The organism is Pedobacter punctiformis, from assembly GCF_027213715.1.
Taxonomy (GTDB): Bacteria; Bacteroidota; Bacteroidia; order Sphingobacteriales; family Sphingobacteriaceae; genus Pedobacter; species Pedobacter punctiformis.
Map to the genome: position 1 here is coordinate 634,385 of NZ_JAPWGM010000002.1, position 57,671 is coordinate 692,055.

General features: G+C 36.6%; 44 protein-coding genes and 1 pseudogene (2 of these 45 running past the window's edge). 6 read left to right on the plus strand and 39 right to left on the minus strand.

Features of this window, described 5'->3' with window-relative positions; genetic code table 11:
* The 8 genes from O0955_RS08670 to O0955_RS08705 all read right to left on the minus strand — a co-directional run.
* Nucleotides 1-2,285: the 5' portion of an efflux RND transporter permease subunit gene (locus O0955_RS08670; RefSeq protein ID WP_269427145.1), read on the minus strand. The gene continues 745 nt to the left of window position 1, outside the view; 2,285 of the gene's 3,030 nt are visible here — the first part of the coding sequence; it begins with the start codon at nucleotides 2,283-2,285; its stop codon lies off the left edge, out of view.
* A 27-nt stretch (nucleotides 2,286-2,312) separates the two neighbouring features.
* On the minus strand, nucleotides 2,313-3,239 hold the full coding sequence (locus tag O0955_RS08675; RefSeq protein ID WP_269427146.1) for an efflux RND transporter periplasmic adaptor subunit: 927 nt from the start codon (nucleotides 3,237-3,239) through the stop codon (nucleotides 2,313-2,315).
* A gap of 2 nt (nucleotides 3,240-3,241) precedes the next feature.
* Nucleotides 3,242-4,489: a TolC family protein gene (locus tag O0955_RS08680; protein ID WP_269427147.1), complete on the minus strand. Its 1,248-nt coding sequence runs from the start codon at nucleotides 4,487-4,489 to the stop codon at nucleotides 3,242-3,244.
* Between the two features lie 152 nt (nucleotides 4,490-4,641).
* Entirely contained in the window at nucleotides 4,642-5,433 is a 792-nt protein-coding gene (locus O0955_RS08685) for a phosphatase PAP2 family protein (protein ID WP_269427148.1), read from the minus strand.
* Nucleotides 5,434-5,435: 2 nt separating this feature from the next.
* Entirely contained in the window at nucleotides 5,436-5,846 is a 411-nt protein-coding gene (locus O0955_RS08690; RefSeq protein WP_269427149.1) for a hypothetical protein, read from the minus strand.
* A gap of 57 nt (nucleotides 5,847-5,903) precedes the next feature.
* Complete coding sequence (locus O0955_RS08695; protein ID WP_269427150.1) at nucleotides 5,904-7,157, minus strand: sensor histidine kinase; 1,254 nt, start codon at nucleotides 7,155-7,157, stop codon at nucleotides 5,904-5,906.
* Entirely contained in the window at nucleotides 7,154-7,831 is a 678-nt protein-coding gene (locus O0955_RS08700) for a response regulator transcription factor (protein ID WP_269427151.1), read from the minus strand. The genes O0955_RS08695 and O0955_RS08700 overlap by 4 nt, the downstream gene beginning before the upstream one ends.
* Nucleotides 7,832-7,880: 49 nt before the next feature.
* Nucleotides 7,881-8,480: an HD domain-containing protein gene (locus tag O0955_RS08705; RefSeq protein ID WP_269427152.1), complete on the minus strand. Its 600-nt coding sequence runs from the start codon at nucleotides 8,478-8,480 to the stop codon at nucleotides 7,881-7,883.
* A gap of 158 nt (nucleotides 8,481-8,638) precedes the next feature.
* On the opposite strand from O0955_RS08705, the gene O0955_RS08710 reads away from it, so the two are divergent.
* A complete protein-coding gene (locus O0955_RS08710) occupies nucleotides 8,639-9,052 on the plus strand; it encodes an EamA family transporter (RefSeq protein ID WP_269427153.1) in 414 nt (137 codons plus the stop codon).
* A 49-nt stretch (nucleotides 9,053-9,101) separates the two neighbouring features.
* Here O0955_RS08710 and O0955_RS08715 read toward each other — a convergent pair whose 3' ends face one another.
* The 16 genes from O0955_RS08715 to O0955_RS08790 form a co-directional block, all read right to left on the minus strand.
* The gene (locus O0955_RS08715; protein ID WP_269427154.1) at nucleotides 9,102-10,844 is read right to left on the minus strand and encodes a heavy metal translocating P-type ATPase; all 1,743 of its coding nucleotides are present in this window, start codon (nucleotides 10,842-10,844) and stop codon (nucleotides 9,102-9,104) included.
* Between the two features lie 66 nt (nucleotides 10,845-10,910).
* Complete coding sequence (locus tag O0955_RS18205; protein WP_269427155.1) at nucleotides 10,911-11,138, minus strand: hypothetical protein; 228 nt, start codon at nucleotides 11,136-11,138, stop codon at nucleotides 10,911-10,913.
* A gap of 40 nt (nucleotides 11,139-11,178) precedes the next feature.
* Nucleotides 11,179-12,411, minus strand: a complete 1,233-nt coding sequence (locus O0955_RS08725) for an efflux RND transporter periplasmic adaptor subunit (RefSeq protein ID WP_269427156.1) — start codon at nucleotides 12,409-12,411, stop codon at nucleotides 11,179-11,181.
* A gap of 13 nt (nucleotides 12,412-12,424) precedes the next feature.
* The gene (locus O0955_RS08730; protein WP_269427157.1) at nucleotides 12,425-16,750 is read right to left on the minus strand and encodes a CusA/CzcA family heavy metal efflux RND transporter; all 4,326 of its coding nucleotides are present in this window, start codon (nucleotides 16,748-16,750) and stop codon (nucleotides 12,425-12,427) included.
* Nucleotides 16,751-16,958: 208 nt separating this feature from the next.
* The gene (locus tag O0955_RS08735; RefSeq protein WP_269427158.1) at nucleotides 16,959-17,276 is read right to left on the minus strand and encodes a DUF6660 family protein; all 318 of its coding nucleotides are present in this window, start codon (nucleotides 17,274-17,276) and stop codon (nucleotides 16,959-16,961) included.
* Nucleotides 17,277-17,424: 148 nt separating this feature from the next.
* Nucleotides 17,425-19,845, minus strand: coding sequence for a multicopper oxidase domain-containing protein (locus O0955_RS08740; RefSeq protein ID WP_269427159.1), 2,421 nt, complete (start codon nucleotides 19,843-19,845; stop codon nucleotides 17,425-17,427).
* A gap of 147 nt (nucleotides 19,846-19,992) precedes the next feature.
* Nucleotides 19,993-20,457, minus strand: a complete 465-nt coding sequence (locus tag O0955_RS08745) for an SRPBCC family protein (protein WP_269427160.1) — start codon at nucleotides 20,455-20,457, stop codon at nucleotides 19,993-19,995.
* A gap of 26 nt (nucleotides 20,458-20,483) precedes the next feature.
* On the minus strand, nucleotides 20,484-20,987 hold the full coding sequence (locus tag O0955_RS08750) for an SRPBCC family protein (RefSeq protein WP_269427161.1): 504 nt from the start codon (nucleotides 20,985-20,987) through the stop codon (nucleotides 20,484-20,486).
* Nucleotides 20,988-21,029: 42 nt separating this feature from the next.
* Nucleotides 21,030-21,467, minus strand: coding sequence for a DUF1801 domain-containing protein (locus O0955_RS08755; protein WP_269427162.1), 438 nt, complete (start codon nucleotides 21,465-21,467; stop codon nucleotides 21,030-21,032).
* Between the two features lie 44 nt (nucleotides 21,468-21,511).
* Nucleotides 21,512-22,015: an SRPBCC family protein gene (locus tag O0955_RS08760; protein ID WP_269427163.1), complete on the minus strand. Its 504-nt coding sequence runs from the start codon at nucleotides 22,013-22,015 to the stop codon at nucleotides 21,512-21,514.
* Nucleotides 22,016-22,020: 5 nt separating this feature from the next.
* Complete coding sequence (locus O0955_RS08765; protein ID WP_269427164.1) at nucleotides 22,021-22,332, minus strand: ArsR/SmtB family transcription factor; 312 nt, start codon at nucleotides 22,330-22,332, stop codon at nucleotides 22,021-22,023.
* 113 nt (nucleotides 22,333-22,445) lie between these two features.
* Nucleotides 22,446-24,209, minus strand: a complete 1,764-nt coding sequence (locus O0955_RS08770) for an FAD/NAD(P)-binding protein (RefSeq protein ID WP_269427165.1) — start codon at nucleotides 24,207-24,209, stop codon at nucleotides 22,446-22,448.
* A gap of 217 nt (nucleotides 24,210-24,426) precedes the next feature.
* The gene (locus tag O0955_RS08775) at nucleotides 24,427-24,804 is read right to left on the minus strand and encodes a response regulator (protein ID WP_269427166.1); all 378 of its coding nucleotides are present in this window, start codon (nucleotides 24,802-24,804) and stop codon (nucleotides 24,427-24,429) included.
* A gap of 77 nt (nucleotides 24,805-24,881) precedes the next feature.
* Nucleotides 24,882-26,843: an OmpA family protein gene (locus O0955_RS08780; RefSeq protein WP_269427167.1), complete on the minus strand. Its 1,962-nt coding sequence runs from the start codon at nucleotides 26,841-26,843 to the stop codon at nucleotides 24,882-24,884.
* A 1-nt stretch (nucleotide 26,844) separates the two neighbouring features.
* A complete protein-coding gene (locus O0955_RS08785) occupies nucleotides 26,845-27,819 on the minus strand; it encodes a PorP/SprF family type IX secretion system membrane protein (RefSeq protein ID WP_269427168.1) in 975 nt (324 codons plus the stop codon).
* Nucleotides 27,820-27,879: 60 nt separating this feature from the next.
* Nucleotides 27,880-33,399, minus strand: a complete 5,520-nt coding sequence (locus O0955_RS08790) for a T9SS type B sorting domain-containing protein (protein ID WP_269427169.1) — start codon at nucleotides 33,397-33,399, stop codon at nucleotides 27,880-27,882.
* A 242-nt stretch (nucleotides 33,400-33,641) separates the two neighbouring features.
* Here O0955_RS08790 and O0955_RS08795 point away from each other — a divergent pair, with 242 nt between their 5' ends.
* Nucleotides 33,642-35,678 (plus strand): ATP-binding protein, encoded by a 2,037-nt coding sequence (locus tag O0955_RS08795; RefSeq protein WP_269427170.1) that lies wholly within the window; start codon nucleotides 33,642-33,644, stop codon nucleotides 35,676-35,678.
* 7 nt (nucleotides 35,679-35,685) lie between these two features.
* On the opposite strand, the gene O0955_RS08800 is transcribed toward O0955_RS08795, so the two are convergent.
* The 5 genes from O0955_RS08800 to O0955_RS08820 all read right to left on the minus strand — a co-directional run bounded on the left by O0955_RS08800 (nucleotide 35,686) and on the right by O0955_RS08820 (nucleotide 44,527).
* Nucleotides 35,686-36,333 carry a response regulator transcription factor gene (locus O0955_RS08800; protein WP_269427171.1) on the minus strand — a complete coding sequence of 216 codons (648 nt, stop codon included), beginning with the start codon at nucleotides 36,331-36,333 and terminating at the stop codon, nucleotides 35,686-35,688.
* Between the two features lie 544 nt (nucleotides 36,334-36,877).
* The gene (locus O0955_RS08805; protein WP_269427172.1) at nucleotides 36,878-40,735 is read right to left on the minus strand and encodes a TIM-barrel domain-containing protein; all 3,858 of its coding nucleotides are present in this window, start codon (nucleotides 40,733-40,735) and stop codon (nucleotides 36,878-36,880) included.
* A gap of 158 nt (nucleotides 40,736-40,893) precedes the next feature.
* Nucleotides 40,894-41,181 (minus strand): hypothetical protein, encoded by a 288-nt coding sequence (locus O0955_RS08810; protein WP_269427173.1) that lies wholly within the window; start codon nucleotides 41,179-41,181, stop codon nucleotides 40,894-40,896.
* Nucleotides 41,182-41,355: 174 nt separating this feature from the next.
* Nucleotides 41,356-43,371, minus strand: coding sequence for a beta-N-acetylhexosaminidase (locus O0955_RS08815; RefSeq protein ID WP_269427174.1), 2,016 nt, complete (start codon nucleotides 43,369-43,371; stop codon nucleotides 41,356-41,358).
* A gap of 100 nt (nucleotides 43,372-43,471) precedes the next feature.
* The gene (locus tag O0955_RS08820; RefSeq protein ID WP_269427175.1) at nucleotides 43,472-44,527 is read right to left on the minus strand and encodes an SDR family oxidoreductase; all 1,056 of its coding nucleotides are present in this window, start codon (nucleotides 44,525-44,527) and stop codon (nucleotides 43,472-43,474) included.
* An 86-nt stretch (nucleotides 44,528-44,613) separates the two neighbouring features.
* On the opposite strand from O0955_RS08820, the gene O0955_RS08825 reads away from it, so the two are divergent.
* Nucleotides 44,614-45,423, plus strand: coding sequence for an AraC family transcriptional regulator (locus tag O0955_RS08825; RefSeq protein ID WP_269427176.1), 810 nt, complete (start codon nucleotides 44,614-44,616; stop codon nucleotides 45,421-45,423).
* 37 nt (nucleotides 45,424-45,460) lie between these two features.
* Here O0955_RS08825 and O0955_RS08830 read toward each other — a convergent pair.
* Nucleotides 45,461-45,697 (minus strand): annotated as a pseudogene (locus O0955_RS08830) (mannonate dehydratase); the annotation flags it as partial.
* Nucleotides 45,698-45,800: 103 nt separating this feature from the next.
* Nucleotides 45,801-47,657 carry an alkaline phosphatase gene (locus tag O0955_RS08835; protein ID WP_269427177.1) on the minus strand — a complete coding sequence of 619 codons (1,857 nt, stop codon included), beginning with the start codon at nucleotides 47,655-47,657 and terminating at the stop codon, nucleotides 45,801-45,803.
* Between the two features lie 457 nt (nucleotides 47,658-48,114).
* On the opposite strand from O0955_RS08835, the gene O0955_RS08840 reads away from it, so the two are divergent.
* The 3 genes from O0955_RS08840 to O0955_RS08850 all read left to right on the plus strand — a co-directional run bounded on the left by O0955_RS08840 (nucleotide 48,115) and on the right by O0955_RS08850 (nucleotide 51,397).
* Nucleotides 48,115-49,773: a DUF3472 domain-containing protein gene (locus O0955_RS08840; protein ID WP_269427178.1), complete on the plus strand. Its 1,659-nt coding sequence runs from the start codon at nucleotides 48,115-48,117 to the stop codon at nucleotides 49,771-49,773.
* 148 nt (nucleotides 49,774-49,921) lie between these two features.
* Nucleotides 49,922-50,515 (plus strand): TetR/AcrR family transcriptional regulator, encoded by a 594-nt coding sequence (locus tag O0955_RS08845; RefSeq protein WP_269427179.1) that lies wholly within the window; start codon nucleotides 49,922-49,924, stop codon nucleotides 50,513-50,515.
* A 45-nt stretch (nucleotides 50,516-50,560) separates the two neighbouring features.
* Nucleotides 50,561-51,397 (plus strand): oxidoreductase, encoded by an 837-nt coding sequence (locus O0955_RS08850; protein ID WP_269427180.1) that lies wholly within the window; start codon nucleotides 50,561-50,563, stop codon nucleotides 51,395-51,397.
* 30 nt (nucleotides 51,398-51,427) lie between these two features.
* Here O0955_RS08850 and O0955_RS08855 read toward each other — a convergent pair whose 3' ends face one another.
* From O0955_RS08855 to O0955_RS08890, 8 genes are all read right to left on the minus strand, one after another.
* Nucleotides 51,428-52,456, minus strand: coding sequence for a sterol desaturase family protein (locus O0955_RS08855; RefSeq protein ID WP_269427181.1), 1,029 nt, complete (start codon nucleotides 52,454-52,456; stop codon nucleotides 51,428-51,430).
* A gap of 23 nt (nucleotides 52,457-52,479) precedes the next feature.
* Entirely contained in the window at nucleotides 52,480-53,406 is a 927-nt protein-coding gene (locus tag O0955_RS08860; protein WP_269427182.1) for a sugar phosphate isomerase/epimerase family protein, read from the minus strand.
* Between the two features lie 153 nt (nucleotides 53,407-53,559).
* Complete coding sequence (locus O0955_RS08865; RefSeq protein ID WP_269427183.1) at nucleotides 53,560-53,826, minus strand: hypothetical protein; 267 nt, start codon at nucleotides 53,824-53,826, stop codon at nucleotides 53,560-53,562.
* A gap of 138 nt (nucleotides 53,827-53,964) precedes the next feature.
* Nucleotides 53,965-54,801: a hypothetical protein gene (locus tag O0955_RS08870; protein WP_269427184.1), complete on the minus strand. Its 837-nt coding sequence runs from the start codon at nucleotides 54,799-54,801 to the stop codon at nucleotides 53,965-53,967.
* A 22-nt stretch (nucleotides 54,802-54,823) separates the two neighbouring features.
* Nucleotides 54,824-55,246 carry a hypothetical protein gene (locus tag O0955_RS08875; RefSeq protein ID WP_269427185.1) on the minus strand — a complete coding sequence of 141 codons (423 nt, stop codon included), beginning with the start codon at nucleotides 55,244-55,246 and terminating at the stop codon, nucleotides 54,824-54,826.
* Nucleotides 55,247-55,539: 293 nt separating this feature from the next.
* Complete coding sequence (locus tag O0955_RS08880; protein ID WP_269427186.1) at nucleotides 55,540-56,337, minus strand: hypothetical protein; 798 nt, start codon at nucleotides 56,335-56,337, stop codon at nucleotides 55,540-55,542.
* Nucleotides 56,338-56,435: 98 nt separating this feature from the next.
* Nucleotides 56,436-56,852, minus strand: coding sequence for a hypothetical protein (locus O0955_RS08885; RefSeq protein WP_269427187.1), 417 nt, complete (start codon nucleotides 56,850-56,852; stop codon nucleotides 56,436-56,438).
* 100 nt (nucleotides 56,853-56,952) lie between these two features.
* On the minus strand, nucleotides 56,953-57,671 hold the 3' portion of the coding sequence (locus tag O0955_RS08890) for an alpha/beta hydrolase (protein WP_269427188.1). The gene runs 82 nt beyond the window's last position; the window shows 719 of its 801 coding nt (coding positions 83-801); its start codon lies beyond the right edge, outside the window — the gene reads right to left on this strand; it ends in the stop codon at nucleotides 56,953-56,955.

Genomic DNA, 57,671 nt, shown 5'->3' on the forward strand with positions numbered 1-57,671 from the left:
CTGATGTCTGAAATTCCAAATTTCCGGCTTCCGGGATAAACCATTCGTATCGGTGAAAGCTGTTGTTTATCGTATAAATCGCCAATTATATTTCCCTGCATGGCAGTTTGTAGCTGAGATTGGAAGGCCACAGGTGTAATTCCGTATTGAGCCAGCATGGGAAAATTTGGCTGAATATTAACCGTAGGACCTGATAGCACAACTCCATCGAATACATCAGCCGTTCCCTGAATTTTTGAAATAAGTTCGGATACCTGTTTGGACAAGTCTTGCAGTTTTTGCTGATCATTTCCAAAGACCTTAATCTCAATGGGCTGTGTTGAGCTCATTAAATCGCCAAGCATGTCGCCAATTACCTGACCAAAATCTACAATCAAAGCGGGTTGTGTACTTTCAATCTGCATTCTGATTTCTGAAATGACCTCATCCGTACTTTTACTCCGGTTGTGTTTAAGCTGAATCAGATAATCCCCTGTGTTGGGTTCAGTAATAAAAAAGCCCATTTGTGTACCCGTACGTCTGGAATAAGCCTCTACATCAGGAATCTTTACCAATTGCTTTTCTACTTCTTTCAACATCCGGTCTGTTTCCTCTAAAGAAGTTCCCGGAGGAGAAGCATAGTCTAAAACAATACTTCCTTCATCCATTTCAGGTAAAAATCCGGTTTCCAATTTTGGAAAAACCAAAACAATTGAAACAATAAGTACCAGTATAAAAGCAAAAGCTAAATATGGCCTTTGTATAAAATAAGGTACCCATTTTTGGGCCTTAACTTCGTGTATAACTTCTTTTTTACCGGAAGTATTACTTTTTGAGTTTTTGGTAAGCAGTAAATAAATCACAGGAAGGCCAATCCAGGTTACAAAAAAAGAGCAAACCAGGGTAATAATCATGGTGTTGGTCATTACCTGGAAATAAGAACCTGCAACCCCTGTCATGAATACAAATGGAACAAAAATTACAATTGTACTGATGGATGAACCCAGCATGGCTGGAAAAAGATAGCCAACCGCTTTATTTAACAGTTTTACCGTTGGTTCTTCGGGATGTTCTTCATGAGTCCGGTGAATTTGTTCTACTACAACAATGGCATCATCAATAATTAAACCTATTGCAGCGGCTATGGCACCTAATGTCATGATATTGAGCGAATAACCAACTATATACAGCACAATTACAGTTAAACAAAGGGTAACCGGAATGGTTATTAAAATTGTTGCACAGGCTTTTAACGACCTCAGAAAAATAACGGCAACAATAATGGCAAGGGCTAAGCCTATCCACAAGCTATCTTTTACACTTTTAACCGATTCATTTACAAAATCTGCCTGTACATAATAGGGTTTAATGTTAACACCTGCGGGCAAAATACGCTGAAGCTGAGAAACCCTGGCCGTCATTTGGCTCGAAAGATCAACCAGGTTAGCATTAGGTTGCTTAATTACAGCAATCAGGATTCCATCTTTTCCATTAGCATTGATTCGGGTGTATTCAACACTTTGCTGAATATTTACCTTTGCAACATCACTGACTTTTATAATCCTGTTTCCTTTTCTAACCAAAACCAGTTCTTCCAGGTCACTTTTTGTTTTAACGGTTGCATCGGTTACCGAAAGGTATAAATAGTTGTGATCGGAAAGGTAACCGTTTGATTTTATATAGTTTGTTTGTGCAAGGTCATTGCTAATCTGATCTGGCGATATGCCCAGTGCCTGCATTTTCTGAATATCCAGTTCCAGCCAAAACTCTTTACTCTTGCCTCCTATTACCCTAATTTCAGAAACCCCAGCCACCTGCGAGAGAAAAGGTTTTACGGTATAAGTGGCTATCTTTTTAAGCTCGGCAGGAGAATAATTATGACTTTCTAAACTATAACCGCTTACCGGAAGAATGGAAGGGTTCATTTTTTCGACCGATACATTTACACCCGGAGGTAACGAAGCACTGATTTTAGCAATTTGTGCCTCGATACGCTGCTGGCTTAAATCGATATTTGCACCGGGATTCATAAAAGCAGAAAGTTCACAACTGCCTCTGCTGGTGGTGCTTCTTAACGATTGAAGATCAGGAACTTGCTTTACTGCATTTTCAAGCGGACGGGTAATGGTAACCACCATTTTATCAACGGGTTGCAGTTCTGCATCAGCAATAATTTTAATCTTTGGGAAAGTAATTTCAGGGAAAAGCCCGGTTTTCAACTGTTCAAAGGAATAAATTCCACCCGCAATAATAATAACCAGAACAGCCAGAATGGGGTTTTTATGAGAAATAAAGAAGTTTTTCATCTGTATATATTTGTTTCAGGTTCTTCTTTATTTCTGGATTTTAACCCTCGCCGTATCTGCAATTCCATAATTGCCTATTGTTATTATTCGGTCTGTTTTACTAAATCTTGGTGCTAAAACTTCCGTAGAAGTATTGCTTTCAATCCCTTTTTTTACCTTGATTTTTACCGCAGTAGAATCGTTAATCATTTTCATCACCCAAAATTCGTCTTCGGTTTCATTAGAGAGGACAGCTAATTTTGGCAGAATCTGTGCCTGCACATGGTTAGTCTTCATTAATCTAACTCTGGCAATCAATCCTTCCGGAATTTCCTTTCCGGCAGCAACTTTTAAAATATACCGCTGTGTTTGAGCAACAGAATCAACAGCGGGCATCGTTCCGGAAACCGAGCCATTAAGCTTTGTTCCATCCGATAAGAGAATTTCTAATGTTCTGTTTCGGTTAATCATTGGATTAAGCTCATAAGGAAGATCCAGCAGAAAAACCAAACTATTGCGATTGCTAATGGTGGCCAAAGGTTCTCCATCCTGTACATAATCACCTTTTTGGTGGTTAACCTGTACAATAACTCCGGCCTGATCTGCCCTGATTGTGGATACACCTGAAAAATTAAAACCGGGATCAAGTTTATTTACCGTATTGCCTATTGATCTTGCTTCTTTAGTAACCAGGCTAAACAACAACTGGCGACTTGCAACCTGCTGCCCTGTTCTTACATTGGCCCCCTCTACGTATCCATTGATATTTGCTTTAACAAAGCTTTTTTCGAGGTAAGCGGAAACTGCCGAAAGCTCTACGTATTCGGCTAATGAGCTGTCTCTGATATTGGTAACCTGCACAGGGGTTACCGGCAAAGATGCATCTGTGGCCTCTGTTGGATTCGAACTACTACAGGCAGAAAGAATTAACAAACACGGAAAAATGGTAAATATGGATTTTAGATAAGTATTCATGATTATTTATTCCAGTAGTTGTATTGGTTAATCAATTTTAACCGGTTAATATTCGTTTGTCTGAGCAGATTTTGTGCAGCCATATAATTATTAATGGCAATTATGAAATCAGCCACTTTAAGATCTCCCGTGTGCAACAGTTTACTATCTACCTCAATAAGTCCTTTGCTGAAACGGATTTGTTCATTTATTTTTCCAAAAAGTGCATCCGTTTGAACAATTTGCTGTCTGATTAAATTCAGCTGCTGGTTTTGCTGACGAAGGAAAAACGCTTTATAACTTGTCATTGTGTTGGATGAGAGTTTAAGTTTATCGTATTGCATCTTTTTCTGATGCCCATCATATATTGGAACAGAAAAAGTAAATCCCACACTTGTTCCAAAATTTTTATAAGGTTGTAATACCAGAGAGGAACTATAGCCACCATTTGCATAAACCCCGAGTTTTGGTTTATAGTTCAGATCAATACCGTTTTTAAGGTTAATATTTTTTAAGCTATCCAGTTCAAAACGTTTGGTAAAAAAAAACTGGTTGTTTTTAAAAATTTCTGCTTCCAATTTTGGTTCAGCAAGTTTGGTTGTTATGGTATCGGTTATGCCAGCTAAATAATTTAGTGTAGCATAATCATTTTTAAACTGAAGCTCGGCCTGCTTCAGCACCAGCTGCTGTTGTTGCAGGGTAACCAGAAAAGTAAGATACTCTGATTGTTTATAAATATTGCTTCGGGTTAATGTTTTAAGCAATTGTTCTTCCTTTTTCAAAAGTGTAACTACCTCACGGTTAAAATCAACCTGTACCTGACTTGCATAAGCCGTAATGTACTGATCAGCAACAGATCGGTTTAAATCATATAAAGATAACTGGTCGGCATATTTAATGGAATCACTTTGAATTTTTATCCCTTCCAGCTGATTATTAATACGTTTTTTATTCAGCAAATCGTAGTTTACATTTAATAAAGCTTCCAGCGCCTGCCCATTTGTAATCACTTCGTCGTAACCATAGCCTCTGATAATGGGTGCATACATACCCGCTCCGCTTGCGGTAACCTGTGGGCGAGCGGTTGCACGAACAATAAGGCTATCTATTCCGGCCGATCTTTTCTGATTTTCAAAATCTTTAAGTACCGGATTTGAGGATTGCGCTTGCTTTAAAAAATAATCCAGGTTTTTAACTGGCATTTGAGCCTTCACTTTAATAAAAGAAAAGGTTAAACAGCAGATGATAAAATATTTAAGAATGACGTTCATTTTTTAGGTTTTAAACGTGTTTGATAAGCCATAACCAGAACTATATACTAAACTAATAACCAATTATGGAGCAATCCTGTAGTAGAAACCTTAGAAGAAAACATAATCGTTGCCTTATGGAAACAGAAATAAATGCTTTCTCCTTTTAAACATTAAAACCTGCCGGATAACATTAAACCAGTTTCTCCTTGCTGATGAAAGGGCATTATGGTAAAATGATCCGTTTTTTTAGTGGTAAAAATGCTTTTGACGTAGGGATAAACCAGATAAGCTATTTTTGTAGAAGCAATTCCAAAGCCCGCCCCCGCTACCACATCACTAAACCAGTGTTTATTATTGTACATACGCAGTGTGCCGGTAGCTGTAGCCACGAAATAACCTGCATAACCAATCCATGGATTTACATCTTTATATTCCTGATGCAAAAATTCTGCTGCCATAAATGCAGAGGCCGTATGTCCCGAAGGGAAAGAGTTGATCCCTGATTCATCTGGTCGCATTCTGCCCACACCATGCTTTACAAAATGTGTTGAAACACCCATAATCGCAGCCGAGGTAACATATAACATCGAAGCATCAAACAAATTATGCTTGCCTTTAATGCCAGACAGATTTAATGCATAAACAGCTGCTGCCGGAGCAAATTGCAAATAATCGTCTACATGGGCAGCAAATAAAGGATGATCTTCCTGAAGTTCTGCCCTCGTACTCACGTCCAATTGTTTAAGTGCGCCGTGATCGTAAACCGCCGCAAATCCATAGCCCATTAATACAACGGGTACAATAAAAGTTGCAGGTTTAAATTTATTTTTAGGGATTTCTTCTTTTGCATTCCATTGCCCGGCAGAATCAACCGGGAAGGTTTGAACAGAATCTATTTTTTGAGCAAAACAAGGGGATAATGTTGCGCCAAAGATCAGCCAGGTTAAAAAGGTTTTGTACATTTTTAAGGTTTTACAGGGTTTCCTGAAGCATCAAACAATAAATCTTTTCCTTTTACTTCAGCTTCATAAAGTACAGTACCATTGGCTTTGGTAATTTTTGCCGTTTCAGCAATCCTTATTCCCTTAAGCTTTGTAATCACCAGGATAGGCAATTCTGACTTATTGATTTCTACTTCAGTTTCTAAAAGAATACCTTTTGCTGAGTAAAGCGCTGATGTTTTCTTGCCATTTAAAGTAAAACCAGCTTCATAGTCTTGTTTTTCCATTTCCCAATGCACATTTGTGGTTGCAGGATGTGATTTAGAAAATGCAGATTTAACTGCAGCGGGTACCTTTAGTGCATTTAGCTTTTGTGCTTGTGATGTGGTTATAAGGCTGCCGATTAAGATAAAAACTCCAAAAATCTTTTTCATAATTATAAATTTTCATCAAATCTATAATCGAATTATGGAGGAATTCTGTAGATAAAATCAGGAATTAAAATTTATAGTAAAAATGTGTTTATCCGCTACTTGTTCGTACTGAATATCAAACGCATACAGATTACAAATTTGCTTGGTTATGGCCAGTCCAAGCCCCATCCCCTCTGATTCTGCTGATTTAGAAAAACGATCAAAGATGCGGGGATTTTGCATCGTATTTTTTCCCGTGTTAGCAATGGTTAATCTTGTGGAAGTAAGTTTTACATTAATTTGCCCGCCATTTACATTATGCCTTACCGCATTGCTGAGTAAATTATTTAATAATATATCGCCAAGGTACCGGCTCATTTTCAACTCAACTGCTTCAAGGTTTTCTTTTAAAACAAGGTTATCTCTTTCAAAAAGTTCCTGAAACTGACGAATTTTGCTCTGCACCATCTCTTTAAAGTCAATATCCTGATAATCAGGAATAAGATTGTTTTCAATTTTCGCCAAAAGTAAAAGCGATTGATGCAATCTGGAAAGTCGTCCGGTGGCATGATAAATATCTTCCAGTAATGCGCCTTGCTGCTCTGTAAAAGATTCAGTTTGCAACAGTGAATCGAGTTTGGAGTTGATCACCGCCAGTGGTGTCATCATTTCATGCGATGCATTATCGGTGAAACTTTTAAGTTCTTTATAATCTTTCCGAACTTTTTCTGCCATGGCGTTAACAGACCTATTCAGTTCATTAAACTCGTCGATGGTGGTTGGTTCTTCTTCGATGTTTTCCATCCGGGTTACTTCAAAAGCCTTCATTCGGCTTAAAATGCTATAAAAAGGCTTCCAGAGTCTGTTTAATACAAGACGGTTAATTAACAGCAGGGATAAAAGTAAAATGATGGTAACGGCAAGTGTAATGAACAGAATAATCCTCACCAAATCTTCTGATTCTACCCTGGATTTGGTAATGTTTACGATAACGGTTTTCCCGTTTAAGTTAACCGTTGTAATTAATCTTCGGCCGGGTTCCGTTTCGTTTTCCTTTGCATTATAATAGGTTGTATAAACGAATTCTCTTTCTGGAGCCTTCTCTTTTACCTCTTCATAAGAAATTTGCTGATCCAGGTAACTCGCCGGAAGTGGAAGGCGATGATAAGTAGCCGTATATTGCCTGATCTCGTTCTCTTCTACCGCTAAATCCCGATCCAGTTTCTCTGTTAAAATAAAATGGATAACAACATAATATATAACCCCTGTAATGATCAGGACAATAAGGGAGGTATAAATATTAACCTTGTTATAACGGTTAGAGAGTTTCATATTGCTCCAAATTTATAACCAATTCCGTAAACCGAGCGAAGGTAATCCGCTGCTCCTGCTTCGAGCATCTTTTTTCTGAGGTTTTTTACATGCGTATAAATAAAATCGAAGTCATCAGAAAGATCCATTTCGTCACCCCAAAGATGCTCAGCCATTGCATTTTTGGTAACCACTTTATTTTTATTGGAAAGAAAATAAACCAGTAAATCAAATTCTTTTTTGGTTAAAACAACCTGACTACCATTAATAGTTGTCTTCATCGCAAAAACGTCTACATTAATTTCATTAAAGACAATTACATTATCGCCGTCAAAGTTTTTACGTCGGACAATTGCACTCACCCTGGCTTTTAATTCCGACAGATGAAATGGCTTAACCAAATAGTCGTCAGCTCCAAGATCCAGTCCTCCAAGTTTATCATCTAAAGAGTGCCGGGCAGAAATAATGAGTACACCATCTCTTTTTTTTAACTGTTTAAGCCTGGTTAATAATTCCAGTCCTTCTCCGCCCGGGAGCCCAAGATCAAGTAATATACAGTCGTAATTGTACATTGAAATTTTTTCGTAAGCGGCATTGAAATCAGAAGCACTTTCACAGATATTTCCTTCACCTGTAAAATAGGTTAAAATACTTTCCAGTAAAGCCTGCTCATCCTCAATGACTAAAATTTTCATGGATATAAAGTAATAAATAAAATTTGAAAGTTCTTCCGGTTGCTATAATTCAGGTAAACCGTTGAATCAGTTTTTCTATGTTCAGGTTTTTCTTAGGCTGAAGAAATTGTTTACCGTAAGCGGTAAAATATTCGTGCCGGGCCAGCATTTCAAGGTTTAAAGCATCCCATTGCCGACCGGAATAAATCAATCCTAATTTTTCTTCCCACTCCTGTTTCAACCGGTGTGCGTAAAGTAAATAGTCTTTAAGAGCGAAATGATAGAAATCGGCATCACAAATAATCATTTCAAGTGTATTTGATGGAAACTGTGGGTACGATGTTGCCATAATGCAAGCTTTAACCTGCATCACTTTTTCGGGTTCCAATCCATTTTCGAGTAAAAATGTTTCAGCAATATTTGCACTGCTGAGTTCGTGGCCAATATATTTTTGAGTATAACCAACGTCATGCAAAAATGCGGCAACCGTTAAAATAAACTGGTCATTATCAGATAAACCGGTTGCTTTGCCGATAAGCGTAACCCCTTCAACAACGAGTAAAGTGTGTTTGTAATTGTGAAAATACATTGAATCGGGCAGATTGGTTTTCAACAAGTTTTCAGTAAACCATCTAACCTTTTCCAGTAAAATCTCTTGAGGAATTTCCATGAACCAACCTAATTTTGCAGTTGTAATTATAATGGCTAATTCTGAAGAAAAACTGTAGTAAATAGATAAAACAGTTTTGCTACAGAATTAAAAACTATCTTTAAGATAAAACGCCATCTCCGGTTTTTTTAAGGTATAACTTGTATAAATAAAATAACATGTGGAAGTTTTATGCAATATTATCGGCCTTTTTTGCAGCCGCAACTGCAATTTTAGCCAAAATGGGTATTAAAGGTGTTAGTGGAAATATGGCAACTGCCATTCGCACCATAGTCATTCTTTTTATCGCCTGGGGGATTGTTTTGGCCACGGGAGAAATCTCAGAATTAAAAACGCTGAGCAAAAACAACCTCATCTTTTTAGGGCTTTCTGGCGTGGCCACCGGCTTATCCTGGATTTTTTACTTTAAAGCACTCGAAACCGGAAATGTATCAAAAGTTGCCCCCATAGATAAACTGAGTGTGGCTATTGCCATGGGACTGGCTTTTTTAATATTAAAGGAGCCAATAGATGCAAAAACGCTGATTGGCGGATTAATGATTGTTGGCGGCAGTTTGGTAATTTTACTATAATTGATCAATAAAAGGACATATTAGCCCTTTTATTGATCAAAGAAATTTTTTAGGTTGATCCTGATTTTTTAGGCGTACGGTTATAAGCCAATAAGCGAAGTGCATTAAAAACTACGATTAAAGTAGATCCTTCGTGCGCAATTACAGCTGGCCCTATTGAAGCGATCCCCAGAATGGTTAATGGAATTAATACCGCTACCACACCGAGAGAAATCCACAGGTTTTGTTTAATAATTCCTCTCGCTTTGCGGCTTAACCCAATGGCAAATGGCAAGCTTTCCAGCTTATCGCCCATCAGGGCAATATCTGCGGTTTCCAATGCTACATCAGAGCCTGCAGCCCCCATCGCAATGCCTACCGTACTTTTAGCCATTGCCGGTGCATCGTTTACACCATCGCCAACCATTGCAACCATTTTTTCAGATTTTGCCAGTTTCTGTACAGCTTCTACCTTATCTTCGGGCATCAGATTTCCCCAGGCTTCGGTAACGCCGATTTGTTTTGCAACTGCTTCAGCAACCTGCTGATTGTCTCCGGTGAGCATAATCATTTTTTTAATCCCCAAATCAGTCAGTTCAGCAAGCACCTGTTTAGCTTCCGGTCTTGGTACATCCATTAAAGAAAGTATACCTATAAAATCATTTTCCCGCTTTACCAGCATAGAAGTGTGACCACCTTTTTCAAGGTCTTCCACTTGTTTTAAAAGATCCTGCGGAATGCCTTCTTTTTCGAAAAGTGCTTTATTTCCGATCAATATCTTTTTACCATCTACCTCAGCCTGCACTCCTCTTCCTGTAATTCCCTTAACATTTTGAGCTTCTTTAACCGTTTGATCTTTCATTTTTTCAAAGGCACCTTTCACAATGGCTTCTGCCAACGGGTGATCACTAAGTTTTTCGACCGAAACCGCTACCGACATTAATTCTTCTTCTGAAATACCATTTAATGGAATTACATTGGTTAATTTGGGTTTTCCTTCTGTTAATGTTCCGGTTTTATCAAATGCAATGGCATTTAATTCACCTAAATCTTCTAAAGGCCGTCCACCCTTAATCAATACACCTGCACGGGCGGCTCTGGCCACTCCACTCAATACAGCACTGGGTGTAGAAATTGCTAAGGCACATGGACTTGCAGCCACCAAAACCGACATTGCCCTGTAAAAACTTTTGCTAAAAGGTTCGTCGATGACTAAAAAAGCAAAGCACAATAACGTTATCAGGACCAAAACAGTGGGTACAAAAAACTGCTCAAACTTATCGGTAAAAAGCTGTGTGGGAGATTTTTGCTTCTCTGCTTCGTTAACCATTTTAATTAAACGGGAAATGGTTGAATCTTTCGCTTCCCTGATTACTTTTACCTCAAGCACGGATGTACCATTTATCGTTCCGGAGAAAACGCGAAACTGAGGTTTTATATTTTTGTCGGTCGAATAATCAAGGTTTGCATCTGGTACTGGAGATTTATCTACCGGTACACTTTCACCTGTAATTGGGGCCTGGTTAACACTGCCTTCTCCCTTTACAACAACACCATCGGCCGGAATTTTACTGTTCGGTTTAATAATAATTACATCGCCAAGTTTTAATTGTTCGATACGAATTTCAGATTCCTTTCCCTCCCTTATCACAAGAGCAGTTGGAGGAGCCAGACTTGTTAATGCAGCTATAGATTTGCGTGCCTTACCCATGGCATAGTGCTCCAGCGCATGCCCAAGGCTAAAAAGGAATAACAATAAAGCGCCTTCAGCCCAGGAACCCAAAATTGCAGCGCCAATGGCTGCCACCAACATTAGAAAATCTATTTCAAAGCCACCTTTTAAAATGGTTTCTACAGCTTCTTTTGCTGTAAAGTAACCTCAAAAAAAATAAGCGGCAATGTATAACACCAAACTTGACCAGGATGGCAAACCATTTATATAAGTAAAGCCATAGCCTATTGCTAAACAAACACCACTTAAAATGGCAAAATACAATTCTGTATTGACACCAAAAATACCACCTTCGTGGTTATGGCCTTCTTCTGACTCCTGATCACTGTGCACATGGTTATCGTGATTTTCTTTATCTTCTTTTTGTGTTTTCATCTTGCTAATTTTATTTATTCAGAATCAATATTTCACATTTTTAATGTTCATGCTCTCCTGCATTACTCATTTTGGCCAGTACAAAAAATGCACCCTTAACCACAATTTCAGCGTCCTTCGGAATTTCTTTAAGTAAGGTAATTTCGGTATACCCAACATCGGTAGTTCCTTTAGCAACAGGTATTTTTTCAAAGGTCATTCCTTTTTCATCTTTATGTCCAGTTGTTTCATTACCTTTTTGATGTTCAGCTTCCACTTTCCGCACAAAGATGAAGTCCTGTCCACCTAGGTTCACAATCGCCTCTGATGGTACGGCTGGTTTTGTACCCGTTTCTAAACTAATTACAGCAGTAACCGTCATTCCATCAATTAACCCTGCTTTGTTTCCCTGCACTTTAGCATGTACCGTTACAGCCTTACTTTCTCCCTCAAAAGAAGAACCTAAAGAATAAATTTGCGCATCATATTCTTTACCCGGATTATTGGTCATTGTAAAGTGAATTAACTGGTTGTTTTTAAGCTTTGGAATGTCTTTTTCATATACAAATAAATCCAGGTGCAGCTGACTGTTATCTACAATTTCGGCTATTGGTGTATTCACATCAACATAACTTCCCATTTCTACTTTTACATTGCTGACTACTCCATTTATCGGGCTTTTTACAGACAACACTGAAATCAATCTCCCTTTACTTAAACGACCAGGATTAAGTCCCATTAGCTGTATTTGCTGTGCATAAGTGGCTTTTGCCGTTTGCAGCGTTTTCAACTCTGTTTCAGCAGATTGCAGGTTTTTTAAGGCTCCGGCATTACCTGCATTTAATTCTTTTTGCCTTTTCACTTCCAGCTCAACCAGACTAATTTTCGCACTGGCATTTAAATAATCACTTTGCACCTGTATAAATTCGGGATTTGAAATGGTTGCAATGGTTTGTCCTTTACGCACAAGATTGCCGGGCTGTACTAATAACGATTTAATTGCCCCACTATAAACAGAATTTACACTTGCCCTGTTTTGATTCGGCACCTGCAATGTTCCATTGGTTTTTAAAGCCGTTGTAAGTTGCTTATTCTCAATACTACCCAATTTCAAACCTATGCTTTTCATCTGCGAACCGGTTAGCATAGCTGTATTGGTGTTTTCTTCTTCGTGTGCTTCTTCTGTGCTTGCTTTTTTTGAATCTTCAGTTTCTGTACTGCTTTTTCCACCACAGGAAACAATTGTGGCCGCAGCAAAGCACATCACGAACATTATAATCAGATATTTTTTCATTGAGGTATAATTTTTATTGATTGATGTAATAATTGTATTGGATAACCGATTGATTATAGGTATTGAGCACCTCTAAATAATTTTTCTGGATATCAATGGATTGTGTAAGGTATTGCGACATCTCGGCAAAACTTATTTCGCCTGCTCTATAGGCTAAAGTTGCAGCTTTTATAATTTCAGTGGCTTGTTTTAATCCTGTAGTTTCATAAAATGACAACATGCTATAACCTTTATCTACTTCCTGCAGCAACTGTGATTTTTTATTGTTAAAAAGCTGCGCATCATAATCGTATTGCTTTTGCTGTACAGCTTTTTCTGCCTGTGCAACTTTTACCTTATTGCGTGAAGTACCAGCATTGAACAGCAGAAATGAGGCGGTAACCGAAAAACCTGTAAATGGATCTTTAGCACCCCATAAACGCTGACTAAAAAAGCGACCTGAAAAATCGGGTCTGTTTTCATTTTTAATCACGTCTATTCCAGCATTTGCGATATTAATATTTTGCGATTGAAGGGTTAGCACGGGATGAGTATTTTCGTCCTGCAGATTAGGAACGGTTAACTTTGCCAGAGGTTGCTCTAATGGCAAAATATATGCTGAAATATTAAGCAGCTGCATCATTGCCTGCTGTTGTATTTTGGTTTCCCGATCCATTTGCAGAATTAACGCACCTATTTCTTTCATGCGCACATTCGATGCAATACTGTCTAAACCAGGACTATCGCCTGTTTTTACCTTCAGTTTTGCTGCAGCATTAAGCGATCTGTAAATGCTATCCAACCGATGATACAGTTGTTTTTTATCCTGCAAGTACCAAAGCTGATAATACACAGCCCTGATCTCTCTTTTTACACTCACATCAATCGCAGCTGTATTTGCTTCATAGTATTTCAACTGCTCCGTATAAAGATTTTTTTGTGCTTTATATAAACCGGGCCAGGCAAGATTTTGTGATAACCCTATTTTTAAAACACCAGCATGATCACTTGGTCTAAGGTCCTCATTCTCTGCAAATACACCAGTTTTTGTTAAAATAGAAGCCGTTTTTGTCTGCGCCTTTCCTTTATTTAACTGCTGGTTATTTACTTCGTATTGAAGATTACCTTTTGCCAGTGCAACAGCTTCTTCTATACTCATCCGTTTTGAACTGCTTTGTTGTGCCTTAACGGAATTTGAAAAACCGATAAACAGTAAAATAACTGTAGCTATTGCAGTTTTTGGGGTTATTTTTGTTTTTATTTTACCTGAAAACAGGAGATAAAGTAGTGGCAGCACCACCAACGTTAAAAATGTTGCGGTAATTAAACCTCCAATAACAACTGTTGCCAAGGGTTTTTGTACTTCTGCCCCCGCTCCACTGCTTAATGCCATTGGGATAAAACCCAGAGAAGCAACCGTAGCAGTCATCAACACAGGCCTTAACCTGATTTTTGTTCCTTCCAGTATTCGCTGAATAATATCTTCCATTCCTTCTTTTTTTAATTGGTTGAAGGTTCCAATCAATACAATACCATTTAATACGGCAACCCCAAAAAGGGCAATAAAACCAACACCTGCTGAAATACTGAATGGCATTCCCCTTAGCAAAAGGGCAAATACCCCGCCAATGGCACTCATTGGGATGGCTGTAAAAATGAGTAATGCATCTTTTATGGTACCAAAAGTGAAAAACAACAATAGAAATATCAATGCCAATGCAACCGGCACCGCCACCATTAACCTTGAAGAGGCTTCTTGTAAATTTTCAAAAGTACCTCCATAAGTATAATAATAACCGGTCGGTAAAAGCTTAGCTTCATTCAGTTTTTGCTGAATGTCAGTAACTACGCTCTGTACATCTCTATCCTTTACATTAAAACCGACCACAATTCTGCGTTTTCCTTCTTCCCGGCTAATTTGAGCAGGACCTTCCTTAAAAGAAATGGCTGCCACTTGTGAAAGTGGAATTTGATTGCCCTCGTTAGTGGCCACATATAAATTATTTACGTCATCTATAGAGCTTCTGCTGTTACTGTCCAGCCGAACCACCAAATCAAATTTGCGTTCATTCTCAAATATCACACCCGCAGCTCTACCTGCAAAGGCAGTACTGATGGTATTATTAATGTCTTCAATATTTAACCCATACCCTGCAATTTTAGCCCGGTCGTACTGAATGGTAATTTGTGGCAAACCCGCGGTACGTTCTACCTGTGGCTCTGTTGCGCCTTTTACGGTCTGAACAATTTTTGCCACTTTAGGTGCAAGTGCCGCAAGGGTGTCAATGTTTTCGCCAAATATTTTAATGGCCACATCCTGTCTTACCCCCGTCATTAACTCATTAAAACGCATTTGTATAGGTTGCGAAGCTTCAAAGAAAACACCGGGTATTGATGCTTCCAGTTTCTCTATCATCAGTTGTGCCAGTTTATTATAATCCTGGGTAGTTGTCCACTCACTTTTGGGTTTAAGGTTAATAATCAAATCGGTTGCTTCAGGAGGCATTGGATCAGTGGGCACTTCTGCACTGCCCGTTTTGCCAACCACCATTTTTACTTCAGGAAAGGATTTTATAATCCGGCTGGCTTGCATAGAGGTTTCCACACTTTGGCTAAGTGATGTACCTTGCGGAAGAATACAGTGAAAAGCATAATCCCCTTCCTGCAACTGAGGAAGAAATTCTCCCCCCATCCTGCTGAAAACAAAAACGCTAATGCCCAGTAAAACAACCGCACCTGCTACCACCACATATTTCATTTTAATAGCCCATTTGATTATGGGTGTATATCCTCTTTGAAAGAAATCCATCATCCGGTCTGAAAATGTTTTTTTATGGGATATATTTTTAGAGAGGAATAATGCCGACATCATCGGAATGTAGGTAAGTGATAATAACAAGGCACCGAATATGGCAAAGCCTACCGTCATGGCCATAGGGCGAAACATTTTACCTTCAATACCTACCAAAGTTAAAATAGGGATGTACACAATGAGGATGATAATTTCTCCAAAAGCGGCACTACTGCGTATTTTAGATGCAGAAACAAATACTTCTTCATCCATTTCGTTTTGTGTAAGCTTTTGAGTTGATTTTCTTAAAGCTAAATGATGTAACGTTGCTTCAACAATAATTACAGCACCATCTACAATCAATCCAAAATCAATGGCTCCTAAGCTCATCAAATTGGCGCTCACACCAAATACATTCATCATGGCCAGTGCAAAAAGCATAGCCAGCGGAATAGCCGACGCCACAATCAAACCTGCTCTGAAATTGCCTAAAAACAGTACTAAAACCAGTATTACGATCAGGGCCCCTTCTATCAGATTGGTTTTAACGGTATTAACGGCCCTTTCAACTAAACTGGCCCGGTCGCTAAAAGCTTCTATTACTACATCTTCCGGCAGGGCTTTTCTAATCACTTCCATTTTAGCTTTAACCTTTTCAACAACAGCGGCACTATTGGCTCCCTTTAACATCATTACAATACCACCTACAACTTCTTTTTCGCCATTATAGGTAACCGAACCGTAGCGTACCGCATTGCCCAGTTTTACCTCGGCAACATCCTTAACCAGCACCGGAATATGGTTTACTTTTTTTACAACTGTATTGCCAATATCTCTCATAGACCCCATTAAGCCTATTCCTCTGATGAAATAAGCATTTGGCTTTTTATCAATGTAAGCACCACCAGTATTTTCGTTGTTTTTTTCCAATGCGGTAAAAATCTCGGCAATGGTTATATTCATGGCCTTTAATCGGTTTGAATTTACCGATACTTCATATTGTTTTAATAAACCACCAAAACTGTTTACCTCAGCCACACCGGGTGTGCCATAAAGCTGCCGGGCTACAATCCAGTCCTGCATGGTTCGTAAATCCATCGCAGAATATTTATTTTCTGAGCCTTTTTTTGGGTGAACAACATATTGGTATACCTCTCCAAGTCCTGTACTAACCGGAGCCAGTTCTGGTGTTCCAAGCCCTTTTGGAATTTTTGTTTCTGCTTCTTTGAGTTTTTCACCAATCAGTTGCCTGGCAAAGTAAACATCTACGTCTTCGTGAAAAACCACTGTAATTACCGAAAGACCAAACCTTGAAACAGACCTTATTTCCTGAAGATCGGGTAAATTAGCCAATGTTTGCTCTATTGGATAAGTAACCAATTGTTCTGTTTCCTGTGCGGCTAGTGTGGGTGTAAGGGTAATAATTTGTACCTGATTATTGGTAATATCAGGCTGGGCATCGATAGGCAGCTTGGAAGCACTCCATATACCCCAGCAAATAAGTGCCAATGTAAGCAAGCCAATAATGAGCTTATTTTTTATGCTGAATTTTATAATATTATCTAACATTTTTAAAAATGGTATGAATTGGTGAATAACCGGATTACAGGCTTAATAAGGCCATAGCTAAGATTTTAGAATAAAAAACCATAGCATAACCAGATCATCTGCAGAGGTTATTCAACTGAAATAAACAGTTTCAATTGTTGACGATCAAATACAATTTAGGCACAAGCAATCTAAAGATTGTCGTTGCCGCCGATCATCAAAGAAGGAATTAAGCTAGTTTAGGCGGTTGCCAAACATCCACAGGTTGTTTTTTAATATTGGAAATACAAAAAACCTGATAAGACGTGTAATGAAGTAGTTCTATTTCAGCTGAAGTTTGGTCAATTGGAAAATGCTGACCAACTGAGCAACAAGCACAACTACAAAATGGCGGACAAGATTCATCCTGAGCATGTTTTGTTCCGGAATCGGCATGCTGTACGGAGGTGGAATATTGGGCACTTACCACAAGATCTGCCCTATCCTGACAAGGCAAAAGCCCTAAAAGGATCAGATAAACAGAAAATATAATTATTGAACACCTCATTTTTTTCAAAACTAGCAATTATTATTCTAAATCTTTCAGTTTTAAATTTAAAGATTAATGGGTAGTGCCTGTTTATTTATCAAAACATGAGCATGCCGATCATTTTTATTTATTTTCACATGTATAAATTTTGCTTCAACAGCTCATTTTAATAGTTTAACGTTATTCCTCCACCATAGCCCATATCGCTATCGTAGTGTGTAGAAAACGAAAAGTATTTGGTTACAATGTAGCGAAAGCCTGCCATATATTCCTTGTCTGTATTACCCATGATATTAAACCTCAGTCTGCTGGTAAGTGGAATATCTTCTCTGGCCAATTGGAAACGCACTTTCCCTTTACTGTCTAAACGGGCCTCAGCTATAAACAGCATTGGCAAGGTATATTGGAAACCGATTACAGCTGCTTTTCTATTGTGCTGATTACTGATTTGTCCGAAAAGATTTTTTTCAGACTCATTATTCATCTTATTGTAGTGATAATCAAAACCAATAAAAGGCATAAACATCTGCATTTTCCCAATATAGCGACCAAAATAGGTTTCGCTTTCGTAACCATGTTCGGCTTTTAAGCCAAGTCGCCACTCTGTAGAAAAACGATAACGGGTATTGGACAGCATGAATTCTCCGTCACTCCCACTGCTTTCCAAACCTATTGTAGCCATTGGATGAAACAGTCTGTCATCACTAAACAATTTGCGCTGAGCAAATTTTGGGTTAATAATTTCAGGGTTAGGTGCTGAATTTTCATAACTAAAAATCCTGCCCATGCCACTCATCATATGGTATAAAATGTGACAATGAAAAAACCAGTCTCCACGCTCTGTAGCTGCAAATTCAATGGTATCAGTTTCCATTGGCATAATATCCAATACATTTTTCAGCGGCGCATATTCCCCTTGTCCGTTCAATACTCTAAAATCATGACCATGCAAGTGCATGGGATGGCGCATCATGGAATTGTTATACAGGACAATTCTAATGTTTTCGCCTTTTTTAATTAAAATTTTATCACTTTCAGAAACCGTTTTGTTATCAATCGTCCATACATAGCGATTCATGTTTCCGGTTAGTTCAAATTTCAATACTTTTAAGGGCCCTTCTCTTAAAGTTGTTTTTTCAGTTGCCCTTAACATGCCATAATTTAAGGTTACTATTTCTGCATCTTCAGTTTCTTCTTTAACGGGCTCATGTCCATTCTCATTTTTGCCCTTCTTACCATAATCATAACCGGTAACCTCAGGATACATCACATTATTCATATCCATCTGCTGATTTGACATTTTCATACCCATAGGTTCCATATCTCCACTCATCTTCATCATCCCATTCATCATTTTCATACCCTCAAAGTATTTGAGCTTCGCAAGCGGTTTTGCAGGTTTTTTAGCCCCACTACCCAGCCACAAAGAGGTTGAATTGGTCCGGTCTTCGGCTGTGGAAAGAAATTCGTAACTCCCATCTGCCGGAATCGTTAAGATAACATCGTAAGTTTCTGAAGGTGCAATAAGTAAACGGTCTACTTCAACAGGTTCCACATCATTTCCATCATTAGCCACAACAGTGATTTTTCCTCCTGCCCAGGTGAGCCAGAAATATGTCGAAGCGCCACCATCAACTATCCTCAATTTTACCTTATCACCTGCTTTAAACTGAGGCTGGACGTCAACATTTTTTCCGTTGGTCAGGAATTTTTCATAATATACATCACTTACATCCATGGCTGTCATGCGTTTCCATTCGTTAGTTACTTTTGTTTTAAAATAACCTTTACTAATGGCTTCACCATAACTCTGGGTTGTGCCTTTTTTAATGGCAAACCAATCTGATGCATTATGAAGCAAGCGATCTGCTTCTTTCGGGTTCATATCCGTCCAGTCGCTAAGTACCACAGGAATAGCCGGAATTTTTGGCTCATTCTTTTTATTAAAGATTAGCGCACCATACAGGCCACTCTGTTCCTGAAGCATGGTATGACTATGATACCAGTAAGTGCCATTTTGAATCACCGGAAATTTGTATACATAGGTAGAGTGAGGTTTAATAGGCATTTGTGTTAAATATGGAACACCATCCATGTTGTTTGGCAAAAATACGCCATGCCAGTGAATTGAGGTTTCCATATCCATTAAATTATGAACATACACTTCTGCGGTATCTCCTTCGGTAAATACCAGCGCAGGACCAGGAATAAGACCATTTATAGCCATCGCCATTCGTGGTTTTCCTGAAAAGTTAACCGTGGTATCTTTTACATAAAGATCATACCGGACGGTTCTGGATTTTATATGCCGGCTTTCAGTATTATTTTTAGAGCCAGAATCTGAAGAAGATGAAGTTTTAACCTGCTGTTTGTTTTCTACTGGTACATTAGCTTTTATTTTCTCTCTGATCAAAGCCATTCCACATTTTGGACAAGTACCAGGCTTGGTACTTTTTACTTCGGGGTGCATGCTGCAAGTATATACCACCTGCTGTAAGTTGGTTTGAATGCTAAGGCGTACATTTTCACGTGCATAGGTAATTCCATAAACGCACACAAAAAATAAATACAGGGTAATCTTCTTCATTTTGAAATAGGGTAACGATTAAATTTTCGATCCTGCAAATATAAAATGAAGCGCAGCCAGTGATTTTACACAATTCCCTGAAAATTATATACAATTCTTAGCAGCAAATTATGTTGGTGTAACACAAAATCAAGGCGTATGATAATTTTAGTTTAATCCTTTTGGAAAGCGATCGCCAACCAGATTAAGTTTTATGCCAAACTCCAGATAAGCTTTTAGTCCGGCTAATACAAGGGTAAAACCTTCGGTAGATTCTCTTACCAACGAAAGAACCCGATCAGCATTGCTGCTGTTAATCTGGTTCACAACCGATACAAACGTGGCTTCATCAGGCATCGCTTTAAATGTCCATTCAACTGTTGTTAAATCTTCATAATTGCCCCATTCAACTATAATTTGTTTATCTTCTTCAATCTTTTTAACTGTAACCAGAACCGTAACGTTATACATTTCCCAAGTCCATTCTACTTCCTTGCCTTCTTCCAGTTTTCCTGAACTTTTTGTAAACCAAAATTTAGTGGTCACCTCAGGGTTAATGAATGCCTGAAAAACCTCACGAACCGGTTTTCGGATTAGCATTTCTGCTTTTGCAAATTGATTGTGCTCTGCCATATTTAGTACAATAAGCTTAAATCTAATTAAAATTTTTGAGAAGAAAAGATTTCGTCCAGACCTTCCAAAGCTGATGTAAAACCTTCTTTGAAACCCATTTCGATTATAGCTTCCAAATCTGAAAGTTTTTCATGTTTAATAGCAACGGTTACAATAGTTGTACCATTTGATTCTGTAAAATCAACACTCCAGTCTGAACGGGGAAAATCCGCATTTATATTTCCTTCCGGATCACAAAAAGCATCAAAAAATTTGAAATTTGTTGCCGGTGTAATGGCTTTAAAATCGGCTAAAGCCCAGTGTTCCTCGCCTTCAGGACCAACCATAGCGTACAATCTTCGGCCGCCAACTTTAAAATCCATTGATTTTGTTCTTGATTTCCAGGGCTTCGGTGCCCACCATTGGTCAAGTAAATCTTTCTCTGTCCAGGCAGCCCAAACATTTGATATAGGTGCTGCAAATTCTCTTTTTACATTTACAATACTGTTTTCTCTGTCTACAGAAAAATCCATGAATAAATTATTTTTCATTTTCTTTTATTTTGCATTGTTAATAATAAATTATCTGATTCGTCAGGCAATCTTTTCATTAGTAGCCTCAACCCCATATCGTATTGCCGCTTCAAGCACATCAATATTTATATCTTTCAGTGTTTTAAACTTAATACAATATCCGGTTACACTTGCCTTCCCTATTTTTTCTCCATACGTCTGGTTTAAATATTTCTTATCTTCTATACCAAGTATATATACCGATATTCCGGTTTTATTTGCACTCAAACCAATTTGATAAAACATTCTGGTTGTACCATCAGCATATTTCATAGTGTAAGCTCCATATCCAATATTAGGATTAGAAACAATTTTACTTTCATCGTTTCTACCATCCAGAAACCATAATTTACATGCCGGCATGATTTGCTGAATCATGTGGTGCAATGCTTGCATATCAAGCTGTTTGGCTTCAGGTTGACTGGCAATGTATGCCTCAATTTGCTTTTCTATGATCATTATTATTCAATTTTTGAAGTACAGGCCAAGATTTATTTTGTATCCTATCGTTTCTGCGATAAGGTTGCCAATAATTCATCCAGATAGTTCAATGTCATTGTAAATCCTCCCTCAAAGCCCATTTCAATCATTTTTTCCATACGGGCAAGTGATTCATTGTAAATCTTAATACTGACTTTTGTGTTTCCGTTTTCTTCGCTGAAACTCAAATTCCATTCAGAAGCTGGCAATTCTGGGTTTTCAGCTGCATCTGCAAAAGCATTCAAATATTTGAAATTGGTTTTTGGAGTAATGGAAGTAAATTGCTGCAATGACCAATGTTCCTGTCCTTCAGGGCTTACCATGGCATAAAATCTTTTACCGCCAACTTCAAAATTCATAAATTTTGTTTTTGATGCCCAGGGTTTAGGTGCCCACCATTGGTCTAAAATTTCTTTTTTGGTAAAAGCATCCCATACCAGCGAAAGGTCGGCTGCAAATTCTCTTGTTACCAATACCGTTTTTGTAGCTTTATCAACGGTAAAATCAAATAATAAGTTATTTTTCATGATTTTTATTTTTTAAGAGTTAATAATACTTCGTCAAGTTGATTAAACCGGTCTTCCCAAATTTGCCTGAATTGTTCCAGCCATTGGTCTATCTCTTTCATTTTTTTTGCTTCAAGTTGATAATAAATTTCACGTCCCTGCTGTTCTTGTTTAACCAAGTGGCATTCAACCAATATTTTTATATGTTTTGATATGGCCTGTCTTGAGGTATCAAAATGCTCCGCCAAGGCATTTGGCGTCATTGCCTGTAAAGCAATTAACCCAATAATAGCCCTGCGGGTTGGATCAGCTATAGCTTGAAAAACATCTCTCCTCATTTCTTTATCCTAATTACGAAACCAATTGATTGCAAATATATAAGCAACCATTCGGTTTCGCAAATATTTTTTAATATTTTTTCAATTTTGCAATCAATAATGCCTTACTGTAACTATTTAACAGGTTTAACTTTGAGCTGTGCTTCGGTTTCAACTAAGTTTCCCTTGTTAATGGCATCGATAATCAGTTCAGATGCGGCTTCGCAAAAATCTATACCTGAATAGTCAGGATTATATCCGCCAATATAAGGTACGGCCATAATGTAAATTCGTTTATTGGCATGTCCTTTTTCATCAACCACCTGAAAAGCATCGTTTATAGTAATTCCAGGTACTTTAAGATAATACCCTTTCTCAGTTTTGCCAACATTTTCATTTCCCTGCTCCATTTCTTTTTTTCCAATATGGGCTGAATGAAATTTAATGCGGGCTTCGCTAATCGTTTTTCGATCAATAAGCCTTTGAAAAGGAAATTCATTAAAAGATAAATGTGGCTGGCCTGTACAATCGATAAAAGTTTTAAAATGTTTATCTACTTCAACTCCTTCCTCATTTGTGTAAGCATACGTTGCCCCTTCTTTAGTTCCAGGCACTACTTTACTATCATCACCAACGGCTATTAGTTTCAACAAACCGGCATCATATAAAGCCATTATCTCGCGGCAGGAACTCTGCGGCACAAAAGCTATAACTATCGAAATTAAAGGCATCAACACTTGTTGAAGTCTTTGCATATCTTCAGCTGAAAAGTATTTTGCAGGGTAATTCATAGCAAAGCTTAATACAGCGAGCATTTCTTTCCAATAAACAGACTCTCGTTTTTTGATAGATTGTTCCGCTTCCTCATATTCTTTTTTAAAAAGCTCAAATGAATCTTCTTTTTCTCTCAAATCCATCATAGCATCTACAAAAGTTTCGATACTCATATTTTTAATTTGCTTATAAAAAGCAGGCTCTTTCTGCACAAACATTTCCTTGAAATTTTTATCAAATACATAATCAAGGGAAAGAAAACCATCATTTTCTTCAATATTTTGAGCAATTTCTTCTTTACTTAATGTTGCATCCTTACCCAAATGAGAATCTTCGAGGTGGAAACGAATGGCTGGGAGCAATCCATTTCTGGAATGCATTACAATTCCAAATCCTTCGTGTTCAGGATTAATTTTATAATATAGTTTACCATCATTGCCTTCATAGAAATTTCCATTATAACGGGCAAGTGTCCTTACTGCATCTATTGCGGTTAATGCAGCGCCTTTTATTCCAACTTCGTGGTTTAATTTTAATGCCAGTTTTTTTGGTGGGTATGGGGAATCGAAATAATGTGGAATTTTATCTTCGTAATTTTTAGGCCAGTTATGTCCAATGCAAATTATTGCAAAATCAAAAAAAATATCTTCTCTGCCTTCTACCTTAATTTTTACTTTACCCTTACCGGGTAAGTCTATCATATCCAATACATTGGAATGGAGATTTATTTTGACCGAAATGCCTTCCTGATCAGCACGTTTTATCAACAGGTCAAATTGAGCAGAAAGATATTCGCCAAAGAAAAGCCTGGGCAATACTTTGTATTCATTAAATTTTTCGGGATTAATGTTAAACCGTTTAAGGAGCGATTTTGGTGCAACTTTTACCCAATCTTCAATATTGTTGAAAATCTTAGGAATTTCATTATCTGAAACATTGGTTATGTGTTCATCATTGGCACCCTCCGCACTATAGGGCATACCCATTCCCAGATGACCTTTCCGTTCGAAAATCTCTATTTCATAATTTTTAGGGCCTGACTCTATTAACCTTTTAAACATAAAAAGTCCACTGGGGCCACCACCCAATATTGCGATGCGTTTTTTAGTTGTATTTTTACTCATCTTTTTTGATTCTGAATTATATAATCCCAAAAAAGAATAATTGTTTTAGAAATCGCAGAAAGCCGGCAATTTTGGATAAGAAAACATTGGAGACAGAGAAATGTTTAAGATTTATTAGTGCAGCACTCGATTTGTTATTTTAAATTTTAATTAATAGATAAAAACTTTAAATAAAATACACAATTAACTAAAAATCAAAATTATATAAATATTATAATTAGCTTTTTGTTATCCTTATATTATCAAAAAGAGATAAAAATATAGCCATAATTTCAGTTACTGATAAATTTTTATGGAGACAAATGTCTGCACCTGCTTTAATCAAATTTTCGATTCTTTCATTATCGCCTTGCTGACCGGAAAAAATAACGATCTTGGTTTCCTGAGCAATAAACCCAATTAATCCTTCTGCAACATCGATATTAGGAATACCAATATTAAGCACGAACAGGTTAATATTGGTTGTTGATAGAATTTCAACAGCTTTATTTAAATTATCGGTTTCAAGTATAATTGCATTTGCCCAAATGCTTTTAAGCAATGATTTTAATCCATGCCGGATAATTTGATGATCGTCTGCAATTAAAATTTTCATATTTTTACATCATCATCAAAGCCTGAAAACATCCCTCATACTTAGTATATGAAGGATGCTTTTAAAAAGAATTAGAATTATTGTTTTGTAATTTTAAACTCAGTTCTTCTATTTAACTGATGTGCAGCCTCAGTACATTTAATACCATTACTGCAATTGTTTAGTAACACGCTTTCGCCATAACCTTTTGCAGTTATACGACTTTTATCAATACCTCTGTCAATGATATACTGAACAGCGGAGTTAGCTCTTTTTTGAGATAACCATTGATTGTACTGATCATTACCTCTGCTATCGGTATGAGAACCTAATTCTATCCAAATGGTTGGGTTTTCTTTTAATATCAATACGAGTTTATCAAGTTCTACCGAGGCGTCTGCTCTGATGTTAGATTTATCAAAATCATAATATATATTTTCAAGTTTTATGGCTTTACCGATAATGATTGGTTCCAGAAAAAGATCTCTTTTTAACGTGGATGATGCTAAAAGTCCTTTTGTCGTTAAATCTTCTGCAATAGCTGATCTGTAATTGGTTTTTCCTGCTTCAACTGCATAATCTGCATTTTCATTTAAATTGAACTGATAATGGCCTGCAGGATCAGTTTGCACTTTTAATGTACTGCCATTAGATTGACTTAAACTTACAATTGCATTTTCAAGTGGTAAATTTGTTTTGGCGTCAAATACTTTTCCTTCCAATTTGAAAGCCATTATTTGTTTTTCGATGAAAGTATAAATATCATCACTCCCTAAACCACCAGCACGGTTTGAAGCAAAATAACCTTCATTTTTATGGTCTAAAACTAAAGCAAAATCATCATCGGCAGAATTTAACGGATAACCCATATTTTGTGGCGTTGTAAAAACCTCATTTTCGCTGGTTTCTGTTTTGAAAATATCCAAACCACCCATGCCAATTCTTCCATCACTACTGAAATAAAATCCATTGGCATGATCAAACATTGGACTACGCTCATTTCCTGGTGTATTCATGTCGCTAAGATTTTTTGCGTCTCCCCAGCTTCCATCCTCATTTTTATTACTTACATAAATATCCGTTCCGCCTTTTCCGCCCGGCATATTTGACACAAAATAAAGTTTTTGGCCGTCTTTAGTTAAAAAAGGATCGCCTACTGAATAATCATTAACCTTATTGTATCTAAAAGGTACTGGTTTTGTCCATATTCCATTTTCTCTTTTACTGGAGTAAATCTCAATATTTATTGTGCCCGGTTCTTTTTTTCCCTTTTTAATTTTATCAGGGATTCTTGTCAATGTGAAAAACATTTCATTTCCATCAACACTAAAACTGGCAGCACCAATATGATAATTTGTCCCTGCATTTATTGGAAACAAGTTCAAACTATCCTTTTGTTTTTGTTCGTATAAACGTAAATATTTATTACCTGTCCAACCATAAACATTTTCATCCGGTAATTTAGAACCATCAAATTTCAAAAACGGACGATTAACATTCTTTTCAGAATTTTCTTTTTTATCTGCTCTATCAGATGTAAAAACGATTCCATCATTATATTTAACCGCCGCCCAATCAGACTGCTCACTGTTTAAGGTCTTTTCATTTTTTATCGTAATCATTTTAGGATTTTGCATCCATTTGACCGCAGAATCACACGACAATTGCCACATCGCCAGCTGACTGGAATTAATTGATTTCTCAAGCGCTGCATATCTGGCATACTGTATCTTAGCTTCGCTATACTTAGCATTGTGTTTTAGCGCATCTGCATATTTCAGAAAGGCATCAGAACCCACTCCTTCCATTCCGGTTAATAACGAAAACCAACTTTCAGCTTGTTGGTAATCCTGCATTAAGCGATAACATTCTGCTACACGCTCAGTGGCATGTAAACTCTTTTTCTTTTGATAAGCCTCCGTGTATAGCTTAACGGCCTTGCTATAGTTAAACAATTCGTATTGAGCATCTGCTTCTTTTAATACATACTGTGCCTTAACAATCTGTCCTTGTACAAATAACAATGCCAGCGTAATACTTATTCTTATAGTTTTTTTCATTTTAAAAATACCTAGGGGTTAACATTCTTACTTTTTTAGGTTTAATGTAAAAACCTACCGATATTTCGTGACTGCCGCCACTGTAACCTTGCAGTTCACTTAAACTATAATCAAAAGCGTATCCTAATCTCAATTGAGGAGTAGCAAATATTTCAGTCATGGCAACAATTGAATTCTTCTTATCCAAATCTCTTTGAAGATAATCTTTGCTATATAATTTTACGGCAGTTCTATAACTTCCGCCAAGCCAAATGCGATCTGCCAACAATACAAAAGCATTTAAATCTAAACTGGTTGGACCACCTCTGTCATCTTTAAGCAAAAATGAAGGTTTTAGCTGAATACCTGCACTTAGTGGTACCAGCATACCTGCTGTTAAATAATAATGTGGCTTGGGCTGAGGAAAATTTATGCTCAAGTCCCTATTCTTCAAGATATACTGTGCAATTAAATTATCTACAGAAAAACCTGCATAAAACTTATTGTTTGAGAAAAAGACTCCGGCTCTTGCGTCTGGAGCAACTTGTTTTTCGGTGCCTACCGGAATGTATTGATCTCCTCCATCCAATGGATCGAGCATATCACCATTTAATCCATTTTGAATAACACCAAGCCCTAAACCGAAAGCAAGTCTTGAAGAACCATCTGAGTTTGTTTTTATACGGTAAGCATAATTCGCATAAGCAGACAAGCTACTTTGAGCACCCAATTTATCAGATGCAACTTGCAAGGCCAGGCCCACATTCCCATCATTGGCAATGGCATCAACAGCCAAACTCATACTTTTGGGGGCTCCGGTTATCCCTGTCCATTGATTACGGTAAAAACTGTGAATATTTGTTTGTTCTTTATAACCTGCGTAAGCGGGATTAATATAAATGCCATTAAACATATACTGACTGTATTGTGCATCTTGCTGACTTTTCGCAAAGAGCGAAAATGCCATCAGCACAAATAATATAATTCTTTTTTTCATTTGATATGTTATTTAAGAAGCAGCTAAATCATGTATTAGTTTAGCTGCTTCCTGTTTTTGTTATTGATTTTTTAACAGGGTAATAAAACCTTTATATGCCTGCCATGTACCGCTTCTATCTTTTATTTTAAGTAAATAGTAATAAGTCCCTGCATTTAGTCCTTCACCCGTCCAGTTGTTTTGGTAAGCGCCATTACTATGAAATACTTCATTTCCCCAGCGATTAAAAATTAACATGGTATTTTCAGGATACAGTTCTAATCCACTCACTTGAAAACTATCGTTTTTACCATCCCCATTTGGAGTAATTACATTTGGTATTTTGAAGATTAATACTTCTTTAATATCTGTTGCTGTATTATTATTAGTATTTGGATCTGTTTCGTTTCCTTTTACATTTACTGTATTTACAATTGAGCCAGAACGATCTGACTTTACGGTAAGGGTTAATGTAGCCGTAGCACCGGGCTGAATAACCCCAACAGTCCAGTTTAATGAGCGGTTAGAAGATTGGTATTCCGCTGATCCAACTGAAACCAGATGTGAGATGTAACTTATTTCTGAAGGTAGTATATCTGTAACATTTACGCCATTTGCAGTAAACAAGCTATTATTTTTAACCTCAATGGTGTATTTATATTCGTAACCAACTCCTACTGGTTGCGTTTCCGATTTTTTAGTAATGCTCAGATCAATTCTAATAACCGGATCAACATAAGGTGATGGAATGCACGCCGGGCAATTCGGATCAGGATCTGTAATTACATCAGGTGTAGGGTCTAGTGTTGCAGAACTAACAGCAACCAGATTTCTAAAGCGTTGTGTAAAATTATCTGGAGTTTTTACACTAATTTCATAAACCAGTGTTGCACCATTTGGCAGGATAGCTATACTTTCATTTAAATCACCCGAACCACTTGCATTTGGAGGGGTTACACTTGTTCCTTTTACGGTCCATGATGATATTACCGTTCCTGCAGGTGCGGTATCCTTAATAACTACATTTTGTGCATCACTTGGTCCATTGTTTATTACCTTAACAAGGTATTGTACAATTTCGCCAGGAATATAAGTAGTTTGATTAGCGTCTTTTAACGTTTTCGTTATAATCAGGTTAGCTACAGGATCGGGTGTATCGATATCTGCAGCAGAATTATTTACCACATTAGGATCAGTAATTCCTGCCGGCAATATGATGTTTGCTGTATTAATTAAGTTACCCTTAAAGCTTGCAGGTACATTAATCGTTACCGTATAAATTAAACTGGCGCCATTAACCAAACTAGTTATAGTATTATTTAAAGCACCATTTCCACTGGTACCATTACCTGTCCAGCTCATTTGAGCAGCTGTTATGCCCACTGGTAAAGCATCCATAACTATTATTCCTGTTGCATCACTTGGGCCATTATTGGTTACTTTAATGGTATATGTGGTAACCGTTCCCGGGGTAAAAGTTGTTTTTCCATCTGTCTTGGTAATTTCCAAATCAGATTGAGGAGAAGGTGAAACCGGTGGAGAAGGAATACACACTGGACAAGATGGATCAGGATTTGCAATTACATCAGGTATTGGATCTGGTGTTGCAGAAGTAACGGCTACTAAATTTCTAAAGGTTGAATTTAAACTTGCAGGTGTTTTCACAGTAATCAAATAAGTTACTACTGCCCCATTTCCCATATTGCTTATCGTTTCATTGATATCTCCTGTTCCATTTGTATTTGGAACAGCCACCCCAACCCCGCTTGCTGTCCACGATGATATTACCGTTCCTGCAGGTGCGGTATCTTTTATAACCACATTTTGTGCATCACTTGGGCCATTGTTCGTTACAGTAACTACATATTCCACAGATTGACCCGGTATATAAGTTGTTTGTGCCGGATTTTTTAATGTTTTTGTCGTAACTACATTTGCACTTGATAATTGTGTATCAGTATCCGTTGCTGAATTATTATTTGTATCAGGATCAGTTATACCTGCTGGCAAAACAACCGAAGCCGTATTAACCAGATTGCCTGTAAAATTTGCAGGTACATTAATCGTTACCGTATAAATTAAACTGGCGCCATTAACCAAATTAGTTATAGTATTGTTTAAAGCACCATTTCCACTGGTACCATTACCTGTCCAGCTCATTTGAGCAGCTGTTATGCCCGTTGGTAAAGCATCAGTAACTATTATTCCTGTTGCATCACTTGGTCCATTATTGGTTACTTTAATGGTATATGTGGTGGCCGTTCCCGGGGTAAAAGTTGTTTTTCCATCTGTTTTAGAAATCACCAGATCGGAAACAAAAGAGGGTTGGATTGGTGGAGTTACACAAGGACCACATTCAGGATCAGGATCTGTTGGTGTAGTAACCATTGTTGAGTTACTTAATGGCGCCGTGAAACTAGATGGAATACTTAAAACTATGGTATATACCGCAGCTGTACCTTTTAACAAAACAGGAATCGTTTCATCAATATTGCCTGTGCCTGATGTTACCGGAACACCTGTTGCAGTCCAGCTTTGTATTGATGTACCTGATGGAGCCACATCCTTAATATTAACATCTTTAGCATCAATAGCGCCGGTATTACTTACGGTAATGGTATAAGTTACGGTTTGTCCTGGTACATAAAAGGTTTGGGCTGTTGTTTTAGCAATTTTAATATCAGTTGTACAATCTTTTAAGGTAGCCATTACCGCTAACCTGTCGTTACCTTCGCAACCATTTATAGTTTGACTTGCGTAATAAGTTATTCCACTTACCAATGCAGTTGTTAATGGCAAATCGGTAGCTATGTTTGCATCCGAATACCATTTTATACCCTCGCCAGTAACTTTTAAATCTGCCAGAGTATATGAGGTGCTCGTTGTACAAAATTCCTGATTGGTTTCGCCTGTTGGTGGAGGAGTTACATTAAACTGAACAGAAATGGTGGATTCATCTGTTTGATTGCAATAACCAGTAACCGTATATTTAAACTGGAAAGGCCCTGCAGTTGGTGTTAATCCATTAGGATCAAAGATATTACTATTTAATTTACCAGAAGTATTTACTTCAGACCAAACTCCATTTGCCTGCGCATTAGCAGCAAGAAAATTGGTTAAATTAATTCCGGTTAATGGCTTACTGTAACATAATACCTTTACAACATCATCTCCTGCATTAGGCACTTCATTTTTAAGCTCAATACTATAGGTTTCATCAACACAACTTCCGTAGGTAATGTGTACGCTATAGGTCCCTTCATCGGTTGGTGCAGTAATATTAAATGGAGCAAATTTAAGTTCGTAAGTGTTGGTGCCACTAATATTTCCACCATCAGCTAAAGCTACTCCGTTTTTAAACCACTGGTAATTATAGCCCGGTACAAAATTTACAACCAGAGATCCGTTACCAGCCGGACAAATATTATTTTTACGGATGCTTGGTGTAGAAATTGAATAAGTAGAAAATATGGTTGACGCTGTAGTACAGTTATCTTTTGCCATAATGGTATAAATACCATCACTTAAATTATTAAAAGCACTGGTGGTTTGCCAAACTACAGGACTTACCGGCACGCCATCTTTTGCGGTAATGGCATATTGTAAAGTTCCGGTACCTACGGCATCAATAACTACATTAAATGGTGTAGATGCTGCATTAGATTTACAACGGAAACCTGACGGAGAGTTGATTACAGGTCCGTTATTTGCAACTGTAATTCGTCCAACTACTTTATCATGACATGCTGTACTTGGTGTTCTGTCAATCGTTAACAATACATCATAAGTACCGTTGGGCACGTTTAAAAAGGTATTACTTGCCTGAAAAACAAATGCTAAAGTACCCGGCTTTGAAATATCTCTTAATGCATAGCGCATTCCAGAAGGGCTATAGCCTGGTGGAACCGGGATATCTTGTCCACCTTGTTGAAAGCTGTAAAAAATTTGTACGTCTGCGGCATTACAGCTGCTTGGAGTCATTATGCTATTCGTCATTCTAAGCCCCCCTCCAACTGCATCAACGGTAACCACATCTACTTCGCAGCCCATTGTAAATTCAAAAACATAGTGTCCCTGAATAACCATGCCTCCGGTAAAACTCCACAAGGTGGGATTTCCGTCAATAATTTGTCCCACAGCCAGGCTACTTCCTGCCGGAGATTGTAAAACTTTTATCTGATCAATTTTTTTATTACCAGTCGTACTATTGGTTCCGTAATTAGGAATCCAATAACCATCGGCACATCCCGGAATTACCTGCACCCATGCCTTCTGCCCTGCATTCGAAGAAGAATTAGTCACAATATTCGCTGTTCTTACATGTCCGCAAGCATCTGTAATGGTAACTTTATAAGTTGCGTTAAGCGTTAATCCTTTAATAGTTCCGGTATAAGGCGTACCTCCGGTTGTGGTTTCACTGCCAAAATCACTTGCATTTGATGTATTTACCCAGCTTATGATTAATGGCCAAACAGCATTAGGATCTCTGTCGGTTGATGGCATAATATCCCAATTGGTAATATCCCATTCAAAACCTATATTAGGTGCGCAAATTCCTTTTAACGCAATTTGATTATAACGCATCATATTATTGTGTGTTCTTACTTTACCACAGCCATCTGTAGTAGTCACATTTATTTTAATAGGATAAGTATATGCAGGGTTCGTAAAATCTATATTTTGGATCAAATTTGCATCTGCTCCATTAGTAACCCCAGTGTAAGTATCTGTTTCAGTCGCTACAATCGTGTTAGTTGCATCTGTTATGGTTGTTGTTATCGTAAAAGGATATTTCGGCGCTTGCATGTAATGTCTAATACTTGCTTTTTTGCAATCTGTCTGACTTACACGGAAATACGCATAATAATTAGCATAATCACCTCTTGTAGAGACCGTTGCCGTAATGGTATTGTATAAACCACAAGCATCATAAACCTGTATCTGGTATATACCTGCAGGTAAACCGGTAAAAACGTTAGAACTTTGCTGATAAGGTAGTGTATTGGCCAAATAGGTAGCCGGAGCTGAAACCATAACATACTTATTGCCACTTACTCCGGCCGTTACGTTCACTGTAATTTGTCCATCTGTTCCTGTAGTACAAATAGTATTTACAATGGTTGATGTTGCCTGAATGGGTTTGTAAGTTTTAATGATGGTAATTTCTGCAACTGCTTCCTCTACTACTGCCGCACCATTTACAATATTTGTTGATATGGCTTTAACCCTGTAAGTACCTGCTCCCAAGCCTGATATAGGCATTGTAGAAGTAATAACATTACTTGGGTTATTCGTATTCTGATATTCATAAGTAATTACAGCACCTTCATCAGTACCGGTAACTGTGGCCATTATAGTACCATTATTTGGGCAGCTTTCGTCCGTTTTGACCAGATTGATACTGATTTCCCTACCTTTTTTAGAATTGGCAATGGACTTGAAAAGGCCAAAATTACGTTCCGGTTTCAGTAAACGGGTTGAATTTGTTTTTGAAGTCCCGGTAATTAAATGAGTACCTGGATGTATAAACTCGGCTGAAGATGATTTGGCAGCCAAAAAGATTAAACATACAAATAATACGTGCCGTAAAAATTGTTTCATATTTGCTTCTTTGTTATATTGATTATAACCTGCATTTATCAACTAATTATGCGTTGAAATAAAATGGGTTATTAATCCACAAATTTGGACCAAAGAAAGGTTGCTCAAACAACCCAAAAACATGAAATCAATACCCTAAAAATAAGGTAGTATAAATCTGTATTAACACGTACTTTTGACAAATCAGCTTAACTCTAAATCCATAGAAATCAACCGTATCCAAACAAACAACTCTATCACTCATGAAGCTAAAGAAAATTACGGCAATCAGTTTTTTTTGTGTTATATTCTACCTCTCTCCCCTCGTTGTTTATAGCCAGATCAGTTCTGAATTCTATTCTTTCCTTCAGGATAGTTTAAAACCTAAGGATCGGAACGACCTGACCATCAAAGAAGCATCATTGTTACTTAACAAAAACATGTTTCTTGATCAGAGATTTAAACCTGAGTTTAATAAAATTGAAGAAATCCTTAAAAAGAAATTAACCATAAATCCAAATCGGAATGAACAAATATTAGGTTATTATGCCTTAACTATTTACGAGTTTAACTTATTGAGGCCTACAAGTGTTATCAATGCCAATTTGACAAAACTGTTATCTCTAATTGAAAAAAACTATGTTGGGTATGAAAAAGAATTGTTCAATGCAAAAATAATTGCGGCAACCGTGATTTTATTCAATGAGCAAAATCACGGCTATGAAAATGCAATTATTGAAATTAATTCAGCACTAAAATTAAAAAATGTAGTTAAAGATAAGCGTGTTATACCAAGTGCATTTAAATTACTGAGCAATATATACAAAAAATTAAATCAAACAGACAGCTCTATTTACAACTTAATTAAGGCAGATCGTTTTTCTATTAAAACATCAGAAAACTACTTAAAATCAGATTTCTTTTTTATTAATCAAAGTATTGCTTCAAATTACCTTTGTTTATACTATGAAAAAAATAGAGACAACAGATATTTAGATAGCGTGAGCAAATATGTTTTGAAAATTAAGCAAAACAAAAACCTAAATGGCAGGTGGTTATCTGAAAATCTATCCTTATCAGGTTATCTCAATTATGCTAAGGGCAATTATAAACAAGCATTATTATATGCCGATTCTGCATTAGCAATAAGTTTTGACGTTGCAAATGAACCTATTATCAAGACCCATAAAATTGCTTTAAAAAGCTTTGCCCTGATAAAGCTGGGTGATACTAAAAAAGGAATAAATTTATTAGAAAATCAAGAAATAAGTGATGATGATACCTTTTATAAATCGCTTATTTTAAAAACCCTGTCTGAGGCCTATAAAAATACAGGTGATTTTAAAGCGGCCAATAAATACCTGCAGGAATATATTAAGTTTCAGGAAACTGAAAATATAATGCAATACCGTGGGATAGTTTTTACAACAAATCAAAAATTAGCTACGACAGAAAAAGAAAACATTATAGCCAAACTAAAAAGTGAAGCTCTTTTTAAAAAGAAAGAAAATGAGTTCATTATATTCGTTAGTCTTGGATTAATCTGTCTTGGATTCCTATTTCTTTATTATCGTTTCAGAATCAACCGTATTCATACAAAAAGAAAAGAAATTTTATATGCACAAAAAATTTCCTTAATGGATGAGCAGCTTATTCAGCAGGATATTAAAATTAATGCAGAAAAAACAGAATCTGCTTTAAATGAACGAATCAGCATAGGCAAAAACTTACATGATAATCTAAGTGGCAGTTTAATTGCCCTAAAGTATTTAGTGCAGGATAAGCGCAAAACAGCAACAAAAGAAGAAAGTCACATTCTTGATGAAATTAAAGATGAAATAGAAACAATTTATACAGAAACGAGAAATTTTAGCCACATTTTATCTAAAAAGGAGAATAATAATGAGGTTTACATTTTCAATATTGAAACTTATTTAACAAGAATAAAACAACGGTTCGATGATCTTGATTTAATTAAAATAAACACGGTTTACGACAAAGAATTCATCAATAAATTCCCTCCAGTTCTTTCAAATCAACTATATAATTTTATTAAGGAGTGCTTATCGAATATTATTAAACACAGCGAAGCAACAGAAGCCTGGGTAAGCATTCAAATTGAAAAACATAGCTGTATTATAATTATAAAAGACAATGGCACTGGGTTCAATACCAAAAAGACAATTCACGGTATCGGAATTAAGAACTACACCAGTACAATTGAGAATTTAAATGGAGAATTGATTATAAAAAGCAGTAAAAAAGGAACTACCGTTAAAGCTACTATACCCCTAAAATAGCTTAAAATCAGGAAACATAATTGGGGTGAAATAAGCCATATTTTATGGCTTTCAATATCAGATCAGGTGTACGGTTTACCTCCATTTTACGCATCAGCTGTTTTAAATAGCTTTGAATGGTATTAATGCTCAAACCAAGTTCGGGTGCAATTTCTTTTACCGTTTGCCCTTTGCAAATGTATTGTAAGAGTTCTTTTTCTCTTGGTGAAAGGTTAAATTCAATGGTTTCAAATAGCTGTGACTGTACAAGAATATCTTTTAAGCTCTCCCCAATATAGGATCTCTTCTCTTCATTATGGATAAATTTAATTGCTCTGATTAGTTCTTCAATAGATGCATTTTTACAGAGATACCCATTGGCTCCACTTTTGAGTGCTTCTTTAATTACATGTGGATCTATCACTGTAGAAAGCACCAGAATTTTTAACTGAGACTTATTTTTGATCTTCCTGCATCGTTCAATAAGCTCTGTGCCATTTATTTCGGGCATTAATATGTCTGTAATGAGCAAGTCTGTTTCCAGCTTATCCAAATGAGCAAATAATTTATCAGGTTCATGATAAAGATTCACGGTCTTAATAAAATCAAATTCCATTAATGAACGCTTAAGCAATTCAGACAACAGTTTATGATCGTCAATAATAGAGATTTTCATTACTTATATGTAAACAAAAACGAAACCATAAATAAATATACTCATTTTAAGTTTCAAGCGCTATATGCCTTTTTCTTCCAGTGTATAATTGGGCAAATAATTCTACATATAAATAAAAAAAACAGGCTTAACGTAGGGATAATCCGACAAATTAATCAACAAGCTATGCTAAATATCTTTCCAGTGATTCCTGCATAATTTTTTTCGCATCTTTTGTTATGTTCTGATAACTGTGCGTAATGGCGAAATGATTCTTGCTCAGCGACAAATAAACAGTATCACCGGTAAGCATTGTGCCCTATTTTGAAAATGCAAGAATATGAATAATGCAACTTCCCGAAAAATGTCCGTCGATGTTAATTATTTTAATCCCATCCCAAAGCACTTGTTCTCTTCTTCATTATAAACTCTGATTCCTTTTTTTTCATCCAATAAGTCTTTTAATTCCTCTGTCATTTTAAACTAAAAATCAGACCCAAACCGAAGTCTGAGTCTGATATCTAATAATTAACCGGAATTTGAAGTTTAATTCTGTTGTATTGTTTTAAAACTGAACTGAATTAAGATTTTTATCCACTAAAAATCCTTCACGAACTTTTAACTCAAATTTTACCTTACGTTTTGCTTTTAATTTGAGGATAAATAAATCTGCAGTACCCGATAAAGCTTCTTTATTACCTACGTTTACAAACGTTGGGTATAAAACCTTGTCTCCGTTGGTATGTAATCTATCATTAGTCAGGTTATCCATTTGCTTTACATTTAAGTTTTGAATGCTTAGAAAATCATAATCCTGCGCATAATATGGTAAAGCGAAACTCAGTGCGTTTACCGATTTAAGATCGATGCCTTTTACCTTAATTTCGACAACCTCATCCTTGTTATAGCTTGGTTTAGCAGTACTGATTTCGATCTTACCCGCTACTTTATCAATTTTACCATTATTTACACCATCTTCCAGCTGTGTGGCCACTACTGAAATGTCGTAAGCATCAATCAGGTTATTTTTATTAATGTCTCCATTGCTGATGTAACCTTCAAAATCGGCATCACCTTTTCTCAACCCCGTATAATTGGTGTAAGATGTCAGGTCATTTTTATCGATTAAACGATCATTATTAATGTCTCCCGGAAGATAACTTTCTGTACCCGGAACTTTAAATACATACAATTCACGACCTGAGCCAAAGCCACCCACCCCATCGGTAACTGCAATTTTAATGTAACGGGCGGTTGGCTGACCGGCAAATTTGAAAACTTTAACCTCGCCACTGTTTACCCATTCAAACAGGCCAGCTTCTGTCCAGGTTTCTTTATTATTGCTGTAAAACACCTTACCCTTCAATAATATGCCATTGCCTCTTCCGGTACGTGGCAGGTAATGGAATTTCTCCAGCTGATTAATTGATTTTAAGTCGATAACCATATCAAAAGGAACAGATTTGGTGCCCCATTTAGTATGCCACATGTTGCCCTCATCAAAATCAAATAATTTATCTATTTCGTTTCCATCCTGATTTTCGGCTGTTGTTTGTGCCGCAATTCCCTGAATGGCAAACTCTAATGGATTATTTTTAGTAGTTGCTTTAATTTCTGTCCAGTCAGAGTAACCATCTTTATTTACAGCACGCAGTTTAAATGAATAAGGCGTTTCTGCCGTCAAACCATCAAATAACAGGGCTGTATCTTTAATGGTTGTATAATGCATATCGTTAAAATCTATTTCATAAAAATCTGCGTTATTCACCTTGCTCCATGTTGGCTTTAGTGTATAGGCTTCCCTGTTTTGATCTGTAACAACAGCATTAAGTGGAGCTGTTAATCGTCCTGCGGATACACGTTGTTTATCAGCTGGTTCAAATATAAATCCTTCTATTGTAAGTGTAACCGGGTTTACAGTAATATCCGTAGCTTTTAATTTGACCAGAACCTGAGGGTTTTTAGTAATAACCACTTTTTCAAATTCGCTGTCTTTTGTTGCAAATTTATTTAGGTTTGGAGCAGTTTCGTAAAAATAAACGTTCTCATTTTTCAAAAAGTCATCCATAGAATTGACTTCTGTTAATTTAATTTTGTTATCCCCAATTTTGGCAAGCAGTTTCTTTGGTTTTTCAGTAACGTTGATGGTAAACTCAGTTGTTTTTTCTTTTACGAAACCATCAAAATCGCCTTTTGCAGGATGAATAGTAACCGTAGCCTCATCTTTATTCTGCTCAGATTCGATTAGTGTAAAGGCCCCTCTGCCCAGTTTGTACGCTTCAGTTGTTCCATCGTCGTCATATTCTGTAAATGAACTTTTGTCCGATGGGTAAAGTTCATATTTCCGAATGCCTTTATTGATTTCTGCAACGTTATTATTTGGGTTTGACATTGGAATAATTGCACCTTCTTTAACAAAGACCGGCAATTTCCATAAAGGTGCATCAAAGCTATTTAAAATACTATTTCCGGTATATTTATCTCCTGTAAAATAATCAATCCACCCTCCTTCAGGCAGGTAAATTCCGTTGCGGATATCATTGCCTTTGTCATCTGATTTTGTAGCCTGATAAATTGGGGCTACTAAAAAAGATGGCCCATACAAAAATTGATATTGAGTTGCTGTTCCTTTGGTATAAGCATTAGGATATTCCAAAAACATCGCTCTGATCATTGGTAAGCCTGTAACAGCTTCCCTTGCAATGCTATAGGTATAAGGTATTAATTCTGATTTGAGTTTTAAATAGTTACGGTTTATCGAAGCTATAGGTTCGCCTAAAGCATGTGGATACTTTTCATTTGCTCCCCAGCCATCCATATTTAATTCCATTGGCGTAAAAGTTTTCCATTGGAAATCTCTGGTATTAATGGTGCCGTTTTTACCTCCAAAAATACCATCCATATCTGAGCTAATATTAGGTTGACCTGATAAACCAGAACCTAAATAAGTAGGAATGTGAAAACGAATATACTCCCAAGCGCCTCCGGTTTGATCACCAGACCAAATGCCGGCATATCGTTGTGTACCTGCCCAACCATCTAAAGAGATAATGAAAGGCCTGCTGCTAGTCCCGTAATAAGGCATAATCTGAGCAACATCAGCAACGCCATTAAGACCAAATGAATAACCTGCTCCAACCCAGGCAACGTCCGTTTTAAGTACCCTAACACCAGCGTCTCTCGCCTCTTTTATAATATCTCTTTGCAATAAAGCACTAACTTCAGGTTTAGGATGAAGATCCGATTGTGTCCACAAACCAATTTCTACTCCATTTTTGCGGGCATAATCACCTAAATTTTTAAGGTTTTGAATATTTCCATCTAAAGTTTCTGTTTGTCCGTAACCCGCACCGTAGCCATCATTAGGTAATAACCAGCCCAAAGGCATATCATGTTTTTTATACCGGTCTATAACCGCACGGGCTGAAAATTGATAATTATTTTTTTCGCCGTTAAGAGATTCTTTTACTCCTCCATTATCTTTTTGGCTTTCTTTATATCGCTTACCATCTTCAAATAAAGTACCTTTTTCATCTTCTTTCCAAAAATCACGGTTATAGGCATTTAAATGTCCCTCATAAAAACCAAATTTTGGCAACAACACCGGGTTTCCGGTTAATTGATAAAAATCGTTCAATAAAGGTACGGCACCATCACTGATCATAAAAAAAGCATCCAAATAATTTGCTTCGTGTGATAGCTTCACTAATCCTTTTTCTTTTCCGCCGAAGTCATAATTACCCTTCGCAAAGGTATGCCACATTATGGCATAACCATTGGTAGACCAGTAATAAGGTGTTGGGGAAGCTACGCCACCATCTGTCCAGCTGTTTTGGTTTTCTATCGCTATTGCTTTTCCTTTATGAGAGAAACGTCCATTTTGTACACCACCACCATAAAAGTATTCCTGGGGATTCTCTTTTAGTAAAATGGTCACTTTTCCTTTTTCGAAACGAATTGGCTCCGTTTCTTCCAAAACAACAGCTTTAGTTACCTGGTTGATAACTTTTAGCAGGGATGTATTTTTATCTATCTGAATGGCAATCTTCTCGGTAGAAATTACAATCTGGTTATTTTCTTCCGTAATATTTAATTTAGAAACTGGTCTTCTTGGATTTTCTACTAAGATTTTGGCTGCTGGTTTAGCCTCAGGATCTCTTATAAAACCTCCTGTGTTATCCTGAAAAAGCCTGAAAATATTCTCCCCATAAAAATCTAATGTCATTCTTTGATTATCCGAAAACAATATTTCAACCGTGGTTGAATTGATCTTCTTTACACTTATTACCTTTTGATTTTGTTTAATCTGCCGTACAAAACTTATTTTCTCTGTTGCGGATAAAGGTGTAGAAGAAACGAATAACGGGAAGGCAAAGGCAAGCAAAATTGCTTTTTTTGATTTAGGACTCAAAAATATTTTCATTATACTTAGTTAGGTAATCCCTGATATTTTTCAGAGATTTTTAATTGATTAGGGCTAATTTAATTATTATAGCAGATTAGTTATGATGAAATCATAGCGCAAACGTTTGATATTTTATTTACAGCGTTTGAAATTTCAGATAAAAAGATTGTTTCAGTTTAAAACAAAACATTAATAACACACTCTTTTTGTTCGTTACTTACTTTTATTTTATTGGAAATGGTAATCCTTAACCCTTCCCCATCTTGTTTCCACGAAAGTTTTTCCTTGTTTTCCTGCATCACTACACCTTTAACGGTGATCATTTCTGTTGATAAAGATTTTATAAACAATTCGCCTTCTTCTACCTCACTTAGGTGTACCTCCAACTCATCATTTTTTGAATAAAAAATAATCGGATTTAGCTTTTTAAGGTTTAATGGATTTACAATGCGATTAATAGTCATTTCTAATTTGTATTTACAGTTGATAAATTCGGGTTTCGTTTAAATTAGTTTGTTGTATTCGTTTTTTGCTAAAAATTATGTGTCTGTTTATAACAGCAATCATGCTGCAGATTGTAACGGCTTTTCGCATCAAACCCAAACACGTTTTGCAAGCAGCTACTAAAATTGCTACTGCTACCTACCTTCTACTACAGTAAATGAATGGTATGGACTTAAATTATAGGTTAGGTTGCCCTTACTATCCTTCCCGCCTATTCCTCTTACCAGAACTTGCAATGTATATTTAGCTTTTGGATTATAGTGATCAACTTTTAAGTGATACAAAAACGTTTTGGTTTTATGGGTTCCTCTAAATTTATCAGCTATTCCGGTGTGTTCATCTTCCGAAACAACAATACCGTTTTCCAAAAGCACGGCCTTTTTAATTTCTAAAAAATTAGCCCCACCGGTATAAAAAAGCCCTGCAGTAATGCGTCCATTTGCATACGTTTTTTTAGTAACGTCCCACTCAATATTGTTGTAATCTGATTTAATTTGTGATGGATTCCAGTTTCCTGCAATGTAGCCACCTGGTCTGTAATAGTCTACCTTCAGTACATCAAGGCGGTTTAAATTTGAATTTAAACGATTCTTGAATTGATCCAGATTTTTATGTTCTTTAGGAATCCAGCCTATTTCTGCCAGAGCCAATACCCTTGGGAAATTCTGGATGTTCATATCTTTCACCTCCTGTGTAATGGCTGTCCACTGGTTTGCCTGCACACCAAGAACAAATTTCCCTTCCTCCGGAGTCAAACCTTGTTCAGGTTCGTAGTTATACACTTTGTCTATTGAGTTTATATTTCCATAAGCTAAGTCACTCATGGTCCCATCATTTCTGTCGGCCTGTGTAATGTCGAAATAAAGCGGATCAGTAGGCGTGGCTACCACATAAAAACCATTTTTTGCGGCATCTGCAATAGCTTCATCCCCCAACCAGGACATGATTGCTGTTTCTTTGGTTAAATTTTTCGCATCACTTAAAATATCGTTCCAGCCTATTGGTTTTTTACCCTTTTGCTTTATAATGGCCGAAACCCTGCTTACAAAATAGCTTTGAAGTTCGTTTGTGTTTTTCAAAGATTTTTCTTTCATGAATTGTTGTACATGAGGTTCTTTTTCCCACAGAATATGACGAACCTCATCCCCACCAAAATGAATGTATTGTGCCGGAAAAAGTTCAGCTAATTCTGTAAAAACATCATTTAAAAACTGATAGACTTTTTCATTGGTCGGATCAAGTGTATTTGGCGTAAACTGATTGCCCCAATAAGACCATGAATCCAGAAAAGGAAAAACAAAATTTGGTGTGTGGTTATTATTTATGCCCAGCGCCGGGTATGCAAGTGTAGTTGGCCACGAGTGCCCGGGTACATCAATTTCAGGAACAATTGTAATATTGCGTTCGGCTGCATATTTAACTAAATCTTTTATTTGTGCCTGGGTATAAAATCCACTTCTTTCTGCAGGTTGATTAGAATTTTTAGAAAATACCGTTGTCCGTTCAGAAGTTAGTTCAGGATATTTTTTAATCTCAATTCTCCAGCCCTGATCATCCGTTAAGTGTAAATGCAATACATTTATTTTGTATAAAGCCATTACATCCATATACTTTTTCATCACATCTACTCCATAAAAAGTCCGGCTAACATCCTGCATATACCCACGCCAGGCATACCTTGGTTTATCTATTATGGTGCCGCAAGGGATAGTCCAGGCAATTTTAGTGGTATTTTTGCCTTCAATCTCTGCAGGTAAAAGTTGTCTTAAAGTTTGGGTAGCATTAAATATCCCTGCATTAGTTTTGGCCAGTATATTTATTCCGTTTGGTGTAATGATTAATTTATAACCCTCATTTCCCAATGATTGCAAAGTATCCACCACTTTAAAACTAATTCCTTCTTTTTTCTGATCAGGTGTTTCAATTTTAAATTTATAACCGGTAGAATTCCTAATTACACCTGCAAAGACTTTTATGGCTGGCTGAACATTCGCTTCACAAATTAAAGGCGTTGTTGATTTTAATACAAAATTTCCACTTTGTTGTTTTACCTCCAATAATTTAGGGATAACATGATTTGTTAATAAATCCTGAGCATATCCTGCAATAATGATTAAACAAAATATTAGCGTAAATTTTAGCCTTAACATGATAGGGATGATTTGTTAAAAGCCAAATTATAGATAAATAATCAATTGGATAAGATGAAAATTAAGTCAAACGTTTGTCTGTATATAAATTCAACTTAATTTAAGGGATTATCTTTTTAACCCGCATTTCATCAAAAAGATCATAGAACATTTTTTCAGTGTCAATAAATTCATGGAAACCCATTCTTCTGGCCTTTGTTCCATCAGCAAAAAAATCATAGTCCCAGCTAAATACAAAATCGCCAAATGCCCATGAAGATAAATCGCTATATTTATACCCCAGCTCATACTTCTTTTGTATAACTTGCCAAAGTTCTTCTTTATCTGCCATAACCGTTTGAAGCGGCATTTGTAAAGGTGCAGCCGTTTCCATATTAAAATAAGCCGCTATTTTTGGCCAGAGATCATTCCAGCGAAACAAATCGCCGTTATTTATATTAAAGGCCTGGTTTGCACCTTGCGGATTTGTTGCTGCCCATACCGTTGCTTTGGCCAGTAAACCCGAGTCTGTCATTTCCATCAATTTATGATAAGCTTCAGGTTTGCCTGGAAAACGTAAAGGAATACCTGATTCTTTAGAAATGGTTGCATATACAGCAATAACCATAGCCAGATTCATGGGGTTGCCGGTTGCTGTTCCGCCAACTACAGAAGGACGTATAGCAGACCATGTCCATGACTTACCTTTTTGCCTGTTTTCGATAAAATTTTGCTGATCTACATTAAATTCAGGAGGCATATGACCAGGATCACTTTCTTTAGCAGGTGTTTTAAAAGGGCCAAGATGTGCCCCATAAACTTTGTATCCCTGCATTAAACTGATATGTTGCAGCGATTTTGCAATGGGCTCAATGGCGTTGATTACATTTTCGAGCATAGCCATATTGGGACGAACCAACTCTGCCCAGCTTCCCCTATCCTGATAAGCGGCATAAAAGATATGTGTAACCGCTGATAATCCGCTAAGCTGTTTGCTGGAATCTGCCGGATCCAGCAGATCAACCGCCACATAACGCACTGTATTTGTATTAATTCCGCCCCTGCGTGACAAGCCTATGATGTTCCAATTTCCTGATTCCTCTAAATAATTGATCAGGTTGGTTCCAATTACACCGTTAGCTCCAACAACGAGTGCTGTATTTTTTTCCGTTTTCATTTTCTTTCTCTGTTTAACAGACAAAGATTGCAAGGTTAAGCAAGTAAAATTTGTAAAAATCAAATATAATATTGTACTTTTCCTATATGAAGCGTTACAGACAATTTGAACCTATACTCATTTCAGATTTTGAAGTTTCGAAATGGCAGCATCCTGTGCATCAGCACAACCATTATGAAATGATTTATATTAAAAAAGGATCAGGCATACATGTGATTAATCAAATCAGCATTCCTTATCAAGCTGGCGATGTTTTTTTGCTTGGCCCGGAGGAAGCACATTATTTTGAAATCGACAAGCCAAGTCGTTTCATTTATTTAAAATTTACGGATCTCTATCTTAATAAAGAGGAAAATAACACCTACGAGTACATTCAGAACCTCGAATATTTAATAAAAAGCAGAGAAACGCATCTTTCCGGGTTTAAATTACGGGCAGATGACCGCTTAACAGTTGAACTAATCTTTGATCTAATTTTAAGCCTGAAAAATAATATGCTTTGGAACCGGGAATTGATCTGGATGCAAATTCTGACCTTATCGCATATTTTAAAAAGAAATATGCCAGAATTACTGCACCTTGAAACCCGCAGCAGAGATATGCAGGCAATCTTTTGTTATATTCATAAAAATATTTATCTGCCTGATGAACTCAGGGTTAATGTAATGGCGAAATATTTTAATATCACAACAGATTATATGGGCCCTTATTTTAAACGAAATGCGGGAACTACTTTAAGAGCATATATTCAGCATTACCGTTCTGCCCTGCTTAAACAAAGAATTGCCAGCGGAAAATATAGCTTAAAACAAATTGCCGCCGAATTTGGGTTAACTGACGAAAGTCATGTGAGTAAGATCATTCAAAAGGCAAATTCTGACATGAGCTCAAATTAAAACACAAGAGAGATTTTAAAAACCTCTCCTGATAAAATTAATTGTTCAGCATGCCGGAAATTCCAAGTTCCAGTCCACGCAACTCTGCGAGGCCTTTTAATCGTCCGATAGCTGAATAACCGGGATACGCATTTTTATTTAAATCATCGAGCATTTGATGACCATGATCTGATCGCATTGGAATTTCCCGATTTTCGCTCTGCATTAATTCAACTACAGATTTTACCACCTCAAACATGCAGGCATTTCCTTCCAGGTGGTTAGCTTCATTATAGCAATTTCAATGAAAATTGACCGTTGAGATTTCAGACAGGAAACAATAATCTACTGAAAGTAACTATTCTTCCAGGACATTAATACTTGTGTAGACAGCACCCTTATTTTAACTGATAGGCCTTCATTATTTTATAAAAAATCTGATCGTTAGGATAAACGCCTTTAAAATCTTCAGCCCCTGGCCCGTATGCAAAAACCGGAACCATAATATTAGTATGATCATTGGTACTAAACTCGGCCCGGATCATTCCTTTTTTTACGTCTGTATCCAAAAGCGTTAAACCGCCTGTCTCATGGTCTGCAGTAACAATAACCAGTGTTTCCCCGTCCCGATCAGCAAAACGAAGTGCCTCTTCTACTGTTTTATCGAAATCATGCAATTCAGTAACTACAAAAGGCAAATCGTTAGCATGACCGCCGTGATCGATCTGTGCACCTTCGGTCATGATAAAAAAACCAGTCTTGTTTTTAGAAAGAATTTCAAGACTATGTTTAAGCGATTGTTTCAGCAGATCTCCTCTACCCTTATTTACGGGCCGGGTAGCTGAATCGGGCAATAAAACCAATTGCTTTCCATCAAATTGCTTTCCAAAATCAGCCATATTGGTATTTAGTTGAAAACCTTTTGACTCCAATTGTTTTAACAGATTGCTGTTTTTATTTTTAAAAAAGCTCTTTTGATTAGAGCCCACTAAAATTTCAACTTTACTTTGTAATAAGTCATTGGCGATTTCATTGCTCATTGCCCGGTCTACCTGATGCGCATAAAAAGCTGCTGGTGTAGCATCTGTAATATCACCCACACTAATAACACCGCTTTTAATTCCATAACCGAAAAGCGTATCCACGAGGTTTGTCTTCCTCAAATTATCCGGAGTTAACCCAATATATCTGTTATTGGTTTTAAAACCGGTTGCCAAAGCAGTAGCACCTGCAGCAGAATCTGTATTTCCGGCATCTGCGGCATTGGTTTGTGCAAAACCAATGTTTCGCATTCCGGTTATGTTTAAGTCACCATGGTTGGCCATTAAACCCGCATGAATTTGCGCTAAACCCATGCCATCACCAATAAGCAGAATTACATTTTTAACTTTTTTGTGGACACCATCTTGCTTATAAGTTGGCGTATACACGGAGTAAGGTGTAGCACTCGTGTAAGTTAGCTTAATTTTGTCCAGATAAAAATCACTAAGTTTCGAAGGCTTATCGGTGTTAATCCAGTCTACACCTAATTTTTCTAATACAATCCAGGTATTTGGGCTGTCAGGTGTGGCCCAAAACCTAAAAGGTTTGGCTTGTTGATGTGTTTTATTAATTACAGCTGTTAAAAGGGCTTCATCTGTTTTTGTAGGGTTGCCCTTCCCGTTCCATTGCGTATAATTTTTGAGATTGTCGCTTATCATGGCCACCCTTTTAAGCTGCTCATGGGTATAAGTCGTGTAAGGGCGACCATCAAAAGAAATTTGCTCCGGATAGTTTTTAAAATCCGCAGGTTTTGGTACATCACCACTAATCACAATACGAATGGCATTGGGGTTTTCATTTCCTTCAAATACACCAGGATAATCCTGAAGTTCTTTTAGCAATTGTGGCAATACATGCTGATAATCCTGTTTTACATCAATAACCAATTGAAGTGTTAAAGCTGTTTTTTTATATGGATGATTTCCATTTGATTTATAAAAAGCAGCGAGCGGCTCCAGGTAAAGTTTTTTAAGGGTAAGTCCAGGCTTAATTTCTGTACTGTCATGGGCTACATACAATTCGCCCTTTCTTAAAAACACATCAGCTTCAATAGAACCCATTTCAGCATAATAAGCCGTTAAAAGTGGAATGTTTTGTTTATAATCATTATGGCTATGCCCGCGATTTGCCGTTAATTCCGTTTGCGCAGAAGCATAGTTTAACGCTAATCCGAAAGTTATAACTAAACAATTTATCCATATTTTTTTTGTCATTCTTTATTGTATTTAATTACCCCTTGCGTATAAATTTTTGAGGGATTTAGCAGATTTACTTTGAGCAAAATTACCGCAACCATATTCCCTTAATATTAATAAATCTTAAAGACTATAATTCATCAGGAATTACCATTTTAGGTAAAACTCTAATTACAAACCTAAAAAACAGACATAACACATTGTAAATTAAGCGCAAACGTTTGACTAACTCACGAATAACTAAAAATACGACAGTTGAGCATTATTCACTTCTTTTCGCCTCAAAAATAACGAACAGTTCAAACCCAGCTCATGAAAAATTCATTAATCACTCATTTTTAAGTGGTTAAAAAACATAAATCATGTACTAAATCATAGATCACGAGCAACACAATCGTTTGCGTTGAGAAAAAATAACACAGCCCTGGTATTATAAGTAACTTGAAAATAATATTAATCACCTAAACTTAAAACTATGAAATCAACTCCTTTTCATCCCTGGTCTTTAATGGCCATTTTTTTCCTTTTATTCGTGCTCATGTCTTGTCAAAAAGATATTATTGCTGAAAATCCACAATTATCTAAATCTGCCTTGAGTTCAACCAGTACTACCCTGGTAAGCGGAGAAAATGCAGCACCATCAGAACATCTTTACTTTTCTTTTCCATCTGATGCCATTGTTAAACTGCATAAAATAAAAATTACGCAATCAGCCAATGCTGAATATTTTTCGGTCCACAATTACTCCGGAGGCTATGCCGGCTTACAACAAACGCCCGATAACTCTTTCGGAACGCCTAATATTTTAATTTCCTCACTATGGGATCCTAATACTGCCGGAGGAGTTTATTCCGAAGTTGCCTACACAGGCCCAGGAACCACAAGCAGCAGATTTGGAGGTGAAGGCGATGGATACAAAACGATTAATCCGTACCAATGGGCACTTAATACCTGGTATAATGTAGCGCTGAGAGCATGGAAATTAAATGGAAAATTATACATCGGTACCTTTATTCAAAATCAGTCTACCGGAATTTGGTTCCATACTTCCACACTGGCTATTCCTGAACGAACCACTTTTCTGGGTGCCAGCAATGATGCTTTTTTAGAAAACTGGACAGGAACTAATCCTGCTTATGATGGCAGTTATATCAGAAAAGCTTTTTTTAAGGATTGCTGGAATCTAAGTACAACCAATACCTGGCAGAAGCACACCAGCAGAAGTTTTAGCGCCAATGCCGGTGACGAAGGCAGAAACGGAATATACGACAGGGCTTTCAATTCTGGCTATGATGCCACAGAAGACGCTTACTTTATGGAACATGGCGGTAACGTTCAACCAAGCGCTGGGTTTGGCACCGGACGTACATTAACGCTTCCGGCACAAACCAATCAGGGATCTGCACCAACATTAACCATTGCAGAGGTTCAATCTGCAACAGCAAGCAGCAGTGGCAATACGGTAACCGTAAACTGGACAAACAACAGTATCAAAAGTCCACAGTTTTCTTCAAAAGTAGAATTGCTTGATCCTTCAGGAGCTGTAGTCAGTACCGTAAATGAAGTACTGCCTCAAAAAAGATCTGCTACCATTACCAGCACATTAGGCACAGGAACCTATTCGGTACGAATTACCATCACCGATATTTTCAACCAGAATTCTGCTCCATTAACAATACCGGTTACTTCAGGTATTTCAGGAAGTACCTGGTATAAAATTAAGAATGCATCGAGTGGTCTTTACTTAGCCCTTGAAAATAACAGCACGGCCAACAGCGCTTTTCTTGTACAAAGTACCAGCACTACCGGCAACGGACAAAAATGGAAGTTTAACACCCAGGGAACAGCTTATGTAATTGTAAATGCCAACAGCAATAAGGCACTCGATATAGCAGGAGGAACACAGACGTTAAGCGGAAATATTATTCAATACACCATCACCAATGGTGCTAACCAGCAATGGAATTTGGTTCCGGCAGGCACTAACAAATATGTAATTCAGAGTAATTTGTCTAATCATTATGTATTAGATAACCCGGGAAGCAGCACCACAAGCGGTACTAAGATTGTTCAGTACAGCATTAACGGCACTACGGGCTCTCCAAACCAACAATGGATATTAGAAGCCCAATAAATTAATGCAAACAAAAGAGATGGTTATAAAACCATCTCTTTTGTTTTTAATACATCCTTAATGCTGATACAACAACTAAACTATTAATATATCGCAAATATTCAGAAGATAAATTATTTTAAATACATTTTTGAATGATCATTCAAAAATGTATCTTTGTAGTATTATGGCCCGCAATAAGGAATTTGATATAGCTGAAAGATTGGGAAAAGCAAAAGATTTGTTTTGGGAGAAAGGCTATAACGCTACTTCCATGCATGATTTAGTTGATACCATGAAACTGAACCCAGGGAGTATATATGGTACTTTTGGAGGCAAACATCAGTTGTTTATGGAAAGTTTAAAAATGTACTGTGCACAATCATTGGTTCATTATGAAAATGCAGCAACAAAAGCGAAATCGCCATTAGATGCAATAAAAGCAATTATCCAAAAAGCAATAGAACGTGCCTTTACAGAAGATAAAGCTTGTTTACTCGTAAAATCATCTTTTGAACTGGCAAAGAGCGATGCAGAAGCACATGCTCTTTTGAAACAAGAAAGTGCTGCACTTATTTCAATGCTCGAAAAATTAATACGCTTAGCTCAGGCAGCTGACGAAATCAATCCAAATAAAGACGCAAAAACAATGGCAACATTTATAGTGGTAAGTTTTGCAGGATTTTGGCAAATGCAATTGCTTTTTAATGACGAAACAATGGTGCGAAATATGAGCAAATTATTATTGGACAGTTTTCGCTAATTTTTTTGCTTCAATTATTGAATGATCACTCAAAAATTAAAAAAAATGAAAACACAACAAAAAGTATGGCTGGTTACCGGTGTTTCCGGCGGATTAGGAAAGGAATTGGCAAAAAGTATCTACCTGTCTGGGGATATTATTATTGGTACAATGAGAAGCGAAAAGGACAAAATGCTTTTTGAACAGGATTTTCCTCAGCGGAGTAAAGCATTCATTTTAGATTTATCAGACACCGGGAAGATACCGGTTGTGGTGGAAGAAAGTGTAAAAATATTTGGAAAAATTGATGTATTGGTCAACAACGCTGGTTATGGACTTTTTGGGATGGTTGAAGAAGCTAGCGAAGAAGAAGTACGTCATCAGCTGGAGGTTAATTTTTTAGCCGTTTGGAAATTAACACAAGCAGTACTGCCCATAATGCGTCAACAAAAAAGCGGACATATCATTCAGCTATCTTCAAGGGTTGGTATTTCAGCTGGTGTTGGTGGTGGTTTGTACGCTGCCGGAAAATTTGCCATTGAAGGGCTTAGTGAAGCATTAGCACAAGAAGTGTCTGCCTTTGGCATTAAAGTTACCTTGGTAGAGCCTGGTCCGCTTCGTACTGATTTTTTTGGCAGGTCAGTTGTTTTTGCCCAAAAAGAAATCACAGATTATCATGCTGCCACAGGTAATATCAGAGAAAGAAGTAAACAAATGGATGGTAAACAACCCGGTGACCCTGCAAAAGTAGCAAGTTCCATTCTTGAAATCAGCCGTTTGGAAAACCCTCCATTCCGCTTGCCTTTTACACAAGCGACATTAGATACTTTGCAACAGAAAATAATTTCTTATCAGCAGGTTATTGATGATTGGAAAGAAATTGCTGTGCAGGTTCAATATTAATACTCAGATCTTTTTTAAATGATTTTAACCTTAAATATGATTAACAAATTCAGGTATTTCATCTTTTTTAATAGAATTTTCTGATGTAATAAATGATTCACGTGCTATTCTGGCTGTTTTGTGATCGCCGGTATGACTCCATCCCGGCGGCATTACAATATACAGTAATTTGGTTTTTAAACCAGGAGCCGCGGCTATATCTCTTCCCAAACAAATAAATTCCCCAAAATAAACATCCCACAAGCTGTTCGGGTTCATTTCTCGTGTAATACCGTATTCTATTTTAATATCTCTCCGTTCATCCTGGTAAGTTTTAAAAATGCGATCCCATATATTCAAAAGATTACAAAAATTAGTATCCATGTATAAAGGATTTTTTGCGTGATGAACCCGGTGATGCGAAGGCGTAAGTAAAATGCGGTTTAAAAACCCAAGTCTGCCATCTTTAATTACGTTTTCGCCAATATGGATAAATGAACCCCAAAAACCATCAATAAACATAATGAAGAATAAGAGCGCAGGATGAACACCAAGCAGTATACAGATTGAAGTACGCACAACATCAGCATAAGGCGCTTCTAAAAAGAAATGAGCAAAATTAACAGAAAGGTTCATTTGCTGTGGCGCATGATGTGTGGAATGCAAACACCACAAGATTCTAACTTTATGGCCTAAAAAATGGTAAACAAAATGCGAAAGTTCCCAAACAATATACCCGTAAATTAGCCAGTACCAGGTAAATGTGGTGGTAAAAATAGCCCATCTTTCCAGTAATCCTATGCAAAACGCAACCGCAGCAATCGAAATAAACCTGGAGATAAAACGATTTAAAACAAATACCAAAAAAGGTATTTTGTATTCGTCTATTTTAAACCGCTTATAAAAAAAAGCCCTTACAATCTCTAGTAACAGTAACAAAGGAATAATCGGTCCCATGAGGGTTTGTATGCCTTCTAAAGTGGTTAAATAGCCATAATTACCAGTCTGTACTATTTTTATTATACCACCAACACCAAAGAAACCAATTAATTCATCGTATAACGTTTGTCCAATATTCATTAGTTGATCAAGTTTTATATAGTTTAAAGATACCTTTTTCGCCAGGTCTGCATCATATATACATTTATTGCCCACTGATCAGCAACCGGAAGATTAGTAAAAGGAATTGTAGGCATATAGCTGGGTGGTCCAAATTCAGTTAACATGGTTAGTACCTTACCCTGTTTCTTTTTTAAATCCACTACTTTGTCCCACCAGGCGAAATGAGCTTCAACTGCAGCTTTCCATTCAGGTGCCCTCGGATCACTAACCTGCGGTCCCTCCTCATGCCCCACCCTTGCATGCACATGATCTGTACGGGAAATAGCAAGATTAACGGTATCAGGCTGGTCTTCAAGTAAACTTTCGCTAACATTACACCAGTGAGAAATATCGAGCGTAAGCCTCAGGTTTGGATTTTCTTCTAAATAAAGCAGTGAAGCCGGCGCAGAGTAAAGCATACGCGACCGGTGTGTTTCATGATAAATAGGAATACCGGTTTCCTTTGAATACTGAATGGTAAAATCGATGAACTTTTTGTTGTCTTCATACTTAAAAAAATCCTTTCCGGAGTGAACATTTATATACAAAGGTTTTTGCGCTTTATTATGGATGGCCTCGTTAAGTACTTTTTTAAATGTTTCAAAATTTGGTCCCGGTTGTGGTTCATCTCCACGACAAAGAAATCCCACTTCCAGTTGATATTCTTTTAAGGCGTTAAATAATTCCTTTGCAATTTCTGCTGACCATAAAATTTCCACTCCATCGTATCCATCTTGTTTTGCCTTTTTACAAAAATCCGTCACCGAACCGTTAAAGCCCCAGTAAGGCGCCATAATTTTTAAGGCAAACCCCTTGGATGTTGTTTTTGAAGGTGCTTTTGACGCTCCGAATACATCCATTGAGGTTAAAAAAGAAGCCGCTGTAATGGCAATGCTGCCTCCGATAAAATCCCGTCGGTTGTATCCCATAGTTAATGTATGTTTTGAATACTCAAGTTACTTATTTTTTTATTATTGTTGCCATTTATAAACTTTAGCTATTGATTTGAGCATAAGTTTAAGTCCGGTTTACAAAAAAGAGCATAATTGATTTAAGTCCAATTATGCTCTTTTTGACCAGTTCTAGTCCTTTTTGTTGTCTTTTGCAACTTTAAAAGTCTGATAAAATTCTCCTTTTATCCATTGGATTTTATTCACATCATACATGGATGGTGCAATAATATAATTTCCAGTTTCGCTATCAAGAATTACGACAACGTGATCATTTACTTCTGTGTGAAACCTGCCACTACCTTGATCTTGTGCACTTTTGAAACTGATGGCGGCAAACATCAATCCTGTTCCCAAAAATCCCAGCAAGAGGGACTTTGTGTCTAATGTAATTTTCATATCTTAAGATTTTATTTGTGTGTAAATCAAGATAGGAAGTTTTATATTAAAATTAGTTCACAGCTTCAATTCTATCAGAAATATTGCAATTTTGGCTAATTTAATGTCACGAATGGTAAACAGTTAATTTTCTCTGTCCTAATAGTTTGCAAGATTGATTCCCCCAAAACTATTGCCTGTTTTTTTTATTTCTTTCTGATACTTTCTGTTGAATATTAAATAATCGATATCAAAAACTGTTTCTTTGGCCGCTGCCTTATCCTCCTCACTATCAAAAGATAAAATATCTTCTTGTTCGCTTTCAAACTTTTTAAGCTGGAAAATAAATTTTTCGGTTGCCCAGCCAGTAATTTGTTCATGGCTACGTTCTGATTCTATAGATTTTCCTTTTCCATATTTTTTGTCCAAAAAATCTTTTAATTTGTTGTAAGTGTCTATATTTTTAGAAGATTTTGAAGCCTTTACAAGTACAAGGTCTCCATCTTCACTTTCTGTCATATTTAACTGTGGAAAAGGCACTTTATTAAGCACAGCAAGGGTATCCCGTTCCGGATTCCATGAAACTGTTCTGTAATTATATCCAAATGTTTTTTCAGGTGTAAGTTTTTTGGTCATCCAATCATTTTTTGATTCTATGTAAATCCCACCCCCTAATCGATTATCAACATCTTTAAAATAACACAATGTGTCTTTTATAAACATTGGATAATCCATAAGCTTCTTGACCTCCTCTTTTTTCAGCTTTTTAATGTCAGTCGAAATTATATCATTGGTCAATTTTAGTTTATCCTTATAAAACTTTGATACATCAAAATCAGTGTTAATTTTTTCCAGATCTACTATTTTTTGCTGTTCAGATGAACAGGAAACTATACTAAATAGTAGCACCACCATTAATGCATTTTTAATTCTTATTTGTTTTAGCATACTTCTATTTGTTTCTATCAATATATAATTTTCTCTTTCACTTGCCATTTGGTAGCGATAGTTAATTTCTTTATAATTTATTCCCTAACAGGCTTACTCCGCTTGCTATAGTTTCAATTTCAAAAGGTCTTTTAAAGTAAAAAATATTGTTTTTATTTAGAGCCAAAACATCTGCTCCAAAAATTACCAGTGCAGCTAAACACCACCATATTACTGTAACTATTTTGTAAGGTTTTATGCTTATCAGATAACGATTGGTTACAAAAATTAACCCAAACCAACACAAAAAATAAAACAGGAAATCAACCATGAATGCGGCTATAAAAAATTGAAAAGCCATAGAAGTGTTCCATGCTCTGCACACAAATGGTAAGGGAAAACCTGTTAAGGTTTCGTCTGGCGCATCAACAATTTTAACAAGCCACCATTTTGTAATTACAACAAAAGAAATAATCGTTAATGGAAGAACTAATTTGACCGTTAAACGTTTCATTTTTATTTCTTCGGCATAAAAGGTTATCTTAAATATTTATTAATTACTCTAATTTCTTTTTTCAATTTCATCTCTTCGAGGCATCCTCCCCCTATCAAAACCCCAAATAAATAGTCCGATTATACTCCCTATAATAACAATAATAACCAATAGTATTACCACGATTTTCTTCCATAGTGGCCATTTGGAAATCAGGATAAAGATACACAGAATTGAAATAATTAGAAGAGCAAATATAGTCATCTATGGATCTGATTTTTAATTTATAAACTAATGTACTGCAGGGTAATTCATTATTTTTCTTTAATAAATTCATTTTTGATGACCGAATTAGAACGATACCTCAAATCATTCTTTTGTTCAATCATTTGTATGCCCTCTGGGGTTATTTTAAATTTCACACCCGTAAAGTCATAATAGTTGTTGTAAACTCTTGTAAAAAAATGAAATGAATTATATGGAATTTTATCAAAATCAAACAGATAACTTTCACTGGTAATATTATCTTTTGAACTTATAATTAGTAACTTTTTGCTGAGGGGCCTTTCAATTAGTAAATAATGAAATAAAGGGATTTGGTTATTTTTCGTTTGAATACTTTTCTCGCCCGTCAGTTTCAGTCTGCTTTTAATTTTGAGGGGTTGTAGCTTATTATCAATCAAGGCATATGCCTCGTAACCATCAATCTCTGCTATATTATCGAAGTAAATTTTAACATAACCAGCTTCCACACTTTCTATCACAGGGTAAATATAAGAGAACTTGTTCTTTGTTATTTCATCTAGAGTTAATTCATGCATATGTTCGGGCAAAAAGTCATTTCCGGGCATATTAGAAATAAAGGTTAAGGTATCATTATCTTTTTTAAAGGTCCCGTTAGATTCATAGTGATAACCAACATCGTCACCAGGTTTTAAAATGTATTCTTCATCATAAGTATAAGTCGAGTCTGCAAAATTCAGTTTAAACTTACTTACCGTAAGCTCGTCATTACTTTTATAAACCACTGTTTGCGAACAGGATAATAAAGGAAAAAGCATTAAAAGGCGCATAAATCTGCTGGCTGGTTTTAAATATTTAAACACCTCCATATTCCTTTTTAGTTAATTTTTATTTATCGTAAACTTTACAAGTAATTTAATACAATTTAACTACAATAAAACATTTACAATTGATACATTACAGTTCTTTATTTTGCACGATTTATTTCAAATTTATACTCCTGTATTTTTTTTTTCCAATCCGGTTTATACCCTATCAAAGTATTATTTATTACTTTTAAGGATAAATTCTCAACAAAAGTGTTTTTCAGCTTATCCCTATCCGGGAATATCACTTCCCGGTTTTTATTTAAAATCCATTTAGTTTTTAAATGAAATTTTGTATCCTCGGTTTTACAGGTTCTAATATTCTTTTCTATAATGGTCACATATTCTTTCTCAAAATTTAATAGTAAATAGATATTGTAACCGGCACAAGGATTTGGCTCAGAAGTTTCCTCACAAACTGTTCCGATTTGCGCAATAAACGATTTATTTATGATCTGACTTTGTGCAGAAAACATCGTTGTGGTTGAAAGAATTGCAACAAAAAATATCGTTTTCATAATTTGCGGATTAGAGCTGTAACTAACGATTTTAGGCATTGATCATACTGTATCAAAAGGCTAACTCTTAATACTGTTAGGCTAACATTATATATTAAATTTATTTCATTAATATATTTTTCAATGCTGATTTATAATCTTCATTATCTGTTATTTCATTGTGTCCCTGCCCGTTAAGCGTTATTAGTGTATCCTGAGGCTTAAATTCATCTTTCAATTTTAATGAAGAACCATAATAAATTACTTCGTCCCGGTTTCCATGAAAAATCACAACCGGCATTTTGCAATTTTTCAGATATTCATTTGTCTCTAATTTATATTTTAGAATAAAGGTCGGAATAAATGAAAACCGTTGTTTCATCATATCCGTTAAATTATAATAGGGCGCTTGTAAAAGCAAAAGCTTTGGTTTGTTTGTCGAGGCAAGTTTTGCAGCAAGTCCTGTCCCAATTGAATAACCCAAAACAATAATTTTATCTTCACTATATCTTTTCTTTAACAGATTATAAACAATCTGGTTATCCTTAAAAAACTGGTTTTGTCCAGTTATATTACCCTCGCTCTTTCCATAACCCTTATAATCAAATATGAAAACATCATAATTTAAGTCAGTATAAGTTTTTGCAACCTCGCCCCATGAACTTAAAGATCCTGCATTTCCATGCAAATAGAATATCAGTCCTTTTGAGTTTTCGCTCTTGAATAACAATCCATTTATAAGTTCTCCATCCGTCGTTTTCACATTAATTTCTTCAAAATTTTGGGCGAATTCAAACTTATAATCTTTGTGTAATTTTTGCGGAAAGAAGATAAGTTTTT

Excerpts from the sequence above, each read along its gene's own strand:
- O0955_RS08685 (WP_269427148.1), bottom strand. The coding sequence starts at position 5,433 with ATGTACAAAACCTTTTTAACCTGGCTGATCTTTGGCGCAACATTATCC.
- O0955_RS08705 (WP_269427152.1), bottom strand. The coding sequence starts at position 8,480 with ATGGAAATTCCTCAAGAGATTTTACTGGAAAAGGTTAGATGGTTTACT.
- O0955_RS08690 (WP_269427149.1), bottom strand. The coding sequence starts at position 5,846 with ATGAAAAAGATTTTTGGAGTTTTTATCTTAATCGGCAGCCTTATAACC.
- O0955_RS08840 (WP_269427178.1), top strand. The coding sequence starts at position 48,115 with ATGAAATCAACTCCTTTTCATCCCTGGTCTTTAATGGCCATTTTTTTC.
- O0955_RS08760 (WP_269427163.1), bottom strand. The coding sequence starts at position 22,015 with ATGAAAAATAACTTATTATTTGATTTTACCGTTGATAAAGCTACAAAA.
- O0955_RS08700 (WP_269427151.1), bottom strand. The coding sequence starts at position 7,831 with ATGAAAATTTTAGTCATTGAGGATGAGCAGGCTTTACTGGAAAGTATT.
- O0955_RS08715 (WP_269427154.1), bottom strand. The coding sequence starts at position 10,844 with ATGTTGGTGGCAGCCATTGGCGCTGCAATTTTGGGTTCCTGGGCTGAA.
- O0955_RS08850 (WP_269427180.1), top strand. The coding sequence starts at position 50,561 with ATGAAAACACAACAAAAAGTATGGCTGGTTACCGGTGTTTCCGGCGGA.
- O0955_RS08810 (WP_269427173.1), bottom strand. The coding sequence starts at position 41,181 with ATGACTATTAATCGCATTGTAAATCCATTAAACCTTAAAAAGCTAAAT.
- O0955_RS08740 (WP_269427159.1), bottom strand. The coding sequence starts at position 19,845 with ATGAAGAAGATTACCCTGTATTTATTTTTTGTGTGCGTTTATGGAATT.
- O0955_RS08795 (WP_269427170.1), top strand. The coding sequence starts at position 33,642 with ATGAAGCTAAAGAAAATTACGGCAATCAGTTTTTTTTGTGTTATATTC.
- O0955_RS08785 (WP_269427168.1), bottom strand. The coding sequence starts at position 27,819 with ATGAAAAAAAGAATTATATTATTTGTGCTGATGGCATTTTCGCTCTTT.
- O0955_RS08790 (WP_269427169.1), bottom strand. The coding sequence starts at position 33,399 with ATGAAACAATTTTTACGGCACGTATTATTTGTATGTTTAATCTTTTTG.
- O0955_RS08745 (WP_269427160.1), bottom strand. The coding sequence starts at position 20,457 with ATGGCAGAGCACAATCAATTTGCAAAAGCAGAAATGCTAATCCGAAAA.
- O0955_RS08880 (WP_269427186.1), bottom strand. The coding sequence starts at position 56,337 with ATGGAGGTGTTTAAATATTTAAAACCAGCCAGCAGATTTATGCGCCTT.
- O0955_RS08815 (WP_269427174.1), bottom strand. The coding sequence starts at position 43,371 with ATGTTAAGGCTAAAATTTACGCTAATATTTTGTTTAATCATTATTGCA.
- O0955_RS08780 (WP_269427167.1), bottom strand. The coding sequence starts at position 26,843 with ATGAAAAAAACTATAAGAATAAGTATTACGCTGGCATTGTTATTTGTA.
- O0955_RS08845 (WP_269427179.1), top strand. The coding sequence starts at position 49,922 with ATGTATCTTTGTAGTATTATGGCCCGCAATAAGGAATTTGATATAGCT.
- O0955_RS08875 (WP_269427185.1), bottom strand. The coding sequence starts at position 55,246 with ATGAAACGTTTAACGGTCAAATTAGTTCTTCCATTAACGATTATTTCT.
- O0955_RS18205 (WP_269427155.1), bottom strand. The coding sequence starts at position 11,138 with ATGAAAACACAAAAAGAAGATAAAGAAAATCACGATAACCATGTGCAC.
- O0955_RS08675 (WP_269427146.1), bottom strand. The coding sequence starts at position 3,239 with ATGAATACTTATCTAAAATCCATATTTACCATTTTTCCGTGTTTGTTA.
- O0955_RS08730 (WP_269427157.1), bottom strand. The coding sequence starts at position 16,750 with ATGTTAGATAATATTATAAAATTCAGCATAAAAAATAAGCTCATTATT.
- O0955_RS08725 (WP_269427156.1), bottom strand. The coding sequence starts at position 12,411 with ATGAAAAAATATCTGATTATAATGTTCGTGATGTGCTTTGCTGCGGCC.
- O0955_RS08680 (WP_269427147.1), bottom strand. The coding sequence starts at position 4,489 with ATGAACGTCATTCTTAAATATTTTATCATCTGCTGTTTAACCTTTTCT.
- O0955_RS08770 (WP_269427165.1), bottom strand. The coding sequence starts at position 24,209 with ATGAGTAAAAATACAACTAAAAAACGCATCGCAATATTGGGTGGTGGC.
- O0955_RS08710 (WP_269427153.1), top strand. The coding sequence starts at position 8,639 with ATGTGGAAGTTTTATGCAATATTATCGGCCTTTTTTGCAGCCGCAACT.
- O0955_RS08750 (WP_269427161.1), bottom strand. The coding sequence starts at position 20,987 with ATGAAAAATAATTTATTCATGGATTTTTCTGTAGACAGAGAAAACAGT.
- O0955_RS08860 (WP_269427182.1), bottom strand. The coding sequence starts at position 53,406 with ATGGGATACAACCGACGGGATTTTATCGGAGGCAGCATTGCCATTACA.
- O0955_RS08735 (WP_269427158.1), bottom strand. The coding sequence starts at position 17,276 with ATGAGGTGTTCAATAATTATATTTTCTGTTTATCTGATCCTTTTAGGG.
- O0955_RS08885 (WP_269427187.1), bottom strand. The coding sequence starts at position 56,852 with ATGAAAACGATATTTTTTGTTGCAATTCTTTCAACCACAACGATGTTT.
- O0955_RS08820 (WP_269427175.1), bottom strand. The coding sequence starts at position 44,527 with ATGAAAACGGAAAAAAATACAGCACTCGTTGTTGGAGCTAACGGTGTA.
- O0955_RS08870 (WP_269427184.1), bottom strand. The coding sequence starts at position 54,801 with ATGGCAAGTGAAAGAGAAAATTATATATTGATAGAAACAAATAGAAGT.
- O0955_RS08755 (WP_269427162.1), bottom strand. The coding sequence starts at position 21,467 with ATGATCATAGAAAAGCAAATTGAGGCATACATTGCCAGTCAACCTGAA.
- O0955_RS08865 (WP_269427183.1), bottom strand. The coding sequence starts at position 53,826 with ATGAAAATTACATTAGACACAAAGTCCCTCTTGCTGGGATTTTTGGGA.
- O0955_RS08835 (WP_269427177.1), bottom strand. The coding sequence starts at position 47,657 with ATGACAAAAAAAATATGGATAAATTGTTTAGTTATAACTTTCGGATTA.
- O0955_RS08825 (WP_269427176.1), top strand. The coding sequence starts at position 44,614 with ATGAAGCGTTACAGACAATTTGAACCTATACTCATTTCAGATTTTGAA.
- O0955_RS08805 (WP_269427172.1), bottom strand. The coding sequence starts at position 40,735 with ATGAAAATATTTTTGAGTCCTAAATCAAAAAAAGCAATTTTGCTTGCC.
- O0955_RS08855 (WP_269427181.1), bottom strand. The coding sequence starts at position 52,456 with ATGAATATTGGACAAACGTTATACGATGAATTAATTGGTTTCTTTGGT.
- O0955_RS08765 (WP_269427164.1), bottom strand. The coding sequence starts at position 22,332 with ATGAGGAGAGATGTTTTTCAAGCTATAGCTGATCCAACCCGCAGGGCT.
- O0955_RS08800 (WP_269427171.1), bottom strand. The coding sequence starts at position 36,333 with ATGAAAATCTCTATTATTGACGATCATAAACTGTTGTCTGAATTGCTT.
- O0955_RS08695 (WP_269427150.1), bottom strand. The coding sequence starts at position 7,157 with ATGAAACTCTCTAACCGTTATAACAAGGTTAATATTTATACCTCCCTT.
- O0955_RS08775 (WP_269427166.1), bottom strand. The coding sequence starts at position 24,804 with ATGAAAATTTTAATTGCAGACGATCATCAAATTATCCGGCATGGATTA.